The following is a 57671-nucleotide window of genomic DNA, read 5'->3' on the forward strand; positions in this document are numbered from 1 at the left end:
GTTAAGTTGCAAATCCCTCCCGAAATATTCTCACAAGGGGTAAGATTTTCATTTGCAAATTAACTAGGGTAAGATTATCACGAGGACACGATAGTCCTTTCCTGAATAATTGACAGTATATAATCCGCGTGTTAAAATAATTCACTATTCTATCATTATAAAAAAAGGATTCAAAATGAAACGAGGTTTTTATACTATTGGATCGCTCATCATTCTTTTGATTGCAGCTTTTATTTTTGTTCTTGTACCGATTTTCTCAGGCGGAAGAACCGGCACACGACTGCCGCCGTTCGGCTCGTATGACGGAACGGAAATCAGATATGAACAGGGCAGCGATTTTGCAAATTACGTTGCAAATTATGCAGACTATTTCAAAAATCAGAACATTGAAATCGACAATTCTAATTACTATTACATTTTTAACTATGCATTCAACGCAACTGTAACGCAGCTTGCTTACAAAAAAGCCGTAAACAAAAGCGGCTGGAAAGTTCCACAGACAGCAGTAAACCGCGCAATGATGCCGTATTTTACTGACGAAACAGGCAAGTATTCTTCAAAAATGTACAAACTTGCAGATCCGCAGGCTGTTGCAGACCTGAGAAAGAATTTTGAATCAAGCCTTACAACGGCACGCTTTGCAGAAGATTCATTCGGCGGAGCTGCATCTTTCGGAAAGGAAACTTTGTACGGTCTGAAAACCTCAGAAACTGAAACATCGTTTATGCAGAACTTAAACAGCAGCAAACGTTCATTCAACCTTGCAGTATTCAATATGAACGAATATCCGGATTCTGAAAAAGCAGCATATGGAAAAGAAAATTCTCAGAAATTCGTAAAATACGATTTCTCAGTCATCACCTGTGCTGACAAATCAAAAGCACAGAGCGTTGCAAACAGCATTACTTCAGAAAAAATCACGTTTGCAGATGCAGTCAATGAATATTCACAGAAATCATATTCAAATTCCAATGGCAAGATGACAAGCCAGTATCATTACCAGCTTGAAAGCATCGTAAAAAATCCTGATGATTTGAAAACTATCGCCGCACTTGCAAAAGACGAAATCAGTGCACCGGTACAGACAAGTATCGGCTACACAATTTTCAGGGCAGACTCTGCTGCTGCAGAACCGGATTTCAATGACGAATCAACATTGAGGACCGTATACAACTACATTACGACTAACGAATTCAGCAGGATTGAGGAATATTACACATCCCAGGCAGAAAAATTTGCCGCTGATGCAAAAACAGCAAATTTTGATGCTACTTGCAAAAAGTACAACGCAAAGAAGGCAGTTGTTCCTGCATTCCCGTTGAATTACGGCAGCGTTTCCGTTGCAGACAAACTTGATACAAGCATTGAAGGTCTTTCCGGAGCAAACACGAACGAAACGTTCTTTAAGACAGCGTTCTCTCTTGCAAAAGGCGAAATCTCAAAACCGGTTGTAAACGGAAGAAACATTCTTGTCCTTCAGCTTGCAAATGAAACAGCCGCAGACACAGAACCGACAGATTCTGATGTTATTGCAGACGAAATCAGAAATTATGATTCATCAGCAGCTCAGACAGCGCTTCTTTCAAGTCCTAAACTGAAGAACAACCTTAGCGAAGTTTTCTTCAAATATATTATGACCAATAACTAATCTCCGCATAGTACGAGGAATTATTTGTCAGAAAATGATAATGACAAGCCCTGTCTGGTAGAAACCGGCCGGGGCTTTTCTGTTAAATACAAAGACAGGCTTCTCTATTCAAAATATGATCCGCAGAAAAACATTCTGCAGACAGTTCAGTCCCTAAAAATTCTTCCGGGAACGCTCATTCTGGCGCTGTCACCGTGTCTTGGTTATGGACTTGGCGAACTTTCAGAAAAACTGCCAGAAGACTGCTTTATCTTTGCCGTTGAGCGTGACGAAAAACTTTTCTACCTTACAGAAATAAATTGCGCAGAAAAATACAATAAAGAAAAAAAATGCATTCTTTTTTCCCCTGAGCAGCTTGACGAACTTCCGGCATTATTGAACGGACTGACTTCGCCTTTTCGGGGAAAATTCAAGCGCGTACTGCGAATTGCCTTCAGTGCCGGTGCTTTTCTGAACGAAAAGTTCTACACGTTTTTTTACAGCGCAATGCAAAAATCAATAGCGCAGTTCTGGAAAAACCGCATTACGCTTGTAAAGTTTGGAAAACGCTATTCCCGTAATTTTTTCAGGAACATCAGCGCTTTAAAAGAGAACTATAAAATTGACGGATTATTTAAAAGCGTTTCAAAACCCATTCTTGTCTGCGGAGCAGGAGAAAGCCTTGAAATCATACTTTCGGCGGAAAAAAATGTTTCCGGCAAATTCTATATTATAGCGGTAGATGCAGCACTTCGTGCTTTCAAGGCAAAAAACATACACGTTGATGCAGTTGTCTGCGAAGAATCACAGATTGCAATTTCAAAAGCATTCATAGGATGCAGGCAATATGCAGACCGGGCGTTCGCAAGCCTTTCTTCCTGCCCTGAAGCCGCATCTACCGCCGGAAAATCAACAGCCTTCTACACTACTGTTTTTGACGAAAGAAATTTCTTAAAACAGATTTCCGCTTCTTCCATCCTTCCTGCTGCCGTTCCGCCGCTCGGCTCAGTCGGTCTTACAGCAGTTTACCTTTCGCTTTGCCTGCGCGCAAGCAACGAAGTACCGGTCTATATCACCGGACTGGATTTTTCTTTTTCTCCGGGAAAAACTCACGCAAAAGAAACTTTCCCTTCAGCACAGAACCTTCTTGAATTAAACAGGCTTAATTCTAAAAAATCATACGCCTCTGCATTTTCTGCCGGAACATCCACCGTTTCAGACATAAACGGAAGAAAAACTGTTACTACAGTCGCCCTGAACGGATATGCAGAACTTTTCAAGCAATTTTTCTGCAATGCCCGAAATCTGTTTGACTTGAGAAACTGCGGACTTCCGCTTAATCTTCCGAATGCAGATTTCACTACCGTTTCCGAACATCTAAGTAATGAAAACAGTTTTTCCTGCAAACAGCCTGTTTCGCCGGAAAAAAATGCTGAAAATGAAAAAATATCACGTTTTTTCCGTGATGAAATAAGTGCGCTTGAAGAACTGAAAGACATTCTTTCAAACGGTCAGAATGAAGACAGCAGGACGCGCAACGAGCGCATAAAAAAACTGCTTGAATGCAGGGAATATTTATACCTTCACTTCCCTGACGGAATTTCAAGCAGCCTTGACATAGGATTTCTAAAGCGAATCCGGGCAGAAACAGACTATTTTCTAAAACTGTTTAATCAGCTTCGTTGTCTTTAAGAACGGCAAGGAACGCAGACTGCGGCAGCTCAACGTCACCAAACATCTTCATACGCTTTTTTCCTTCCTTCTGCTTTTCCAGAAGCTTTCGTTTACGGGTGATGTCGCCGCCGTAACATTTTGCAAGAACGTCTTTACGAACTGCGCTGACTGTTTCGCGTGCAATTATCTGTCCGCCGATTGCGCCCTGAATGGCAACCTTAAACTGCTGGCGTGAAATTTCGTCTTTCAGACGCTCGCAGACTTTTCGCGCACGATCCGTCGCATTATCCTTAAATGAAAGGAAAGAAAGTGCGTCAACAGGCTTGGAATTAAGCAGAATATCAACTTTTACCAGCTGGGTCGGACGGTATCCAATGACCTCATAATCAAACGACGCATAACCGCGGCTGAAACTCTTTAATTTATCGTAAAAATCAAACAGAACTTCTGCAAGCGGCATTTCGTAAGTAAGTTCGACTCGTTTTTCATCAAGGTACGTCATATTCGTCTGCTCGCCACGTTTCATTTTGCACAGTTCCATCAACGACCCCAAATACGTTGCCGGAGTTATAATCGATGCCTTTATATAAGGTTCTTCCGCGCTTTGAATTCTTCCCTGCGGATATTCAGCCGGATTATCAACAAAAGTTTCAGAGCCGTCCGTTAAATGCACGCGGTAGCGGACTGACGGCGCAGTAAAAATAATCGCCTGATCGTAGTCGCGCTCAAGGCGCTCCTGAATAATCTCCAGATGAAGAAGTCCTAAAAATCCGCATCGGAAACCGTTTCCAAGCGCAATCGAATTGTCTTTCTCATAGACAAGGCTTGCATCATTGAGCTTAAGCTTTTCAAGACTGGACTTCAATTCCTCGTAATCGTTTGAATCCATCGGATAAATTGAAGAATAGACGACTGGCTTTACTTCTTTAAAACCTGCAAGCGGCTCGGCAGCAGGATTATCTGCATTTGTAATCGTATCACCAACGCGAACGTCGCTTACAGTCTTTATGCCGGCAATAATATAGCCTACATCACCAGCCTCAAGACAGCCGGTCGGCTCGTAATCAATCTTGAATATACCAATCTGTTCAACCTTATAATCAATTCCGCTGCTCATCATACGGATTATTCCGCCTGTTTTTATGCGTCCGTTCTTTACGCGTACATGAACTACAACGCCACGGTACGGATCATAATGACAGTCAAAAATCAATGCCTGGGCAGGAGCATCTACGTCACCTTGCGGAGCAGGAAAATAATTTACGACAGCCTCAAGAAGTCCGTCCACGCCTTCGCCTGTTTTTGCAGACACAAGCTGCGTCTGCGAATCGTCAAGTCCAAGTTCATTAGTAATCTGCTCGCGGACGGCTGGAATATCGGCAGACGGAAGGTCAATCTTGTTGATTACAGGAACAATCGTAAGATCCTGCTCAAGCGCCATATACATATTGCTAACGGTCTGGCTTTCAACACCCTGACTTGCATCAATAAGAAGCAGCGCACCTTCGCAGGAAGCAATAGCGCGCGAAACTTCGTAAGAAAAATCGACGTGTCCCGGCGTATCTACAAAATTAAGTTCGTAGTCATTTCCGTCCTTTGCGTGATACGGAATGGTAACAGCCTGACTTTTTATGGTAATGCCGCGTTCGCGCTCAATGTCCATATTGTCAAGAATTTGATTTTTCATTTTCCGCTCGTCAATAATATTCGATTTCTGAATCAAGCGGTCAGACAAAGTTGATTTTCCGTGGTCAATGTGCGCAACGATACAGAAATTGCGCTTGAATTTCATATCCATAATTCTTTCCTTTTTACCTAAAAATAATAGGGACTGTCAAGCGAAGTGCCGATTCCCATTGTAATATCAAGATAGCCTTTTTTCTTTTTGCGCGTACTCAGGTTGACGGATATTGCGCTGTTATCCTCATTAAAACGTACTTCCAAAATCATAACCGGGTCTGTAACTGAAAAACCTGATTCATCTGCGACAGAACCTTTTATTATCTCGTCAATCACAAACTTTCGTGACGACATTGTAGAACTTGATGAAAGTCCCATACCGAAAATCGGAATAAACGAACCGGTAAGCAAATCACTCCTGTATATTTCGTAGCCCGGCTGGTCAGGACGTTCATCAAGATAAACAAGTGCAGAATAATTTTCACTGTCACGAGAATATTCTAGTTTCAGAATGTTTTCCGGAACGTAATTCCTGAAAATATCCTGTAAGTTTTCAAGAGAAGAAATGCGCTTTCCGTTTACAAACGTTATCACGTCACCTTTTTTAAGCCCTGCCCTGTTTGCAACTCCGCCCGGCATTACATACTGAACCTCAAGACCCGTTTCCGTAAGTCCCTCGCGCATCGTGTGTCCGTAAGCGCCAATCCAGGTATGACTGCGCTTTCCGCCGTGATATAAAAACGGAAGATCCTGACGCAGATATTCCACAGGGATTGCAAAATTCAACCCCTGATACTGCAATATTCCTGCAAAGACAATCGCCTGAACACGCATCTGCTGGTCAATACAAGGACCGCCGGAATTACCGGAATTGACGGCGGCATCTATCTGAAGGACGCTTCCTGTAGTAAAAAGCTTTCTGTCAACAGCGGAAATAATGCCGCTTGTAATAGTTCCGTGAAGCCCCAGCGGCGTTCCGATTGCGCTTACTTTTTCGCCGATAGAAAGGTCTGAACTTGAACCAAGCGCAAGAATAAACGGAGGGTCAATTTCTGCTTTTAAAAGCGCAAGATCAAGCACGGAATCATAACCGATAACCTTTGCCGGAATGCGAGTTTCCGAATCACGGGCAAGTTTTATAAAAAGCCGCGTATATCCTTCGTGCTTAGGGTCAACCAAATCGCTTATAACGTGATGATTTGTTACTATATAACCGCGCCTGTCAATAAAAAAACCAGAACCGATAACGCGGTCTGCATAGCCTGCACCGTTTTGAATTTTTATTCCCTTATCAACCCAAATAGTAACGGTAGCATTTACGCAGTCAACCATCGTCTTAGGAAGGAGTTTCTTGTTTTCATCGTTCAGAACAAGCCCCGGAATATCGGCATAAAACTTTGAAAAAATCTGGCGTGCATTAAGACCGATTTCCCCAAGCCGTTTTGAACCGGCAGCAGAAAGAGAACCGTAATAATTTGAAGCAGTGTAATAATCTTCCTCTGCAACAGCCTTTTTTAAAAGCTCAATCAGGTTGTCTTCGTATCTGGAAACAGTTTCTTCATCCCCAAGAAGCACCGCACGCCACAATGCCTGAACAGGAGTATCTTTTGAAAGCTGCTCTATTCGTTTTTTCTCATTTTCCTTTACGTCATCCTCCGTATAATCAGGAAGGGCAAAAACTTCTTTCGGCTGCTTAATGCTCATACAGCCAGAAAACACGCAGGACAGACACACTGAAAGAAAAAACAACACTACTGATTTATTCATTTATATACATTCCTTACCGGACAGCCGACATCTCATTCCGCAAACTCATTTTCTGTCAGACCGTCAGACTCATATTCCTCCGTGCTAATTTCCGGCAGAATGTGAACATAAAGGTTTTCACCAATCCGCACGGCAATCATCCGGCAGGAATTGCTTTCCAGCACGACTGAAATTCCCTGACGGGCAGACATATCAAAATGTTCCATTACATAATATTCGTCATCAGCATTGCCGGCAGTCCCTACCCAATAAAACGAATTTCCTGCACCCTGCGTTACAGAATACTCTTCTTCCCCGTAAGACACCTTTACCGGCTCTCCGTTCCAGAGCGTTACCGTTACAAGAGAATGTTCCGGCTCAAGATAAAACTGTGAATCTTCAACAAGCGGCTCTTCCTGTGATTTACGCGGATATTTTTTATAGCGGACATCCCAATTTCCGTCGCCGTCAAAATCCCATGCCGTTATTTTTCCGCCGTCCGCAAGATATTCTTCCGAAAAATCAGGAATTGTATCGCCATCACGGTCAATCTGAATCATCTTAACGTAAAGTCCGCCGCCTGCAAACGGAAGTCCGAACGTATTTGCCATAACCTGATTTTGCTCCTCTTCCGGAGCATTCATCGTGTTTTCAGGGTCAAACCCAAGCGTTTCCGTCGTTTCAAAAATACCGTCGCCGTCATTATCAACAGTACGCACGCGCGGAAAACCGTTTTCAAATTCACACCGGGCATAAAGCGTATCTCCGTCATAATAATCTGCTGACTGAACTGCACCATCAAGGACAGAAAAACGGATGAGCGAACCGGGACGTTCAGTTCCCGGCATTTCGTAGGACGAGCAGGCAGAAACAAGAGCCGTTTCGTCAAACCGGGAATTCGGAACGACAGGAGAAACGACAAAAAAATCCAGTCCTGTAAGTGAATGTACCGACTCAAGACGTTTTATTTCACACGGCGACCAGCAGAACACTTCGTCTGGAATGGTAAACTGCAAATTCCTTCCTTCATTTTTCTGCAATTTTGAAACAACTTTTACTACAGCCGGATACGTTCCGTAAAAAACATCAAGATTTCCGTCCGTAAGCGAAATCACCTCCGGCACGCCAAAATCACAAGTTCCAGCCCATTCAACAATGCCGTCACTAGTTTCGTCCCAGCAAAACGTATGTGGACGACCGCGCATATATTTTATGGAAAGTTCAGTTTCTCCGTCACCGTTTGTATCAACAAGCAGTTCACCCTCGTATGCTTCCAGATGCTCGCGCACGGACTGAACCGTTATTTCATCAGTTATCAAAGGAAGAATTGACTCAAGCAAATCAAGACGGACTGAAGTATCGGCAAAAGAACAGAAATAATCCCAGGACTCTTGCTGCGTCATAAGCCCTGTCTTCAAGGCAGCCACTGCATAAAGCGGATGTTCCATTCCGTGCGCAGAAAACGCCTTGAGCATACGAAGCTGTTTTTCACCGGAGGCAAACAGCGCCGCGTATATTTCAAGTTCCGCATCAGGATTATCATATTCCGGCATTTTTGCAATAAAAGTATCTGCGATTTTCTGGACAAGCGCGGCAGACGTTTCATTTGTACCGGAAGCAATTTCCGCAAATTCCGCGCGTGAAGAAAGCATATATTCATAAGTGAAAAAAAGGCGCGGAAAACGCATATCGGCAGGGTAGATTTTTCGCGCGGCATTTACCTTGCTCCTGGCCTTTTCTATGCTTTCAGGCGTCAGCATCCGATAATACGCTTTTGTCCTTATAAATTCCGCATCGGAAGAATAAATAAAAGGATTTGCATCAAGAACGGCTACTGCCTGCGCGCCTTCTCCCGTATCGCAAAGTAAATCTGCATACAGAATACGCGCGCCGTCACGGTTGTAATCAACCCATTCACCCTCAGTCAGCGCCTTCACCGCAAGCGGAAGCACCTCTGCCCTCGGCGCGCCCAGTCCGCTTTTTGCAGCTGCTTTTATATACCATAAGTCGGAAACCGTATCGTCATAAGAAAGTCCCAGTTCCGCCTGTACCATAGCATTTTCAAAATCACGGGAAGAAAGATAATTTTCCGCAAGCTTAAGGCATCTGACTGCCGTTTTTCTGTTTGCAGCACCAGCAGAAGACGCTGCAAAAACAGCAAGAGGAAAACAAATCAGAAGCACAAGAAAAACTGAAACTTTTTTCATTCTATGTCCTCACAATCCAATCCGTATATCCAAAAACGGAAGCAACTACAGCACGGATTTCCTGATTTCCTGCCGCAAGTTCCTGAACTACGGGAACCTGAGCTTTAAGTTCCGCAGGAATATGACAGTCCGAAAGCACATCCGAAACGGATTTTGTTCCGCCGGATGCAGTTTTTACCCTGTCATCAGCCTGCCTGCTTCGAATACAGAACGGAACCGGAATGTCCTCAAGAACTGCGCCCGATTCAAAAGCTGCGGAAGCAGTTTTTCCGGAACATTGCACAAAAACAGTTCCGAACGGAAACTGAAAATCACCGCTTTTTTCTATTATAGCAAAAAAACAGGAATCAGTCGCTATAAATTCCTTGATTTTTACATAAACACGCGATTTATCAAAGCAGATTACAACTCCGTGCGATTCTACGCACCCGGACTCACTGCCGCCGCAAAGCAAATCAAGAATATTTTTAACAAGATAAAAAGGAATGCGAATGCCCGGTGATATTTTTGAAACGGAACGAAGAATAACCCGGGAAGACACAGCCGGATGAACTTTCTGAAAAGCGTTCCTGTCAAACGAAACTGATTTTTCCGTTTCCTCCAGCGGCACCACTTTAGAACATTCATTCTCAAAAAAATCTTCGTCAAGTTCCGCACGAACGCTTCCGCCAAGAACGCTTTTCTTCCATCCGGGAAATTTTCCGTCTAGAAACGGTACTACCGAACGACGTATTCTGTTCCGCATATAATGCTCGTCGAAATTCGTACTGTCAGTCCGCCAGAATTCGCCGCGCTCCGTAAGATACGCCTCGATTTCCCCTCTTGTAACGTCAAGAAGAGGACGGATAAAAACACCGCGCACAGGGCGTATTCCTGAAGTGCCTGCACTTCCCTGCAAAAAACGCATCACAAGCGTTTCAATCTGATCATTCTGATTATGCGCAAGGCAGACAAACGGAACGTTCTCTTTCAGTGAAAATTCAGAAAATGCCTTGTATCGCAAAAAACGCGCGGCTTCTTCAATTCCGTTTTTCCGCTTTTCCGAAAGAGCGCCCACTTCACCGGGTTTCAGTTCATACAAAAAAAATGAAACTGGAAAACCGTCATTCAAAAGGCGGCAGCATAAATCCCTTACAAACAGCGCATCTCCGGAACTTTCTGCCTCGCTCCGAATTCTGTGATTTACAGTAATTACTTTTAGCGAACAGCCTGATTTCCTGCATAATTCAGCAAGGCATAAAAGAAGGCACACGGAATCTGCACCGCCGGACACAGCCGCCCCAAGAGAAAATCCGCGGGCGCTCAGTTCCGCAATGTCACAGCCGCATTTTTTGAGGTTATCAAGAATGTGATTTTCAAACGTTTCAGAAAGACTGTTCATTCATTTTTATAAAAAAAGAAAGGGGCAACCTCAAAAATACACCGTTGCGCAAAAACGACAACGCATACTTTATCAAGGCAGCCCCATTTCTCTTTTAAGATGCAGTATCTTAAAAATTATGCAAAAGACTAGCGGGCAGGTGAAATGCTTACCAGCTGAGCTTCCGGGTCAGTAAGAACTATAATACCCTTATCAAGCTTCAAGTCCTTTACTCTGAAAGAATCGCCGATGTTCAGCGCAGTAACGTCAACAACAATTCTTTCCGGAAGAGTTTTAAGCGTACTCAAGATTGTAACTTCAGGAATATGCCTGAGCATAAAACCACCTTTCAGAACACCAGCCGGTGAGCCTGAGAACTGAACCTTCATCTTGAACTTCAATTTTTCGTCTTCTGCCGGAACAAAGAAATCTGCGTGAAGAACTTTGTCCGTGCGGATGTTGTACTCTGTGTCTTTAATCAGAGCCGGCATTTTTTTGCCGTCAACAACAAGGTCAATTGAAGTAGTAGCGGTAATTGAACGCCATACTTTGTTGAATTCAACTGCATTAACTTCAAGCATTGTAGCTTCGCCCTTGTCATTGTACATAACTGCCGGGATACTACCTGCTTCTCGAAGTTTTTTAGCAGCTGACTTTCCAGATACAGTACGAATTTTAGCATTGATCGTCTGCTTGCTCATTTTCTAAAAGCTCCTTATATCCTATAAAAATAAGATTTATCTGGGTCGACAGGATTCGAACCTGTGGAATACCGGCACCAAAAGCCGGGGGCTTACCGCTTGCCGACGACCCAATTTTATATCACAAAAACCTGCTATTCCTCAGAACCGGCAGATTCTATATGACCCGCATTATACTCATCTATAATCTTTGTCTGCAATTCACTCCGGAACTCTGGACTGATAGGATGAGCCACGTCTTTATATTCACCATTGGCAGTTTTTCTGCTCGGCATAGCGATAAAAAGACCATTTTGTCCTTCGATGATTTTAACATTATGAACAACAAAGCAATTGTCAAATGTTACAGTTACGTAAGCACGAAGCTTACCTTCATCCTCAACTTTACGAATACGCAACTCAGTAATCTGCATAGTCTTCCTCCGTAACTAGAGTTGATTATTTTCAAAGGCTTAACATACAACCGTATTTTTCAAACCTTCACAATCCATAAAACCCGCGGCATTTTCAGCCTCCGCTCTGGAAGCATAAACACCGAACACAGTAGATCCGGATCCAGACATTTCAGAATACAAAGCCCCGCTCCGCCGGACACATTCCAGTGCAGCACCAATTTTCTGATACTGCGCCGTTAAAGGAATCGTAAACGTATTTTTAAAGCGCCAGTCAGAAACCGGGGCATTATACATACATTCCAACTCACTCAAAACAGGATGCTCTATTACTTCGCCGCTTTCAAACCAGGCATCAACAAGAGAATATGCTTCTTTTGTTGAACTGTGAACTTCCGGAAATGCAAGTACAATATGCAAGTCCGGGCGGCAAGGTATTTTCCTTACAAATTCACCGCGACCGGAAACAACAGCAGCGCCAGTTCCGTCATCATCGCAATGAAAGAAAAAGAACACGTCGCTTCCGACCTGGGCAGCAATAAAATCAAGCTGTTCTTCCGTTAAAGTAACGCCGTGCAGTTTTTCAAGCGCCCGGACAAAAAAAGCAGCATCAGAAGAACCGCCGCCCAATCCGCCGCCGCTCGGAATTTTTTTTACCAGCTTAACCCTCACGGATAACGGCTGAATACCGGCTGCAGCACCGAACGTCTTATATGCCGCCGTAACAGTATTTTCTTCCGGCAGAACAAGTCCGTCGCAAGAAACGCTGCATTTCCCGAAACCGTCATCCAGAGCCACAAACAGCTCGTCTTTTAGGCTTACAGCCTGAAAAATACTTTCGATACTATGAAAACCATCTTTCCGACGCGGCAAAACATTCAGTCCGAGATTGATTTTTGCCGGCGCAGCTATATGGATTTCTGACAACATATTGAATTAATTATACTGATTTTATGCGTTAAGTCAAACAAATAGATTTTCAAAGCAATTAAATTCAATTTTGTAAAAAATCATTTATAAACAGTTGACGTAAACAGTAGAGTAATCTATATTTTTTTCCTGAGAGAAAAATATCTGAAACATTCCATTTTCTTTTATTTCAACAGGAGCCTTTTATGTCATTTGACGAAGAGAACTTCGGACCATTTTCATTTGAAGACGAGTATGAAGAAGATTTTAACGACGATATGTCTGACGACGACATTGACAGTTATGATGAAGATTCAGAAAGCTATGAAGAAGCGTTCGGAGACGAATACGACATTGACGAACCTTACGACGATGTAGAAGCAGAGGACGGATACACCTCTTACTACGACAACGACGACACTCTCATCGACGAGGAAGACTCCTTCTTCGACGATGAGGAATAGGCTCTCTTAATCCTGCTGAACGTTGTGGAAATCCACCTGAACTCCGGCGTGCCACAACCGTTCAAGTTCGTAAAAATTCCGCGCATTCTCAGACATCAAATGAACTACTACAGAGCCAAGATCAATTAAATTCCAGTCTTCTCCGTCCGGTGATTTTCTGTTCGTAAGATGAATCTGAAGGTCATTATCCTTGCTGTAGTCTTTTATCTGCCTGCAAAGACCCTGACACTGTGCAGAACTCGTTACAGTTGCAATTACAAAATAGTCAGTCCAGCTGTTCAGTTCCGAAACATTTATAACAACAACGTCTTTTCCCTTTCCGTCTTCAATAAGCAGCGCCATTTCAGACGCTTTCTGTTCTGTTGTTTTCATACAATGTACTCCCATAATCTCTTATAAAACAGTCATATATCATCACAATACGGCAGTTACTCCGTACGTGACGGACGGACATACCTTCCGTCAAAATCTTTTCCAAGAATGATGGTAAAATCTACATTCGCAGACGCATCATTATCCGCGGATGAGAAATCCACCTCTTCCTCTACAATATTCGTACAGCGGATAAATTCTCCGACCATCGCTGCCATCTCCCTGTTTCCGATGTGGTCAATAATTACGGTATTTTCATAATCATTTGAATCCGCATTAACCGCACTTAAAACATCATAGCTGGCATTCTGAAAGAGAATTGCTGTATTATGCGCAAGTCCCTGCACCGTCGTTCCGTTTTTTATTTCAAGAACGTAGATACGGCTTGCAAGAGCACCGCTGTTGGAAATAAGCATATTCGTACTCTGCTTAACGGCTTCTTTTATGAACTCGCCGTTATTAAGCGGAAACAGAAGCTGCTGACCGTCAACAATCCTGATTTTTCCGGCAACAGTCTGCCGTCCGATGGACTCAGAATCCATATCTGCAATAAGCGAAAGCAGCGTATAGACATCACTGGAATCACTGAGATTCATATTAAAAATCCCGTTAAATTCCCTGAACACCTGCTTCCTGAACACCATTGCTTTTTTATCGTGCAAAGTCGTAAAAAATGACGTTACGACATTCTGATAGCGTTCCTGCACGTCAGAATCTGTTTCGTCCTCAAAACAGTATTTCAGGTACATATAAATCTTGTCTCCGTCAAGGTTTACCGCACCAGACGGAAGAAGCCACCTCTCTCCTTCAGAAGACACAACATCAACAGGAGCAGGAATGAATACCCTGAGTCCGCCGAGCATATCAGTCAGCCTGATAAAATCTTCCATTTTTATGACAAGAGAGAATGGAATCGGTATTCCCAAAAGCTTTTCTATTTCTTTCTTATAAATATCAATTCCTTTCTCTGTATATACGTCGTCAATTCTGTCTACGCGACCAAGACTCTGGTAAATGGCGCCCGTATTACCGGGAATGTTTATAGTCATCGCCTTTTTTGAAACAGGATAGTAAACAAGAACGCTTGAAAGAAGCGCCTTATTCTCCTTACCTTCGCCTTCGTCTATGACAAGAAGAAGCCTTATGACCTGGTCACTGGCAATTTTTTCTGCAACGGCATCAGTACGGAGCGCAACAGCAAGTATCACGCTTACCGTTACGATAATCAGAAAAATAACTATCAGGAAAAACGCTCCTTTCTGTTCATCCCTAAAATGACGCCCTTTCATACACCCACCTGCAAAATTTTCTTACTGTAAAGATTCCAGAAGTTTCTCTGATTCCTGTGCAACGGCACTTCCTTTTTTTCTTAAATAATCAATGTTTTCTTAAAGAACAGCCTTCACAAGTCCGTCCAGAGAAAGCGCAAGAAGCCTCGCAAGGTAATCTTCCGTAACGTGTTCCCTACCCGGCTCGATTTTATCTGCGGCATACAGAACTTTTGCCAGACTGCACATCCCCGTCTTTCCGAACGTATGATTTGCAACTGCCTCAAGGACAGAAGAATCTGTTACGCCAAAATCATTCTTAAGCAAAACGGCAGCAGCCCTTCCGTGAAGCAAAGACGGCTTTTTCCGTTCCAGTTCCGAAACATCTGCTCCGTCTTCCTGCGCAAGGCTTAAAAGCTGTTCAGGCTTAAAATTCTTGCACATATCGTGGCTTATTCCTGCAAAATAGCCGGTTTTCTCATCAAGTCCGTACAATGCGCACAATTTCCGGCACATTTCTGCCGTTCTTACAGAATGACTGTACCTTTTTTCAGACACAGACTTCTTAACGTACCGGCGAACTTTTTCCGTCAGCAAATCAATATCAGACACACTACTGCTCATCTTTCATTCCATACAGCTTATGTTCTTTAATATACTGAAAAACGGCTTCTGGAACAAGGTAACGGAACGCCTTTCCCGTAGCAATGCGGCTTCGTATCTCCGTTGACGAAACATGAAGCAGCGGATTATCAAGCATAATATGAGGATAGGAAAACAGCTTTAAAGACCCTTCATAAAAATCTACGGTATACAAACCGACAGGACGGTTTTCAAAACGGCTTACGTCAACGCCGTTATTGTCAGGATGGCGGCGTGCAATTACAAGATCAGTTAAGCGCGCAATTTCATCTGCACGATGCCATTTATAAAACTGCTCCGCAGATTCCTGCCCCATAACAAGCGCAGGTTTTCCGGTAAGCATGCTGCCGTACTTTTCAATAACGGAAAGAACCGTATCGTAAGTGTAGGAAACGCCTTCACGCCGCAACTCGCTGTCATCGGCAGAAAAAACAGTATCTCCGCCGCCCGAAACACTTTTGCAGAACGCATCCACCATCTCAAAACGCTGGCAGGGAAGAACAGTTCCGTTCATCTGCTTGTGCGGAGGAATAAAAGAAGGAACGAAAAGCACTTTATCGTAATGCAGCTCCTTTACTACAGTTTCCGCAAGCATACAGTGTCCGATGTGGAGCGGATTAAAAGTTCCGCCAAGAACGGCAATCCTCATTTTTCGCTGCCCGGATACTGAATTTCCATATCCTCATCTACGGAACGCGTTTTCATAAAATCAGATTCTTCCTGCAGAACAGCTTTCTGTCCGACTGCCGCTCCGCCGTCCAGCTGATTTACAAGCTGAATTATCGCGTTCCTTGCGTTTCCCATACCGGTACTGTTCATAACGGACACAGGAATTACAATCGTATCCGGCTCTTCCGAATGAACAGCCTCTATAACAGAAGCAGCATTTTCCTCTGCTCCCTCCACGTCAATCTTGTTGCAGAGGACGATGCGCGGCTTTTTCATAAGAGCAGAAGAATAATTTTCAAGCTCTCCGCAGAGCGTTTTGTAGGCAGTGCGGCAGTTTTCGTCAGAACAGTCAATCATAAAAAGAAGGCACGCCGTGCGCGAAATATGCTTTAAAAAGTCAAAACCAAGTCCCAGACCTTCCGATGCACCTTCAATAATTCCAGGAATATCGGCAATGATAATATCCTGCTCATCATCAACACGAAGCACGCCGAGATTAGGGATTTTTGTAGTAAACGGATACGGCGCAATCTTCGGGCGGGCGTTTGTAAAAGCCGTAAGCAGGGAAGATTTGCCGGCATTCGGAAAACCGACAAGTCCTACGTCCGCCATAATGCTAAGTTCAAGCTTAAGCTTACGCACTTCGCCGGGTTTTCCAGCGTGAGCATAGCGCGGCGCCTGATTTGTTGACGACTTAAAATGAACGTTTCCCCAGCCGCCTTTTCCTCCTTCAAGGAATAGAAACTGCTGTTTTTCAGATTCAGTCGTAAAATCGTGGATAAGTTCGTTTGTTTCATAATCGCGGATAGTAGTTCCCGGCGGAACAGGAATAACGACATCTTCGCCGTCCTTGCCAAACCTGTTCCATCCCTGACCGTCACCGCCGTTCTTCGCCTTAAAAATACGGTGATGACGCAATTTTGAAAGCGTACGCATATTTTTCTTCAGGCAGAAAATAACGTCTCCGCCCTTTCCGCCGTCACCGCCGTTTGGTCCGCCGTGCGGAATATATTTTTCACGGCGAAAAGCGATACAGCCGTTTCCGCCCTTCCCAGAATGAACCTCAATAACGGCTTCATCAGCAAATTGAATCATACTTCACCTCACAAAAAAAATACCCGGCAGGAAAATCCGAACCGGGTAATCAAACATATTCAGAAAATAAAAACTGATTATGCCTTAACAGGTGTAACAGAAATGAATTTTCTGTTCATACGCTCATGATAGACAACAGTACCGTCAGCAGTTGCAAACAAGCTGTCATCACCAGCTCTCTTAACATTATCACCAGGGTGGAATTTCGTACCGCGCTGTTTTACAAGAATTGAACCCGCAGTTACTTTTTCTCCGCCATATTTTTTTACGCCCAAGTTTTTCGGATTTGAATCACGGCCGTTTTTCGCACCGCTTCCGCCTCTTGTTCTTCCCATGATATTTACTCCTATTCAAACAGTTTTTTTCAGAAGTTCTACATATCCCGGATATTCTTCTGCAACAGATTTCAAGCCTGTTTCTAAAAAATCTCCGGCATACACAAGCCTTTTCTCCGGTTCAGAGCCAGGCTCATTTATCTGTATCGTAAAATCCAGAAAGCCTCTTTTTCCGGCATCAGATTTTACTGATACGCCGTCCGTCAATTCTGCAACCTGCAGGACAGTCCGCAGCAAAACGGAAACTGCACTGCATACAATGTCAGAACCCCTGGCAGCATATCCGGCGTGTCCTTCCGCCTTACAGCCAAGCAGCACGCCTTCTTTATTGCGCTCAATACGCACAGAAATCATTATGCAATAACAATATCTTCAACACGTACGTTTGTATAATTCTGTCTGTGTCCGATCAAGCGGTGATAGTCTTTCTTTGATTTATACTTGAAAACAAGAACTTTTTTGTCACGGAAAGAATCTTCTACAACAATCTGAACTTTTGCGCCCTTTACGTATGGAGCACCAACAGAAATCTTATCGCCGTCACTTACAAGAAGAACCGTATCAACATCAATTTTTGCGCCTTTTTCGGCATCAAGCTTGTCTACAGAAAGAACTGCACCTTTCTCTGCCTTATACTGTTTGCCCTTATATTCAACAAGTGCGTACATAAAACACCTCAATAATTAAAATCTTATATGCAAATAACTGCGGTAATTAACGGGGGGATACAGCAGCATTTTCGCCATAATTGTAGTATGAATAATAACAGAAATTACTATTTCAAGTCAATAGAAACAGAAACAATCTGTCCGTCTGCCTGATAAAATTCTGGCATAAAAAAGGAAAAGGACAGCAAGAGCCGCCCTTTTCCTTAATTACACATCCTGCAAGCGCTAGAACTTATACGTTCCCGTCGTTATAGTTCCGCCGTTACTGTAGATGTCAAAGTTTACGGATTTATCAGCCTTTCCAAGTTCAGCATAGAATTCCTGAAGATTTTTTACACTCTTTCCGTTTACAGCCGTAACAACATCGCCGTTCTGAAGACGGAGGGAAGCCGCAGGCGTTTTCTGCATAACGTTCGTTACTACAACGCCATTAACTTTGTCGTCAAGTTCAAGCTCTTTTCTTACGTCATCCGTTACAGGAGAAGCAATAAAGCCAGGCCACAGTTTTCCGCTGTCAGAAGAAACTTTTTCAGAACGTTCTTCGATTTTTACGGAAAGTTCCATTTTTGCACCGTTACGGACAACCGTAAACGGAACGACTTTTCCAGCCTCAATGCGTCCTACTTCACGCTGAACCTGCTCAACGTCCTTTACGCTGTGTCCGTCAACACTCGTAATATAATCACCAGGCTTCATACCTGCCTTCTGCGCCGGAGAACCGATATAAACCTGCGTTGCAAGCGCACCGTTCATTCCCTTTACGCCGAGTGCCTCTTTATATTCATCGTTTGTCTGGAGCAGCGAAACGCCGAGCCAGCCGTAAACAACCTTTCCGTTTGAAATAAAGGAATCAATTGCGCCTTTTACGTTATTTATCGGAATTGAAAATCCAAGTCCCTGTGAACCGCCGGACTGGCTTGCAATCCAGGTGTTTATTCCGATGACTTCGCCGTAGATGTTTACAAGCGGACCGCCTGAATTTCCCTGATTGATTGCGGCATCCGTCTGGATGAAGTCATTGATATTACCGATTCCGCTGCCGGAACGTCCTTTTGCACTTACAATTCCCTGCGTTACAGACTGACTGAATCCCAGCGGAGCGCCCATTGCAAAGCAGATGTCTCCAGCCTGAACTTTGTCGGAATCACCGAGAATTGCAACAGGAATTGAAGAATCCTTTGACTCAAAAGACACAAGCGCAATGTCCATTCTGGAATCCGCGCCTACAAGCTTTGCATCAAATTCACGACCGTCATTAAGTTTTACGGTAATTTTGGTAGCTTCGCCAGCAACGTGATTATTCGTAAGTACGTAAAGCACATCTCCTGTGCGGCGGACAATTACACCGGAACCAAGTCCTTTTGATTCATACTTACGCTTTCGGGAAGATCCATCATCATCTCCGTTCTGCGCTCCTGGATTTCCAAAGAAAAATTTTCTGAAATCTTCAAAAGGATCTACGGTCGTAACAGTTTTTGTTTCCGTTACGTCAACCTCAACAACAGACGGAAGTACGCCGTTACTGATTGCCCGGAAAGAATCCTGCAAAGCTTCGATTATTTTCAGGCTGCTTTCAGGAACAATGGAACTCCCTGACTCTGCATAGACTGTACCGGCATTTCCTTTTACTGATGTTTTTGCACATGAAAAAGAAATGCACGCAAAAGAAAATACAGCCGCACCAGAAATGCACAACAAACGCTTTGTCCACGTTTTCATAAAAATGCCTCCATATGACATAAATAATTTAGAGCTGCCGGCAAATCTTTTCATACGATGCTTTTCACTAAAAAACTGACGCCGTCGTATTAAAGCAAACGCAATGCCGCCCAGCACAAAAAGAAGCGGTGTAAAAATCTGCTTTTTATAATAATAATAAAAATTATGCAGAATTGTTACAAAAAAGCACAAAAACATAAAGAAAATATGAATAGTATTGATGAATATCGCGCAAGTAATTAAAATGACTCATTATTATTCTATAATATCTATTATATCAGATGGAGAAAATGTATGGTTCCTACACTTATTAAAGACATCCTTGTTTCAGAGCCGGACGGAAAGAACATTACAGTATGCGGCTGGGTGCGCACAGTCCGGGATTCTAAAAACCTTGTTTTCATACAGGTTAATGACGGAAGCTGCTTTGCAAATATCCAGCTTACCTTTGACCGCAATAATCCATCTGATAATGCAAATACAGACTCTATCGAAGCCGAACTTAAAAAGCTGAACACAGGCGCTTCCATACGCGCGGAGGGACTTCTCGTACCGTCACCGGCTTCTGGACAGGCAGTTGAAGTAACTCTTGAAAAATTAACCTGTCTTGGAGTATGCCCGCCGGAAGAATATCCGCTGCAGAAAAATAAAATGTCAATGGAATACTTACGCGAAAACGCACATCTTCGCGCCCGCACAAATACGTTCGGCGCAGTATACCGTATGCGAAACCAGATGGCATTTGCAGTCCATTCGTTCTTTCAGGAGCGAGGATTTCAGTATATAAATGCGCCGGAAATCACCTGCTCTGACTGTGAGGGCGCGGGCGAAATGTTCCAGGTTACGACGCTTTCTATGGAAAAAATCGCTGAAATGGGCGTAAAAGCCGGTCTCGGCGGAATGAAAATTAAGGATGCTCACAAAATCGTAGACTATTCAAAAGATTTCTTCGGAAAAAAAGCAAACCTCACAGTATCAGGTCAGCTTGAGGCTGAAACGCTTGCAACTGCACTGAGCCGCGTCTATACGTTCGGGCCTACGTTCCGCGCAGAAAATTCAAACACACCGCGCCATCTTGCCGAATTCTGGATGATTGAGCCGGAGATGGCGTTCTTCACCCTTGAAGACGATATGGACATTCAGGAAGAATTCATCAAGTATCTTCTGAACTGGGCACTCACAAAATGTCGCGAAGACCTTGAATTCTTCAACAAGAGAATTCAGCCAGGACTGATTGAAATGCTGGAACACGTAGTAAACTCAAAGTTCAAGCGGATTTCTTACACGGATGCAATCGCTGAACTTGAAAAACACGCAGACAAATTTGAATTCAAGCCATACTGGGGATGTGACATTGCAACGGAACACGAACGCTACCTTACGGAGCAGATTTTCAAGTGTCCGGTAATGGTCTACAACTACCCTAAAGAAATCAAGTCGTTCTATATGAAACTGAACGAAGACGGAAAAACAGTAAGGGCTGTAGACGTTCTTGTTCCAGGAATAGGAGAAATCATCGGCGGTTCAGAGCGTGAAGAAAACTACGACAAGCTGCTTGCGGCATGCAAGGAACGGAATATGGATATGTCGAACTACGAATGGTATCTTGACCTGAGACGTTTCGGTACTGTTCCGCACGCAGGATTCGGTCTGGGATTTGAGCGCCTTATCCGCTACGTAACAGGAATGGAAAATATCCGCGACGTAATCCCGTACCCGCGTGCACCAAAACTCGCAGATTTCTAGAAGGGCAAATACGTCTGGTCATGGCACGCTATCGCTCAGAACCTTGACTCAGCCGTTTTTAAGGTTTGTTTAAAACCCTAAATCAAAAACCGGACAAACCGCCTGTAAAAAGGCGTTATGTCCGGCAGTATTTTAAAAAGGATTTTCATGGATAAAAAAACAAAAGCCGGATTTATAAAACTGTGCCAGTTTATTTACCTTACAGTCAGTTATTATTTTCAGAACAATCTTGATGCATCGGCATCCGCCTGTACATTCGGCTTTATTTTTTCTTTTATCCCGATTTTAATGATGATTCTTACGATTTTCATAGGAATTCTTCACGCATCACCGTCAATCATCGACCTGATTTCAAATACCGTTTCAAAATACACGGATGTTTTCAACATTGACAAAATCATTCACAATATCGGAAGCGGAATTTCATTTTCCTGGGTGAATTTCATTCTTGCAGTCTTTATTGTCTGGATGGCAAGAAAACTTTTTCTTTCCATTATTCAGGGACTTACAAGAATATTTAAAACTGCCGCACCGCCCCGACCTGTAATAAAGCAGCTACTCACTTTTGCAGGAGAACTCCTCATCATCATAATCTGCACAATAGTTTTTTTAAGCGCATTCATAACGCGGCAGATTTTTTCGCTGCCCGTATTCAACTCTGTTGCGGAACGCCTGCCTATTCTTTTCAGTTCACTTTCAAATACAGTAGTAAACCTTGCGCTCTATTTCATTCTTTTTATTTTTACTTCCGCGGCATATAAATTTGCAACAGGAACAAAACCTCAGACAAAAGTGTGCGTCATCTGTTCAGGACTATGTACGCTGAGTTTTTACATAAGCATCCTCATTCTTTCGATTTTTCTGAACAAAGCAAAATACAACACGATTTACGGAGTTTTAAGCAATTTCATAATTCTTCTTCTTGAAGTATACGTTTTCTTTTCACTTTTTATGTTCTTTGCGCAGGGAATATACACCGTTCAGTTTATGCACCCGATGCTTTTGAGCGAACTCTACCTGCTTCCGCACCACGATGAAAACCTGAGCATAAAAGATTCTGCGCGCAGGCTGCTTTTTATAACTCCGTCAGCAATTATGAGCAGGGAAAATACGTTTTTCTACAAATGCGGCGACAGCATCTACACGGAAAAAGACAGGGCAGAATGCGTATACTACGTTGCAGACGGTTCGATATGCGAAGAACGCAACAGCACAAAGACTGTTTATGCCAAGGGTGCATTTTTCGGTGAATTTGAATATCTGCTGGATATTCCGAGGCAGGGGCAGGCTACGGCAGTAACAAACTGCACCATTCTTAGAATAAGCGATGAAGAATTTTCCGAATTAATGGAAAAAACTCCTGAAGCAGCGGCAAAAGCAATGTCAAAACTTTCGCTGCATTTCAAAAGCCTTAACATATAGCTCAAGCGCAATCAGAAGCGGAGCTTTACGCCGGCGGCAAACATTGCGTTATTCATACCGTTGCCGTTAAAAAGAGAGCCGCACGGAAAATAACAGCGGAATTCAGGACCGGCTTTTATTTTCCCTGAAAACGTAAAAAGGTAAGAGGCGGACAGCATAAAAAACAAAAAGTTAGCGTCTTTCCAGAACCATTTGTTTATTTCGTCTACATCGCCGGAGGCAGAACCGGAATACCCCTCATCAGAGCCGGAAACACCGTTTGAAATTTTTGCGAAACGGCATAAAAATGAAACACCTGCGCCGCCCTCAAGAAGATGACGCGCGGACGGCTCGTACCTAAAAACAGCCGGAAAATCAAGCAAAAAGCAGAATGCCGTAGCAGTACGGTTCTCAATTTCTGCAGGATATGCATCACCGTCATACCATAAAAAATAATTCGTAAAAATCGAAAGCCGCGGCTGAAATGAAACAAATGTTTCTGCAGGAAAAACAACGCCCAGCGAAAATGGATAGACAACCGGAGACGGCGCAGTTTTTTTCACATCACCTGTATTCAGAAGAAATGCTGGCGCAAAAGACAAAATCCAGTCAAGGGAATGACTTGTCTTTTCTTCTATAACGTCTTCTGCATACACAACAGACGTTTCCGAGTCCACAGGTTCAGAAGTCCCCTCCTGAGCATAAAAAGCAGAAACACAGAACAGAACTGCAAAAGCAAGGCAAACCAGTTTTTTCATATTATTTTTCCACCTTGTACAAAACGGCATCTAAATCAACGCATATAAAACCGCTTCTGCCAGTCTTAAAGAATGACGTTTCTTCCCACGCCGCATACAAAGACGAGCCGGAAACGGTAAAGCCTGAATAAACATATCCGGCAAGGAGTTTTGGAAGTTTTAAGGCGACGGGTTTTCCGCCGTTCATAACAGGACGTGAAAAAAGCGCACCTTTCAGGAAAAAAGTTCCGTCCTCAAAAAGAACGCCGCACCAGTTTTCGGAAAGCAGCGCATTTGCAAGCAGCTGGGAAGCAGAAGATTTTTTATTATGCGCAGAAACAAAAACGCGCGGAGAATGACCGCCTGCCGTATAGCACGAAAGCGAAAAATCAGCAGTTTCCGGGAGCGAACCAAGAAGTTCTTTGATTCTGGCAGGCGCATTTGAAAAATCAAGCGTTTCCTGCGCGCCGCGAAACTTTACTGCGGAAGATTCCGCAACAAGAAGGGACGAACCGGCATTTTCCGGCGTAATGGCATACAGCGGCTCTTTAGGCTGAAAAGTACAGTATGAAAAAACAGTCTTTTCATTTTCGGAAGCCTTTGCGCTGCATGTCCATACAGTTCCGTCCCAGATAAAATCTGTAATTTCATAGCGCGAATCAAAACCAAGATTCTGCACCGTAACAACAGGATAGAAAATGCGCTGGTCAGGGGTAAACTGAATTAAAAAAGGCGTAAAGTCCTGCGTTTTCTTTCCGTCTGCATCATTAAAAAAAGTGCTTCTGTAAACGGAAAAAAACGGAATGTCCGAAAAAAACACGAGATTTCCTGCCGTTTTTCCCGAAAAAAGCGCAGAATCAGAACAGAGTTCAACAGAATCACCCTTAAAAACAAGAATTCCGCACCGGTTCACCACCGCATAGCCTTCCGGAATACCGTCTGCCTTGTCCGCAGATGCCGCACACGAAATTGAAGAAATGCGAACCGCCTCCGTCCATGGTTTTGCAGGAACGACAGGCGCGTCTGAAAGTTTTGCGATTTTTTCAAAAGAGTTCTGCGTAAACGCATACCAGCTGAACGTCTGCGCCTGCACCGGAATTTTCTGCGGAGGAAGCTCATTTTTTTTAGAGCAGGACGCGGCAAGAAAAATAAAAAAGGCAATAAAAAAAACAGAATGACGGCAAAATAGACTTCTCATTGTTTTTTAAGTTTATATCGGTATGGAATTTAAGGCAAGCGTAATTTTTCCGTCTTTTGAAACAGAAATAAAAGCACGGACAGTCTGAATGCCGGAGAACACGCACAGAAATTCCTCTTGAACGCCGTACTTTACGGTAAACGATTTTTCATTACCGGTAATATTGAACGGAAAGTATTTCGAAAAAAGCGCAAAATCCGCGCCAGACGGAACGTTAAAATTCTTTTCAAGAATAAGGCTTTTTTTCTCAATCGCAGTGCGGATTTCCGCCTCAGAAACGGCGCGGACGTTTTTCATTCCAAGATACGTTGCGCTGAACGAACCGGCGGCAATTCCTTCAAGAACGGTACTTTTTTCCAGAAGCCACGCATTATACAAAAGTTCCGGGGAGGGTAAATCATTTTTCTGTTCGATGACGGAAATAAACTTTTTCCAGTTGAAGCGCCGGGCATAAGAAACGGCTTTTTCTGAAGAAGTGCTGGACAAAACCGCATGCGAATAAAACTCATCAAGTACGGACGCAGAAAAACCATGCAGAAAGGAAAGACTGCGCTGTTCGGGGTAGATGCAGCCGGCTGGCTTAAAAAATTCTGTTTCTTTACCAGCGCATAGAATTAGCGGAAACGCAAGTACCGCGCAGGGAGCATTCCTTTCCAGAATAAACGAAACTGCTTTTTCCTGCGCCGGAACAGTTTTGTGGACGCGTTCATCTCCGCACACGGAAACTACATTCCAGCCGGTAAGGCAAGGAAAATCACCGCCTGCAAAATCCGCCGCCTCATACTGCGGAAAATAAAACGAAACTTCATCCGTATCTTCGCCAGTACTGCAGGAATCAAAAAATACTGAAGCACAAGCTACTGCCATAAACAAAAAATATATCTTTTTCATATAACATATATCGTGTTCTTTATGAAAAAAAGGCAAATTTTGCAAAAAAAAACAAAAAAAGATAAAAAAACACCGGTTACGGAACGGCTGAAGTCACTTTTAGCACACATTCATTCTCTTGAAAATCAAAATGTTTTTTGAAAAGTGCCTAGTAATCGCTTCAGGTGTTAATCAGCACTTCACTAATACTGCATCTTTGGTTTTGTAAACTGATAGTACGGAGGAGCTTTATAGTCAATATACCAGCCGCCGTTATAAAAGCCGTTTTCGTTTGCGGTGGGACTTACAAAAATCACTTTTGCAGGATTATTCGTATCGTAGAAAAATTCGTTTGATTCCCACTGCCGTGCGTTTTCTGTTCCGTCTGCAGCAGGAAAACCGTTCTGACTTTCAGGCGGCGTATAAAAACTTATTTTGTATTTTCCGCTCTGAATTAAAAGGTGCATTGCCATTCCGCCGGAAAGATAATATGTTTTCTGGTAAGGACTTCCCTCTTTGGGACGGCTTATCCAGGAGTAATTTGCCTTTATTTTAGTGTACGTTACGTCTTCGCCAGTTTCTGCGTCTATAAGCCTTAGCCAGCAGCGGATTTCGTTCATTCCGCTTGAATTTTCAGGACGGTAAATTATAAGCGACCACGGATTGTGACGTACTTCCGGCACTGTTTCTGAAAAAATGCGCCCGCCGGTCAAAAAGGCGATTAACGTAAAAAGAAAAATCAACCTACTCCGCACGAATAAAAATATCCTCCGGTTATGCAAGGGGGTTAAAACAAACCCATAAAACTTTCTTTTTCAAAAGCAGCTGATTTTCTAACGGCAGCAGCCTACAGGTTCTGCGCAAGCCTGAGTCCGCCTAATTTTACGTAAGGCGGAGCAATATATCTGTACGCACTTTCAAAATATGAAACATCCCACTGAAACGTATGACCACGCAAGGTGCGGTTTGTATAAACATCGTATTTCCAGTCGTAGGATGCACCGTAGTCAAACACCCATTCATACGCGTTTCCGGCAAGGTCATAAAATCCAAGTTCCGTCGGCTGTTTTCCGCCCTGCCTGTGCATCCTGTAGACATAGCCTGTCATTCCGTCAGGGGCAGAAGAATCATCCCAGCCTGCAGCAGTCTTTTCCGGGCCGGCGCTATTGGAAGCAGCGTAAGCGTCTGAATCAAACTTCGTTCCGCCTTTGCGTTTGTTAAATCCCCAGCCGAAAGCGTTTATTTCTTTGGAAGGCTGCTTCACCTCCGTAATGCCTTTTATCTGTTCAATAACGGTCGGCTTTGAACTTCGCGTTTTGGAAGGACCGTATTTGTCGCCGGGAGCGTTTTTGTTCCGGGAATAAAGCTCCCGTCGGAGCATTTGCGTGCGGCATATTCCCATTCGTAATCGTACGGAAGACGGTAACCGCGTGAATTTTTATTTACATACGGATTATCAATATTTCCTTTTGTAAGAGATGTCATATCAACTTCGCGAGCTTTTGTGCTGTAGGCAAGAGGACATCCGGAAACTTCGGCACCTGTTTCGTAAACCGCATTACGCAGCGGAACTTGATACTGTTCATCCGCGCAGTAAACCGGCTCAAGTCCAAGCATTTCGTTCAACGCATTGCACCATACAACAGCATCCCACCAGCTTACTCCGTTTACAGGCATTCCTTCTGTTTTAGGAAAACCGCCTTCATTAAAAAAGTACAGAGGATTTTTATCTCCACCGGAAGAATACGCTCCTTCTGAGCCGGGATTTTCAAAAGCATAGACTTTTTCCCCGCGTTCTTCGCTTGTTGCCCAGGAATACACTTTGTACCAGATATTGTAACTGAGTTCAAATTTCGCCATTCTGAACGGCGGAACTTCTGCAATTTTCATAACGCTTTCTACGTTCTCGCCAAGAATTATTGAATCTGGATTAAGAATTTCAATCATATCAATAGAAAAACTATTGCCGTCTGCATAATGTAATGAGTCAGTTTTTTCCTTAACCTTAGGAATCCGCTCAGGAATGGCATACACCTCCCCTTTTTCATCATTTACGGACCATAAAAAATTTTTGCATGACAGAATGCATAGCAGAAAAAGCGGAATAAAAAGGAATGAAATCTTTTTCATAAACAATGTCTTTTCTAAAAACGTATTCCCAAAGAAGCACCGCCTCGCCACAAGTACGGAAAGCCGGCTCCTGCATAAGGAATAAAAACAAAATCGGCATTGCTGACTTTTGCAATATCAAACATTAATTTTATATCGGCACCGGAAGAAACTGTCTGATGAACGTCGCCGTCGTTCCAGATTTGTTCATAGCCTATAGAAATTTCGGGTAAAAAGCGCACTTTTTCGCCAAGTTTTACCATATATCCGGCATACGAAAGCAGCTCCAGACAGTTGAATTCAGTAAAATCACAGCTGAACATTCCGCCGGCTCCGACTTTCAGTTCCGGCGTAATCGAATAGAACACGTCAAGTCCTGCACCAAAGGCGGCGCGCTCGTATGAATTCATATTAGCTTCAAAACGGGCAGACGTATAGAACGGAGTAAATTCTACGGCAAACAAACCGCAGGTACAAATCATAATGCAAAAAGAAAAAATTAAACGTTTCACACTTTTAGTATAAAGTCACATTTCTCTTTTTTCAACTGCCTGACGGCAGAACCGGTAAATTAAGGGGACTAAAACAGCCCCCTAAATACAATTTTCATCAAGTTGAAAGCTGCGCAAGTTTTTCGTGGTATTCTTTCCACCAGTTCAATTCTTTTTCGTTTTCGGCAGATTCCTTTTCCTTAAACTTTACGTCTTCGGATTCAAGCTGACCGCGGCATGAAAAGACGGCATCTACAATGCAAGGCTCAAAATGAGTTCCGCGTTCTTCTTCAAAAATCTTCATTGCCATATCAAACGACATAGGATTTTTATAAAGACGCTGGCTTACAAGAGCATCAAGAACGTCTGCTGCAGCCATAATGCGGGCGCTCAAAGGAATTTCATTACCTTTAAGTCCTACCGGATAACCGCTTCCGTCCCATTTTTCATGATGATAGAATGCCATGTCCTTTGCAATTGCATTCAGCTGCCCGTTTTTAATCGGCGGAAGAAAATCAAGAAGCTTGTTTCCTTCGGCAGGGTGTACTTTCATAAGTTCGCGTTCCTGCTCCGTAAAACGACCCGGCTTATTAAGAACACCTTCAGGAATATGGATTTTTCCTATGTCGTGAAGAAAAGCTGCCGTTTCATACAGCTGGATTACTTCATCAGTAAGAACATCTATATAACAGCCGTTCTGCCGCAGCTGACGTGCAATAATTCCAACGTATTTCTGCGTATGAATTACATGCCGCCCCGTAAAAAGATCGTGGCTTCCTAAAACTTCAGCAACGAATTTTATAATGTCCATCTGAGTCTGCATAAGGTTTGCATTCTTTTCTTTAAGTTCCTTATTCGCCTTGTCGCGTTCAAGCATCAAGTCCATCATTGTCTGAAGACTTTTCTTTGAACGGCGGGAAATGGAGAATGAAACCAGAAACACAAAAATAAATTCAAGCGAAATACTGATAGCATGAGAAACATACCACCGATGACGTGAGAAATTTTCGATGGTAAATAAATAATTGTCCATAATGGTAAACGAGCGCAGATAATTTGTAACAAGAATCAGAGCGAGATTTGTAATGGTTATAATCTGCGTAAGCCGCATATTGTAGTAAAGGCAGCTTATGAACGGCACGATTCCGAATACAATACTGATGTTTATAATTCCTGACTCACCTAAAACACAGACATACAGCGTACAGAAAAGAAGGCTTACAATCATTGATAAAACCTGCGTTTTCTGGCTGCGGTTCAAAAAATAAACTATGACAGATGCAACTGCAGAAAAGCAAAATATAAACAGACAGTAAGAAGTAGAAATGTGCCACAGACCAAGAGCCGTAAAAATATAAAAACAAACCGGAAGTATGCCTGTGCTGAAAATAATCTTCTCCACGATTTTATTTACATTGATAATATTCTCCGTAAAAAAAATCTCGTCATAAACAGACATCTTACAAAACCTCCTCAAGGTCTCTCCGTGCAAATTACACAAACATAACTATTATACACCCCCCCCCCCGTTTTTAGGCAAATTCTTTTTTTATTTTTTTACATTTTTTTTACATTTTTTTTACAAAAAAAACACTTTTTGTCCTGAATTCTTCCATGTGCCTCCAAAAAAATGTACGTTTTCATTATGAAAGAACTTATGGAAATACTGAAAAATCCTATTTAGGGTTTTTCAGTGTTAACCTTAAATGTGTTCACCGGCATTTCCTTAACATAACCGGTATTTTTTGATATAGTAAGACTATCGATTCTCTATTATACAAGGAAATTCAATTTTATGGTACGTTCAAAAATCGTCGTTCTTGATTTTGGCAGCCAGTATGCGCATTTAATTGCAAAGCGCTTCCGTATGCTTGGTTTTTATTCGGAAATTGCACTGCCATCCGCACCGCTAAGCGAGTTTGAAAATGCAAAAGGCATTGTTTTTTCCGGCGGACCGGCATCTGTCTATGACGAGAACACGCCAGAATTCAACAGTGAAATTCTAAATCTTGACATTCCTATTCTAGGACTGTGCTACGGGCACTACATCGTGCAGCTGGGATATAACGGAAAAGTCGGAAAGGCGGAAACAGGCGAATTCGGCTTTGCACAGCTTGAACTGAACAAAAACACGGACTGTCCTCTTTTTGAAGGAATAGAACCGGAACAGCAGGTATGGATGAGCCATCAGGACGGAGTTCTTGCGATGGGCGATGGTTTTGAAGCCGTAGGTTTTACAAAAGACTGTCCGTTTGCGGCAACTCAGAACCTTTCTAAAAAAAGATTCAGCCTTCAGTTCCATTGTGAAGTAAAGGACACACCTTGCGGAAACAAGATTTTTGAAAATTTTGCTTCGTTCTGCGGAATGGAAAAAAACTGGGATCAGGACACTGTACTGAACGTAATCCTTGAAAACATAAAGAAACAGGCGGAAGAAAAAAACGTCCTTCTCTTTTTGAGCGGCGGAGTTGATTCTACAATTACGTTTGCCCTTCTGAACAGGGCACTTGGTCAGGAACGCGTACTTGGACTTCACATAGACAACGGATTTATGCGCAAGAACGAAAGCGCAAAAGTTGCAGAAGCGTACAGAAAGTTCGGCTTTACAAACTTTATTGTGAAAGATGCGTCTGAAAGTTTCCTCAAGGCTGTTGCCGGTCTTACAGATCCGCAGAAAAAACGCATGGCCGTAGGTGAAAACTTCATCACCGTACGCAATGAAGTCGTTGCGCGCCAGAATCTTGACGAAGAAAAATGGCTTCTAGCACAGGGAACGCTTTATCCGGACATTATTGAATCCGGCGGAACGAAAAACTCACACACCATAAAAACGCACCATAACCGTGTGGCAGGAATTCAGGCTTTAATCGAAAAAGGTCTTATTATTGAACCAATCCGCGATTTATATAAGGACGAAGTGCGCGCCATTGGAAAAAAACTAGGGCTTGACGACCAGCTTGTAATGCGCCATCCATTCCCGGGACCGGGACTTTCAATCAACGTACTTTGTTCCGACGGAAGCCTGAGTAAGGAAGATGAAGAAGAATTCAAAAAAGCACAGGAAGAATTCGCCCGTATTCCGGTAACTGAATTCTGCGCCAACTGCACTTCGAAAATGGAAAAACTTGTCCTTCCGGTAAAATCAGTGGGTGTGCAGGGAGATTTCCGCACTTACCGCTTCCCGGCAGTCCTGAGTTTTGAAAGACTCGCCGGCGGCTTTTACCATATTCCTAAAAAATGGGAGAAAATCGAAAGGGCTTCAAGCAGCATAACAAACAGTGCAAAATTCCTTAACCGTACTGTAATACGATTGTGGCAGAACCCGGAAATTTCCGATGAAAAACTGCGTATTCAGAAAGGATATTGCGACCGCCGCCGCCTTGACCAGTTGCGCGAAGTTGATGACATCGTGCTTACGGAACTTCATAAAAGCGGCTGGTACACAAAAATTTTCCAGCACCTTACGATAGATTTGCCATATGCAAGCAGCCCGGACCGCGCAAGTTTTGTACTGCGCCCTGTATGCTCGGAAGACGTTATGACGGCACGATTTGCGCATCTTCCGCTTGAACTTCTTGAAACTATCATACGCCGCATTTCTGCGCTTCCATTCGTGGATGCGCTGTACTACGATGCAACAAACAAACCGCCGGCAACGTTCGGCTGGGAGTAATACAATCTGATGAAAAACAGTGAAAATAAAAGTGAAAGTGAAAGCGAAAAAAAATCAGCCTCGTTTTTTATTTGCAGGATTGTTTCCATAATAATTCTTGCAGTCCTGTTCGTTTTTCCGTTTTCTATGAGGGAAATGAACCTTCTGCAGCCGGAACTGTCCTCTGAAATCCTTTATCCGTTCAAAGCGTTTTTTCAGACAGTAAAATTTCTTCGCTCCTTCTAAGGATAAGCTGGTGTGCGCTTTACGTTATTCCGTTTTCTGCCATTCTGATTTTAATAACGATTTTTCTTAAAAAAAGACACAAAAAGACAGTCTATTTTTCCCTGCTGATTTCCGTTACGGTGTACCTTGTAAGCACGGTTGCAAGTATGATAACTTTTGCAAACACGGCACGGTGGTTCAGGGAACTTCCGCCACTTGTGTACGCAGCATTTGCCGTTGCGCTTGTTTTTCACATCGTGCTGATTACATACGGAATAATCGGCATAAAGACAAGAAATCAGGAACATTCAGAATACAAGCAGCTTTGCACGGAAGAAACGAAGAAAGAAATGGAACTGCACGCGCGGGCAATGGAGCGCATTCAGCGTGACAAGGAACGCGTAAAGGGCGACCGGGACAGGACGCGGAAAATAAAGCTTCTTGAAAAAAAAGAAGTTAAGGAATACCGGCAGAAAAAACACCGTACGCACGTAAAGACAAAAATCAAGATTGTAATTCTTCTTACGATAACGGTAATTCTTGCAACTTTCATTTTTACAGACTTACGAAACTACCGAATGCTTACAAAACAGACTGTAAACAACACTGGCGGAAACCAGGCGGAACAAGTTGCAGCAATCTACGACTTTTCTGACGGTCTGAGCGCAAAACTCAATGCATTTATCGAAGGTTTTAAGAAAACGAACAGTTCGTCACCTTTTCCGTGCGAACGGGCAGACATCATTACAACAGACAGTACTAAATCTGTTTTTCTTGAAACAATAGATGCATCTACCATTCTGCCAGAGTTCAACGTATTTTCATACACTACAGCAGCAGGTCATGTATATAAAATTCCAGATGCAGAAAAACGCATTACGCCGCAACAGGCTGCACTTTACGTAGACCGATGGCGCAATGAGGCAACGCGTAAAGAACCTCTTTTCGACAGGCAGAACGATACGCTTAAATACATTTATCCTGTAACGTACACGCGAAAAGAAGGACATAAACTGGTAGGATTTTCTGTCATCACCTACCGTCGGGAAATTCTTTCACGCCCGTACTTTCAGGCAAAAGTTTTTATCTTTACCCTTTCAGCAGTCTTTCTTTATGTTTCAATCGTCATCACCCTTTTTCTTGCCGATTTTATTGCAAATCCTATTATTTTCCTGTGCGGAAGCGTTAGAAAAACGGCAAACATTCTTTCTGAACTGCTCTCCGGAACGGCAAACATTGACCCGAAATCCCTTACGTTTGACGAAAAAGTTGAAACAAAAGACGAAATAAAAGATCTTTCTATAGAGATAAACAATATCGTTACGATTGTACGCGGAATTTTGCCGTACATTTCATTCCATACACTTCAGAATGCAGACAGAAACAACAGCAGTTCAAGCCGTACGCGCGAACTTTGTTTTCTCTTTACGGACATACGCGGATTTACAACTTTATGCGAAGGGCGTTCTCCAACAGACGTAATCGATATTTTGGATCATTACCTTGGCATAGAAACGAAGATTATACTGGACAACGGCGGCGATGTAGACAAATACGTAGGCGACGAAATGATGGCGTTTTTTTCCGGGCCGGACAAAGAAATCAACGCGTGCAAGGCGGCTATGGAAATACGCAAGGCTATGCGCAAAGAGCAGGAAAAGGATCAGAAGGAAGGAACTCAGCCTATTTCTATGGGAATAGGCATAAACTCTGGAAAAGTCGTATTCGGACCGGTAGGTTCTTTAACACGAAAGGACTTTACTTCTATAGGCGACACCGTAAACCTTGCGGCGCGGCTTGAAGGAGCAAATAAGGAATACGGTTCAAAGACGATTATTTCGGAAGCCGTTTTTGAGCATCTCCACAATACATTTATCTGCCGCGAACTTGATTACATTACGGTAAAAGGCAAGACAGAGCCTGTCCGCATTTACGAGATATTGCAGTCCGCAAAAGATTCTACGGAAAAACTGTACGACATAAAAAAACTGTTTGAGGCAGGACTTAACGCCTACCGTAAAAAGCAGTGGAAAACGGCAGAAAAATATTTTACCGAATGCAACCAGAAGTATGACGATGCTCCTTCGCAGGTATTTTTGCGCAGGATAATCCATTACAAAATCTCTCCGCCGGAAAAAGACTGGAAAGGCGTTTTTGTAATGGCAGTAAAATAAATTTTTTGCAGAAAATCATTCAGATGTACGGACGGCTTTATCAACGGCAGACTTCAGGCGTTCCGGTGTATACGCACCCATCTGGGTGTCTGTAATTATTCCGTCCGCCGAAATAAAAAGCGTATACGGAATTGCCGTAACGTTATACATAAAAGAAATGCTGCTGTCTTCATCACAGCCGCTCACAAAGGAAGAAAAGTCTCCGTCTTTGGAATTTATATATTCAACGACAGTTTCTTTTGTTTCACCAGCACTTATGGCAAGAACCGTAATTTCATCCTGGCGTTCTGCGGCAATCTTTGCAATGTACGGAAGTTCCCTTACGCACGGCGGACACCACGTTGCCCAGAAATGAAGAAGGACAGGCTTTCCCCTAAGGCTTGAAAGCATAAGTTCCGTTCCGTCCGTCATTTTTACAGAAAAATCAGGAGCCTGCTTTCCTTTGCGTATGCCTGTTTTCTGCGCAGAAACAGGGAACGCACAGCACAAAAGCAATGCAGCTCCGGCTAAAAAAACATAAAAACCTGACAAAAAATTCTTTTTCATACCAACTCCTCCTGTAATATCAGTACAAAACTTTCTATAATTTCTTCATTTCCTTCCCGAATGCAGCAAAGGAAATTGCCCCTACAGGACACACGGGAATACAGTCACCGCATCGGATGCACTCGCGGTCATTCACCGCCCTGACGTCCATTTTACAGAACGCAGTGCATTTTCCGCAGTCAATGCATTTTTTACCGTCAACCGTAACGCCGGCAAGCGCAATCTTATTGAAAAAAGAATAAACTGCACCAAGCGGACACACATAACGGCAGAACGGACGGTACACAAAAAACGCCCATACGACAAAACCTGTAAGAAGCAGAACTTTGCGGGTAAAAACGGCAGTTACAGACTCGCGGACGGCTTCATTCGCAAGAACAAGCGGAATTCCGGCTTCAAGCGTTCCTGCCGGACAAAGCCACGCGCAGAAAAAAGGCAGGCTGTATCCGTTTTTATAAAACAAAAACAAAGGCAGAATAGTTACAGGCACAAGAAGAACGGTGTATTTAAAAAGCGTCGCTTTCCTGCTGATTTCGGAAAGAACAGTTCCCTTCTTTTTATCATAAGGCTGTATTTTCAAAAGACGTTTCAGTCCGCATCCGCATTTTTCAAGAAGTTCCTGAACAAGACCGAACGGACATAAAAAACCGCAGACAGTCCTTCCAAGAAGAACGCCGGCAAGAAGCAGAAAACCGGTAACGAAAAATGGAAATTTTCCGGATGAAATGTAATTCTGAAGAGCGCCAAGCGGACAGGATGAAACAGCTCCCGGACAGGAATAGCAGTTCAATCCGGGAACACAGACGTTCTTTCCGTAAGATTTTGAAACAGTCCCTTTAAAAAATCCGCGGAAATCTGCGTTATAGACAATGGCAGAAATCAACTGGACTATTTTACGTTTATCCAAGCCCGATACACTCCATACAGATAAAAACTGCTTTCATATATAAAAGCCGGAGTTCTCCGCAAAAAATACCGGCAAGCACAAAAGCCGCGCCTGCACACAAAAGCAAAATCCGCAGAACGGCAGCATACTTCGGAAGCGGCATATACGGCTTTTTTCCGGAAAGTTTCTTTTCCATACGAATTACTATACACCATACTCCGCAGTAAATCCACCGCAAAGTTCAGCAACCGGCGCAGACAGTAAAAGGCGCGGCACTTTCAACTGAAGCGGATTTATGGTATTCTGTAGCCATTATGGCTGGAAATACGTACGGAACAATTTTTAGGGTAACAACATTCGGCGAAAGTCACGGCGAAGGGCTAGGCGTAATCATCGACGGCTGTCCTGCCGGAACTGACATTGACATTCAGAAAATTCAAGATGCACTGGACAGACGGCGTCCGGGTGCAGGCGTAAACGGAATAAAATCCGCCTCCGTAACTTCACGAAACGAGCCGGACAAGGCGGAAATTCTTTCCGGCATATTCAACGGAAAAGCAGAAGGAACGCCGATTGCCATCGTAATCAGGAACACTTCACAACATTCTTCAGATTATTCAAATCTTGCAGAAACTTTCCGCCCCGGACACGCGGACTTTACGTACAGCGAAAAATACGGCATACGGGACTACCGCGGCGGAGGTCGTGCTTCCGGCAGGGAAACTGCTGCCCGCGTTGCAGCCGGCGCCGTTGCAAGAATGATACTTGAACAGAAAAACATAAAGACGACGGCGTATACGCTTAAAGCCGCCGGAATAAAATGCAATAAAATCGACTTTTTGGAAATAGAACAGAACTCCCTGCGTGCGCCGGACAATCAGGCGGCGGCTCTTATGGAGCAGAAAATCGATGAATTCCGGCGGAACGGCGACAGCGCAGGCGGAATAATTGAATGCATAGTAAAAGGCGTTCCGGCAGGACTTGGAGAACCAGTATTCGACAAGCTTGACGCGGAACTTGCAAAAGCAATGCTTTCTGTAGGAGCAGTAAAGGGCATAGAATTCGGCGCGGGATTTTCTGCGGCGGACTTGAGCGGAAGCGTAAACAATGACAGAATGCACGCGGAAAACGGAAAAGCCGTATTCGACACAAACAACGCAGGCGGAATACTCGGCGGAATTTCAAATGGGAACGACATTGTATTCCGCGTTGCTGTAAAGCCTGTGCCGAGCATTTTTCAGGCGCAGAATACTGTAAGCAGGAAAGACGGCGTATATGAGTCAACGGAACTTCAGATAAAAGGACGGCACGACGTCTGCCTTTGTCCTAGAATCGTTCCTGTAATTGAAGCAATGACCGACATTGTACTTACCGATATGCTTTTAAGAAATTAACAAAAAAATGAAAAAAACACCATCCGTTATTTCATCATATAAAAAACCGCTTTTTGTAATATCGGCGGTACTCCTCCTTTCGTTTACGGTAACGGTATTCGTCCGCGCATACACCCTGCGCCGCCCTTTGCCACAAGAACCGCTTTCACAAAGCCAAAAACAGTCGCTTGAAGCCGTACTTAATCAGGCGTACCCGGAACGGACGGCTGTCCTGCGCCCTCTTCCATATCCGGTAAATCCGGCAGTTCTTGACGTCAGGGCGCGTTCGGCAATTGCCGTAAACATGCAGAACGGCTGCGTTCTTTACGAAAAAAATGCAGACGAGATTATTCCGCCTGCTTCAATGACAAAACTTTTTGTAATGTACGTTGTCTTTGAAGAAATAAAAAAAGGCACAGTTTCATTAAAAGACACAGTTCCTCTTCCGCCGGAAAGCTGGGCGTGCAATATGCCGCCGCATTCTTCGCTTATGTTCCTTGGGAAAAACCAGATTGTTACGCTTGAGGAACTTCTTACAGGTCTTGCAGTCTGTTCTGGAAACGATGCAGCCTATGCCGTTGCAGATTATATCTGCGGAGAAATGGAAGCGTTTATCGGACGGATGAATGCGGCGGCAGAAAAGCTCGGGCTTACAAAAACGCATTTTGTAGAATCTTCCGGCTACAGTGAAAAAAACACTACTACCTCCCGGGAAATGGCTGCTTTTGCGCGCCATTACGTTGACACCTTCCCGGAAACTCTTTCGCTTTTTCATTCGCGCCTTTCATACACGTATCCGCAGGAACACAACCTTGCGCCAGAAGACAGGGGAAAGCCGCGCGCACAGGATTTTTCGCAGGGAATTCCAGAACACATTACAATGGGAATTTACCAGAAAAATACTAATCCGCTTTTAGGAACGCTCGACGGCTGCAACGGACTTAAGACCGGCTATATTGACGAAAGCGGCTACAATCTTGCGCTTACCATTACGCGCGGTTCAACGTGCATTCTTTCCGTTACAATGGGCGGACCGGGAAATTCCGTGCAGGAAGGAAATGCCGGGCGCATTCACGACGGAACAGAAATTATGGAGTGGGCGTTTGCCGCATTCCGCGAATATGAAAATCCGGCTTTGTTCCGCGAATATTCAGTTCCGCTTGTTTTTGCAAAGGCACAGCGGATAAACCTTGTTCCTGCGTATGCCCCCAAAACGCTGAGCGTTCCCGTAACGGCGGCGCAGAACCCTTCACAGGCGGAAAAAGAAGTTGAAGTTTCCGTTGAACTTCCAGAAAGCATAAAAGGAAGAGTTACCGCCGGTCTGGAATACGGACGCATAACGTACAGCATAAACGGACGCATTCTTCAGACAATTCCGCTTGTAGCAGAACGCACTGAAAAAAAAGCAAACGCCTGGCTGTGCGCCGCAGACTTTTTTGCACAGCTTGCCCTTTTGTTTTAAGACAATTCTGTTTTTTTCTTGCTAAAAGCAGCAAATCTATATAAAATTACTTGTTATGAAAAACGTCTTAGTCGTAGATGCTTCTCCCATATTCAGTGAATTTCTCAAGGACAAATTTTCCGAAGAGAAAATTGAAGTTACTTTCATTCAGGACAAGCTTGATTCTATTCCTAAAATGATTTCAATGCTTCCTGACCTTGTAATTCTTGATATAAACGAAACTGATAATGCGGCGTTCCTGCTGGATTATCTTCAGAAAATAAAAGCAGACCCCAACGCAAGCCGCATTCCGCTCATCGCAACAGGTCCTGTAATGGAACGCAAGGAAATTGCCCTGTTTGCAAAATTCGGAATTCATAAATATTTCATAAAGCCGATTAAATTCGACTTTTTCTTTGACTCAATAGGCACAATTCTAAGAACAGCATTTTCTATGGACACAACGCCGTGCGTCCTTGACATACACTGTAACGGAAACATAATTTTCATTGAAATTGCGCAGGGATTAAACCGCGAAAAACTTTCCCTCCTCCGCTACAAACTGTCAGAAATGATAGAAAAGACCGGTCTTGATGCTCCGAAAGTCGTCATAATGATGACGAACCTTGACCTTACTTTTGTAGACGGGTTGAACATCGAACTTCTTTTGAACAACATTCTTGCAAACCATAAAATACAGAACAAGAACGTAAAAATACTTTCGTTCAGCACGTTCACAAAGGAACTGATTGACGGACACCCGGAATACGCCGGAATAGAAGTAGTAACCGACATTTCCCACGTCCTGAACTCGCTTGTAGACAGTTCTTCAACCGCACACGTTTCTGACCTCATTACGGACAGAATCCTTACGAATAATGATACAGAAGCAGGCGGCGCAATCGAAATGCGATTTTCTACCGATACAAACGCTCCAAGCCGCTCCGAACAGCTTGCAGAAGGCGTAGATCCGTATCTCAAGCACATTGCAATCGTTGACGATGATTCTGTAGTCCTTGACCTTCTGGCAAGTACATTCCGGGCAAAACGATTTCACGTAGACACTTTCAATAACGGTGTAGTATTCCTGGAAGCCGTAACCGAAAAAAAATACGATTTGATTGTCCTTGACATTATGATGCCGGGACTTTCTGGAATTGATACGCTTATGAAACTGAAGGAACTTCCTGAATTCCCGGTAATATTCATTTATTCCCAGGCAATGAAGAAAGAACTGATTATAAAATCACTTTCAATGGGCGCAAAACAGTATTTTGTAAAGCCGCAGAAACCGGAAGTCATACTTAACAAAGCGGTGGAAATGTTCATCGCTCCGGCAAAAAAATAGCATTTACTCAAGAGGTCCCTGATGATTGCGCCGCAAGAAGAAACTGCCGTTTCCATTCCGACAGAACTTATTATGGCGAATGCAGTACACGAAATCCGCACGCCAGTACAGACCATTATAGGAACGCTTGACCTGCTTTCCGAAACGCACCTTGATTCCGAGCAGACCGAATACGTACGGCAGATACGTTTCGGTTCGGACGTGCTTCTTACACTTGTAAACAACATTCTTGACTACTCAAAGCTCAAGTCAAACAAGGTTTCAATAGAATCGGTATCGTTTAACGTAAAAACGCTTGTTGAAAAAACGGTGCGCCTTATAAGTCTTGAGGCTTTCAGGAAAAACCTTGAAGTTGAAACGGACATTGACTATTCGCTTCCAGACCTTGTAAAAGGCGACCCGACACGCATTCAGCAGGTTCTCATAAACCTTCTTAAAAATTCGCTTAAATTCACGGAACGCGGCTACATTCATACAGAACTTTCTGCTTCCGAAGACGGAAAATTTCTTCTGTTTAAGGTAACCGACAGCGGAATAGGCATTGAAAAAGAAAAACGGCGGCACTTGTTCCAGACGTATTTTCAGGGCGATGCGTCAATTTCGCGAAAATACGGCGGTTCCGGACTTGGACTTGCAATCTGCCGGACGCTTGTTACTGCAATGAACGGAACTATATCGTTTGAGCCGAACAAATACGGCGGTTCGTGCTTTTCGTTTACAGTGCCGCTTGTTCCAGAGGCGGAAACTTCTGTTCCGTCCTGTACGCTTCCTGTTCCTTCTTCCGCAAAAATACTCATTGCGGACGCAAGCGTTATGGCATCAAAAAGCCTGGGGAACAAATTAAAATCGCTTGGACTTGAACACATCAGTTTTTCTTCAGACCCGGAAGAAACGCTTATGAAAATGAAATATGCCGCCCGGATGAAAACCCCCTACAACATTGCGTTTATAGACATGCATCTTCCTGTCATAGACGGCTGGCATCTTGCCTCTGAAATAAAAAATGATCCGCAGATTTCCGGAACAAAACTATATCTTCTTGTACCAGAAGGGCAGATGGGAAGTCAGGCAAAAATGAAAACCCTGAACTGGTTTTCCGGCTATCTGTACAAGCCTGTCTACCGAGACAAGCTTGACGAAATGCTGCTTCAAACAAATGAAATACAGCCGGAATATAAAAACGAAGAAACAAAAAACAGGGAAGACGCTCGCATCAGAAAAGAAGAACAGCAGAAAGAGCGCACATTTGCCGCCGGAATGAAAATACTTGCTGCAGACGACCATTCAGTAAACAGAAAAATTCTTGTTGACTTTCTAAAGCGATTTGGTGCAACTGTTTATGAAGCAGAAAACGGCGAACACGTCCTTAAAATCATCAGGAACAATCCAGATATTCAGATAGTCTTTATGGACATCCAGATGCCTGTTCTAAGCGGAATAGAAGCTGCTTCATATCTTCGTAAAAACATCTATAACGGAATAATCATCGCCTGTACGGCAAACAACAGCAAGGACGACTTCATAAAATACCAGAAAGCAGGAATGAACGACATCCTGCACAAACCTTTCAAAAAAGAATCAGTAAAAACAATTCTTGACAAATGGAAGACAGTCCTTATGTTCCCTACGGATACTCAGGCAGCATTCCTTGACTCTAACCATCTTGTAAATGACAAGCTGTGGGATGCAGAAGACTTTGAAGACACTATCGGCAGGGACTGGGATTTAGGAAGACAAATTCTACTTGATTTTATAGATCAGACAACTGCGCTTATCAAGGATGCAAAAAAATACATAGAAACAGAAAACTTTGAACAACTTGACCTGATTGCACACACGTTAAAAGGAAGTTCTGCAGCAATTTCTGCAAACAAACTGTTTAAAATCGGGGAGAACCTTAATAAATCAGTTAAGGCGCAAAATCTTGATGAAATAAAAATTGACCTTGATTATTTTGAAAAACTGTTTGAAATTTTCATTCTGTCCACAGGAAAGTGGCGGCATTTAAAATAAAACAGCCGGAACAAAGAGGACACAATATGATTAAAACAAATTACCACACGCACACAACTTACTGCGACGGCGTAAACACCGCAGAAGAAATGATACAGACTGCAATTGAAAAACATTTTTCAATTCTTGGCTTTTCAAGCCACAGCATTTACCCCTTCGCATCTGACTGGCACATTGCCCCTCGCGAAACGGAAGCGTATACAGAAGAAATCCGTTCACTTGCAGAAAAATACCGCAGTAAAATTACCGTTCTCTGCGGATTTGAAGCAGACTACATTCCAGGACTTTCAGTTCCGTCTAAAAAACAGTACGAAAAGTTCAGACCGGACTATTTAATCGGTTCTGTGCATTATCTTGTAACTAAAAAAGGCAATTTTACGGTAGACGAAAGCGCAGAAGGCGTAAAAAACGGGGTGGATGTTTTTTTCAAGGGAAATGCACGCAAAGCCGTCTGCGAATATTTTTATGCACAGCGGGAAATGCTGCTGCACGGAGATTTTGAAATCTGGGGACACCCTGACCTTTTCAGAAAACGCAACGGCATTCTGAAACTTTTTAATGAATCGGAAAGCTGGTATCGTTCTGAACTTAAGGCGACTGCGCGTGCCGCAAAAAAAGCAGGCGTAATTGCGGAAATAAACACCGGCGCAATTTCACGCGGTGCAATGGACGATGTATATCCGTCTCAGGAATTCCTGCGCCTGCTTGCAGATCAGAATGTTCCTGTTACCGTAAGCAGCGATGCGCATAATGCAGAAAGCCTTGACTGCGCCTTTGAGCGCGCATATTCATCGGCAAAAAAAGCAGGCTACACCGAAACAGCATATCTCGATGAAGCCTGTACAATTCGTTTTCAAAAACTGTAGTTTTCCCTGAAATATAATTTTTTAAACTAACGGCGTTTTCTTTCTTCGGCACTTGCACAGTTTATGCACATGAGCGCATACGGCAGTGCTTCAAGACGAGCCTGCGGTATTTCTTTTCCGCAGCCGATGCAGATTCCGTATTTATTCAGACGTATTCGTTCAAGCGCGCCGTCTATCTGACGAAGCAGCTGTGCATCCTGAGCGCCAAGTGAATCCAGAATAGTACGGTCAACGGCATCTGATGCAACATCTGCTTCATCGCCGGATTCTACAGGTTTTACCAAATTTTTCATATCTGCCGACTGACCGGCAAGGGATGCCAGAATCGTTGATCTTTGAGCCGTCAACTGTTCTTTTACATCAGCTATGAATTTATCATCCATGGTCGTTCTCCCTATTGTCAACAAACCTCTCCTTGTTGACAACTTTTTTTATTTTGTACATACTAATATAAGAACAAATCGTTAAAAAAACAACTTTTTTCGACAAAAAAGTAAAATCTTCACTCTTGTTTGAGGTCTTGCACCTTGGAGGAATCGTGGCTAAAGAAGAAGCTATAGAAGTTGAAGGCATTGTAAAAGAAGCACTGCCAAACACAATGTTCCGCATTGAATTACAGAACGGTCATATCATTATGGCTCATCTTTCAGGAAAAATGCGGAAGCACTACATCAGAATCGTACCAGGTGACAGCGTAAAAGTTGCCCTTTCACCGTACGATTTAGACCGCGGACGAATTATTTTCCGCCAGCGTTAAAATGCAGCAGATCCCGGAGCGACTTTACCGCCCCGGAGATTCCTGTTCCTATAATACCAAGACATACAAGCGGTCCGAACGGCAGAAGCCACCAGAACGCCTTGAACAGAATAAATCCCACAAATGTCTGAAGTATCCTTATAAGAAACGATCCAAACAAATCCATTCTTGTAACAGGCTCTTTTTCATATCTGTTTGTATATGAAGAGTCATAGAACGAATTTTCATACTCATTCTGATTTTGTGAAGTGCCGTTCCTGAACCACTGCCAGAAGTCTTCTTCTGAACCAAACGGACTCTGCTGATATCCGCCTGAGCGCGTTCCGCTATATTCGTTCTGCGCACCGCTGTAAGAACCGTATCTGTCATATTCGGCACGTTTTCTGTCGTCACTCAGGACGGCATACGCCTCGCTTATTTCCTTAAACCTTTCTTCTGCAACTTTGTCGTCCGGGTTTCTGTCCGGATGATATTTAAATGCAAGATTGCGGTATGCTTTTTTTATTTCATCTGCCGTAGCAGTCTTTTGAATGCCCAAGGATTCGTAATAATCTTTCAAACTATTCCACCTGATAGTATGTTCTGCGTTACATATAAAAAATAATAAAAAATTGAATTAGTTACAACTAAAACGGCACTAAAAATCCGCTAGCGGAACAGGTTATTTTTTAGTATAACCCAGGTAGCGCCTTTTCCGCCGCCGGATGCATCAGGGTGACCGGATGTTCCAAGACGCTTGTCTGACTCAATGAATTTGCGCACCATTTCGCCAAGCACAGGATCAGAGCCGTTGGAATGAATGCCTTTGCCGTGCACAATCAGTATTTTTTTAAGGCGGCGCATTTCACATTCCGTTACAAAAGCTTCAAGACGTTCCCACGCCTCATCGCGCTTAAGTCCGTGAAGGTCAATGCGTGCTTCCGGGCGCATCCGCACAAGCTCGGAACGGTCTGCGTATTTAGTGCGCTCTTCTTCCTGCTCCATCAGCGCATCCTTATCAACAGTTCCGTAGCGGCGAAGCCACAGTTCCTGCGGATTTATTTTCTTTTCGCGTTCTGCAACAAAATCAAAGCCTTTTTTCTGCTGCGCCCTCGCTTTTTCTTCCGCATCGGGTGCATTCGCCTTTTTATGCGAAACCTGATTTTTTCCGCTTTCCTTCTGCTTTTTTACAGCATTTTTCTGCTGTTCGTCCCACTTTGCAAGAATATCACCAAAATCCATTTTATCTCACCTTATACTGATGACAGTATCCTCCAAAATCCATCCGCCGGAAGTTCCGACGCGAACATACACCCAGCCGCCGGCACGCTGTTCGATTTTTACAAGACGGCCGCTTTCAATTGACTTGACAGCATCAACAGTTTCTTCCGGCACGGCACGTATACCGCCGCCGGTAAATATTCCAGAATCGGAAGAGAGCCGCACTGCGGAAATAATCATCATTACAAAACAGGATATTCCAAGCGTTGAAATAATGATGATTGCAGGAATTTTCTTTATCATTACTGCCATTCCTAAAAAAACGGCAAATATTATCGTAAGGCAAATCAGCGTATTGCGGACAAAATACGTCGGCTCGTTTTCTGCGTTGCGAATGCCGCACTGCCGCTCAAAGGCAATTCTCTCCTTGCGCGCTTCGCCGAACGGCAATTCATTGCGCTCTTTTTCGCGAAGGGTAGCAATCGTGCGGCAGTCATCCGGCGAAACAGCCTGTTTTACGGAAACGGCGGACTTTTCCGGTAATTTGGTAAACGCATAGGCAAAAAAAGTTTCTTCGACGGAAGAATCATTTTCATCTGCTACAGGAGGAACAATCTGCACGTAAGAATCCGGCATAGAAAGTTCCACCCTGCTTCCGTTGTATGAAGTTGCCGTAAGTGAAATCTCCGGAAGGGCAGCATTTCCAGTAACAAGCGGCTGCCACTCAAAACGCGCAACAGGTATTTTTTCCTCAGAAAATTCGGAATTCCTTAACATTCCCTTTGTAATCTCGTAGCGTTCAAGTTCCGTAAAAAGCGCGTTTTTCGGAATGTTCCAGTAGAAAGACACAAGCTGAACGGCGTACTGAAGGTATACCGTAAAATAGAGCGGAGTTCCTGCCTGGGAAGAAAACACAGCCTTTACATTCTGCCGGGAATTTTTCTGGCGGATAAGCTCCGTCCCATTATCAAATTCCACAACAAGCTGCGGAAGCATATTGCGCGGATTTTCATAAATCGTAATCGGCTTGAAAGGGATATTATAGAATTTTCCGTTAATCGTAACACGAAGAAAACGAAGCCTGTACGTTCCTGCATCAGGGAAAGTAAGCCACAGTTCGATTTTTGTGCCGGAAGTTTCGTCTGCATAATCAGAGCGGCGAAGCGACACAAAACTTACTCCTGAAGGAAGATCAGGAATTGCTGCCATTACGCTGTCTGCCTTGACATACGGAATTTTAAGCTGAAATCCGCATTCTTCGCCACAGTAATTTTTTTCGGAAACAGGCTCAACATCAAGTTCTTTAATTATACTGTACGTAAGTTTCTGTGCTCCCTGCGCATAAAGCACGGTGCAAAGCAGGAACAGGATAAACGGTATTTTTTTTACTGCACAAATCATATAAAACATCCTTGATTTTCCGGCAAAACTAGTAGTCCGCAGCAGACGAAACTGTTTCTGTCTGAGCAGAATTTTTCCACTGATTTCTGTCATTTTCTTTTATGCGTTGAAAAATGCTTGTTTCCATTGTATCCGTTTCCTGAGATTCAGAAACTTCCGTCAACATATTTTCACGAATCCTTGCATCCTTTTCTGCCTTTGTCATTGAAAGTTCAAGATTGATTTTAGCATTCATTTTCTTTCCGTCGATTTTAAGCGCATTTATAAAACATTCCGTCGCCCTGTCGTAGTCACCTTCTTTATAGGCGATTATTCCGCGGTTATACCAGGACGCATAGCGGATGTCAGAGGGCGCAGAATCAGGTATACTGGAAAAACGCGTTTCGGCGGCATCATTTTCGTTCTGCATAAGATACGTGGCCGCAAGATCATACACCGCATACGGTTCCGTAATTTCATCGCCGGAAGAGGCGGCATCGAATGCCACCTGAAGAAATCCTGCAACGGCGGAATTGTATTTATGCTGATACCAGCACCAGGAACTTGAAAGAATGGTACCGGCATTTTGAACTGTATTCTCTGCGCAGGAAGTAAGGATAAAAGACGCTGCAACAAGCGAAACTGCCGCCGTTTTTCTGAACGCAGAAGCAATTTTTTCCGGGTCAATTTCCGTAACGATAAAGCCGAGTGCAAAGAACATAACGGCAAGCCCAAGGAACAACTGATAGCGCTGAACAGGCTTTACTTCATACGAAACAAAATTATTTTCAAAATCGTCGCCGTCGTTTCCTGCGGAAGTTCCGCCTGTTTTTTCTATGTAATCAAGCAGGGTAAGGGCAGAACCGGCTTCAGTCGCATCAACATAGCGAACCAGAACTGTATCTCCCTTTGTCCTTTTGTTTTTTGTCATTACGTTTTCGCAAATCCGCTTCATTTTTTCCGAGCGGAGTGCCGTATAGACAGACGTTTTTCCGTCGCCTGCAAGAATGCGGCTTTCGCTTTCCGAACCGAAACCGATTATGTACGCAGGAACGCCTTTTCTAAGGCATTCACCAAGAGCACCTTCAAGCTGACCGTCCGTTTCATCACCGTCCGTGAACACCCAGATTGCATTGGCATTCCCCGACGTTTCCGGGAATGATTTAAGGGCTGTTCTTACGCCTTTTCCCAGACTTGTGCCGGATGCGCTCATAAGTTCAGGGGAAATTGCCGTTAGAAGCGAATCTATAACCGCCCTGTCTTCCGTAAGCGGAACGACAGTTACGCCCTCGCCTTTTGCAAGAACAACGGAAACTGAAGAGGACGGAATATGCGAAAGAAGCATTGAAGCGTAGCTTGAAGCTGCCTGAAGCCGCGTAAGTCCGCCTGCCGCGTCTGCGGCATTCATACTGTAGGAAATGTCAAACACAAAACAGACGGAAGAACCGTTTTTCTGCACAGGCTCAAGGTACGTTCCCCAGGAAATGCCAGAACAGGCAAGAACAAGCATAATCCAGGCAAGGCTCCGGAACACAAGGCGGCTTGTCATCATAACAGAAAAATGGCGCATTCTTCCCATTTCCGCAGAAGAATCTTTCATCAGCCTGAAAAAACCCGCCTTTTTTACAATTTTCCGGCACTGCATTACAGAAACAATAACTGCCGGAATAAGAAACAGAAGCAGATACAGCGCATTAGGACGCTGGCAAGTAATGTCAATGTTCATCATACAGGCTCCTGAAGGTAAAGCCGCCTTATCACCCAGCTGGCGATAAAGCATATACAGGCAGCAAGAAGCAGATTTTCATACAGTTCTACTCCCGTTGTCTTTGAATGATAGCTCTGCACCGTGCTTTCGTTCCTTGATATTACAGAAAGCGCAAGCGACAAATCTGTCAGCGAACGGACTTCAAAACAGCGTCCGCCGCCTGCAAGCGAAATCTGCCGGAGCGAAGCAGTATCAAAAGTGGAATTCAGATAACCGGAATAATTTTTTCCGGTCTTAGGGTCAATATAATCAATCGGAACAGAGCCTTCCGTACCAATTCCAAGCGTATAGATGGTAATATTGTTCCGCGCGGCAAGTTCGGCGGCTGTTTCCGGGTGGATTGCGCCTGCGTTGTTTTCGCCGTCAGTAACAAGCACGATGCATTTTTTTGGCGCGGACGAAGAAGAAAGATGATATACGGCGGTACAAAGACCTGTGCCAAGAGCCGTTCCGTCACCCAGAGAACCGATTTGAATTTCATTAAGGCGATTTACAAAAAGCGGATGGTCAACGGTAGGCGGAACGATTACGGCGGCTTCTCCTGCCATAGTTACAAGTCCGAACGATGCGCCGGAATTTTCCGAAACAAGTTTCTGAACTGCCTGTTTTGCAGCGTCAATGCGCCTGTTTCCGGCAATATCACGCGCCGCCATAGAAGGACTTACGTCAAGCACAAACATAATGTCAGTTCCGCGCGATGTATATACCCTTTCCTGCTTATAGCGCACCGGTTCGGCAAGAGCAAGCACTACAAGAACAAATCCGATGCAGACAAAAACAGTTGAAATCATAGAAAAAATGCGGCGGCGCTTTACGTCCCACTCAAACGTTTTTCCGCCCCAGTCAGAAATGGTGGAAAAAAGCGTAAGGCGCGTTAAAACACCGGCCTTTCTGAGAATATATAAAAGCGGAATAATAAAAAGCAGCAGGAATGCCGCAGGATTATGAAAATCAGGCATCTTCATCTCCCGTAACAGTTACTTTCGGTTCAGGACTTTCAAAAGTCTGAATGACAGTGCGCGCCTTCTCCGTAAATTCGCTGCGTTCGTTCTGCCTGAACGCGGCAGAATACTGCTCTGCCGGAAGACGGCGAGAATCTGCCGAGCCGGCGGCAAAACGTATGTAATCGGCACGGCGGAACAGTCCTTCAAGAAGTTCAGCCTGCGCCATCTTTACATCACTCATAAAGCCGCCTGTTGCTTCTTCAAGAGAAGCAGAAATAAGGGAGGAAGTACACGCATTGAAAGAACTGCCGAAGCGCACGGAAAGATAGCCGCGCATAATCGTCTGGAACACGGCGCAGAATTCTTCATCAGAAAACTGCGCGCCTTTTTTTTCAAGACGCCTGAGGCTCTTGAGGGCACGCCGCGCATTCTTCGCATAATTTTTGAGCGTCATATAGGCGCGCACTGCCGCAGCAACATCGGAATATGAGACGGCGGCTTTTGCAAGAAGGATGAGCAGCACGATGCAGAGAAAAATAACTGCATACACAACGTACATCGTTCCCGGAATAAGAAGCGGCGGAACGGACGGACGAAGCTGCGTATCATCACCGTCAGGAAGAACCGAAGCAACTTCAAACGGCTGTGGATTTATTTCAACTGGAACAGCCGCACTTCCGTAAAGAACGGAAAGCAGATCGAACGGCGGAATGTCTACAATTCCCGTACGCCAGGGAATAAACGTCAGAATTACCGTATAAAAATCGCCGTTTCGCTGAAGCGACGCTTTTTCAATAGAAAATTCCCTGTTGTCAATCTGAAACGGAAATGCCGCAACAGGAAGCACAAGCTCGTCAGAAGCCGTATCGCCGTTAAAAAAATCAATTGAACTGCGGAACGTATACCGAAGTTCCGCAGTATCACCGACATACAGCCTCTTTGGAAAAACAAGCTGTGAAATGTCGGACTGCGAAAAAAGACAGGCACACGCACCGAATATAACAAGCGGAACAAAAAAAGCCTTTTTCAGTTTCATCAGCATATTCACCGTCCTGTCCGCCCTTTCGTTGCAAAAAAGCGCGAAAGCATCCTTATGCAGTCTTCTTCCGTAGAAATCGAAACAAATCCTGCACCGTTACGAATGCAAAAATCATTCAGCCGCTCCGTGCGGTACCTGAAATTTTCGCGCCACGCAGACTTAAACGATGCGTTGTTCGTTGCCATAACAACGCGTTTTCCGGTTTCAACGTCGGTAAACGGAACGGCGCCTATCTCAGGAAGTTCAATTTCTGAAGGATCTGTAATGCGGATGGCGGCAACGTCATTTTTCTGTGCAAGAAGCTTGAACGGCTCTTCCCAGCCGCTGCTCCTGAAATCAGAAATAATGAACACAAGTGAATGTTTGCGGAGCATTTTTACAGCGCCGGCAATCGCATTTCCAAGAACAGAGCCGTTGGCACGGCATTCAGCCTCGTCAAGCCGGGAAAGAAGCAGCATTGTCTGAGTTCGCCCCGATTCCGGCACACAGGAAAAATGAATTTCGCCGTCAAAAAATACTGCGCCGACAGGACTGTCATTTATTTCTGCGGCAACAGCAAGAGCCGCCGCCGTTTCTGCGGCAGCCTCGTATTTTACGCGACCTTTTGAACCGGTGAACATAGAGGCGGAACGGTCTACAATGAGAAACATCTGAAGTTCGCGCTCTTCTTCAAACAGCTTTACGAACGGCCTTCCCATACGCGCAGTAACGTTCCAGTCAATCGATCTTACGTCGTCGCCGCGAAGATACTCGCGCACGCCGCTGAATTCAATTCCCTGACCGCGATACAGCGACTTAAATCCGCCGGACTTCAGGCTGTCTGCAAGAACGCCCGAAGAAATCCTTAGGACTGAGGCTTTTTTTGATAATGACTCATACGAACCTGAAAGTAACTTCTGCATAGCCGACGCGATTACGGAACAGGAACATAGTCTAGGATTTTGGAAATAATATCGTCCGCGCAGATGCCGTTTGCAGCCGCTTCGTACGAAAGAACAAGCCTGTGCCGTAGAACCTGATGTGCAACCGTCTTAACGTCCTCAGGAAGCACGAACGAACGTCCTGCCATAAGGGAAGCGGCACGCGCGCACTGGAGCATAGCAATTCCTGCGCGCGGAGAAGCGCCTACGGTAATGTAACGCGTAATGTCGTGTTCGCTCTGCTTTTTTTCAGACGGACGCGTAACGGAAATAATCTGTACTATATATTCAACAATTTTATCGCTGCAAACAACAGATTCTGCAAGGCGGCGGAAATTCCGTATGTCACCGGCACTTAAAACCTGATTTACAGCAGTTTTTACAGCATTTCCGGCAGTCTTTACGATTTTTACTTCATCTTCGCCGGACGGATAGGAAACAACAAGCTTCATTAAGAAACGGTCAAGTTCCGCCTCAGGCAGATTGTACGTTCCTTCCTGCTCGATAGGATTTTGCGTTGCAAGGACAAAGAACGGCTCAGGAAGGCGGAACGTTTCGTCGCCGATAGTAACCTGTTTTTCTTCCATAGCCTCAAGCATTGCAGACTGAACTTTTGCCGGCGCACGGTTTACTTCATCTGCAAGAACGACATTCGTAAACACAGGCCCTTTCCGCACGGAAAAAGAACCTTTGTTCTGCTCGTAGATGAGCGTTCCGCTTATGTCAGCAGGAAGCAAATCAGGCGTAAACTGAATTCGCTTGAATTCAAGCCCGGAGATTTCACAGAAAGTCCTTACGGCAAGCGTTTTTGCAAGACCCGGCACGCCTTCAAGAAGAACGTGTCCGCCTGCAATAAAAGCCGTCATAATTCCGTCTATAAGCACTTCCTGACCAACAAGCCGCTTTTTTGCTTCGTCGCGGCACTTCTGAACCAAAACACGGCAGGAGTCAAGCTCCGCTGCATTTATGTCATTTTTTTCCATTTTTCAAGTTCCTTTTTGCATAAATATACAATTTTTTACTATTTTCAATTGACAATAAACATTCAAATCAGAATAATTTACTTTATCATGTTACACCCTTTAGCACAAGAATTAAACGAATCTCTTAAAGGAACAGTTGCAGAAGCACTGTTCTCTGATGTAGGACGGCGTATTTATTTTCCGAAAGGAATTATAGCACAGGGCGGAGAAGCAAAGAAATTTGCAACCGTCGCAAACGGTACAATCGGAACGACCGTTATAAACGGAACGCCTGCAATTCTTCCGTCAGTACAAAAATGCGCCCCGGATATGACTTCACGGGAACTTGTTGCCTATGCACCGACGGCAGGACTTCCAGAAATACGCGAAGCCTGGAAAGAAAAACAGATTAAGAAAAATCCGTCTTTAAAAAATAAAACGACTTCCCTTCCGGCAGTAGTTCCGGGACTTACGGCAGGTCTTTCATACATAATGGACTTGTTCGTAGATGCAGAAAAGCCTATGCTCGCACCTGACCCGTCGTGGGATAACTACGTTCTTATTGCAGAGGCACGGCGCGGTGCTGAATTCCACCAGTTCCCGATGTTCAGGAACGGTTCGTTCAACATTGCAGGGCTTGAAGAAGCCGTAAAAAAAGAAGCCGCTGCCTGCGGTTCTGTCCGCCTTATACTGAATTTTCCGCAAAATCCGTCCGGATACAGCCCTACTTCCGCAGAAGTAAAGGAACTGTGCAGGATATTGAAGGAAACTGCTGAAACAGGCGCAAAAATCCTTGTCATAAGCGATGATGCGTATTTCGGACTGAACTACGAAGATGACATTGAAAAAGAATCTCTGTTTGCGCATATCTGCGACCTGCACGAGAACGTTCTTGCTGTAAAGGCAGACGGTCCTACAAAAGAAGATTTTGCCTGGGGATTCCGCTGCGGATTCCTCACGTTCGGCTGTAAGGGCTGGACGGAAGAACAGTACGATGCGCTCGTAAAAAAACTGATGGGCATTATCCGCTCTTCCGTTTCCTGCGCCGCAACGCCGTCCCAGAGTATGCTCCTTAAATCGTTTAAAGACCCTGCAAATGATGAAGAAAAGCTGCAGCTCAGAAAAGTGCTTGAAGGACGCTACAAGGCAGTACGCACGTTCGTTAATACTCACAAAAGCACAGCGCTTGAGGCACTTCCGTTCAATTCCGGCTACTTTATGAGTTTCCGCACAATCGGAATTGACGCAGAGGAACTTCGCGTAAAACTTCTGAATGAAAAAGGAGTAGGTACAATTTCAATCAACTCTGAAACGCTCCGCGTAGCCTTCTCAAGCATTGATGAAGACAAGATTGAAACGGTATACTCACTTATATATCAGACCGCAGAGGAATTAAAACGTGGCTAAAAAGGCTTTTTCACTGACATTTGCCGCAGCATTATTGTTCGCCGCACTGTGTACCGGCTGTTCCGCAAAACAGGAGCGGCGGATTGTAATATGGACGAGCAGCAGTGAATTTGCCCCGTATATCGAACTTTTTAACGAAACGCACCGTCAGAAAGCAGTCCTTGTCTACAAGGAAAATCCGGCCGTATCAATGCCGCCCGAAAACGGCGAACAGGAACCGGACATAGTTATAGGTCCGTGGCTAAGAAACGCCAGGACAAAGCATTTTTTTAAACCAATAGATTTTCTTTTTGACAGAAAATACATATCATCAAAAGATTTTTACCCGATGCTTCTTGAGGCAGGCGTTTTTTCCAGACAGCAGTATCTTCTTCCTGTAAGCTTTAACATTCCTGCAATGATTTTCTCGCAGGAAAACAAGGAATTCGTTGAGGACAACTACACAATCAGCCTTGACCAGATAAAAAAAGCAGGAACAGCCTACAACAAGAAAGACAAGAACGGCTCGTTTACGAGAATAGGATTTGCGCCCCAAAGCAGTGATAAATTCCTGTATCTTACAGCCAAAATACGCGGCGCAGATTTCCGGGAAGCAAAAAACGCTACGTTCACATGGAACGAATCTTCCCTTGCCGGAACAATCGACTATCTTTCAAAATGGATTTCCGAAACAAACGGTTCTGTAAGGACGGAAAACGATTTTGTATACAAATACCTTTCAGAAACGGACGACAAGCGCGTTACTTCAGGACGCACGCTGTTTGCCTATATGACAAGCGACCAGCTTTTCAAATTATCAGAAAGCCAGCGCTCAAAAATAGACTTCAGATGGATTCAGAATGATAAAAAAATTCCCGTAGAGGACTCAATGATTATGATGGGAATTTCACGGAATGCCGCAAACAAGGCAGGAGCAGCTGACTTCATCTCCTGGTTCTTCAAGACGGAAACTCAGCAGGCACTTCTTGAACGAAGCGCGTCTATGCACCTTGGAACGACAAAATTCGGCATTGCAGACGGTTTTTCCGCAATAAAAGAAGTAAACGAATCAATACTTCCTGGCTATTATACGGCACTTCTTTCCAACATTCCGCAGCCCGGTTCATTCAAAGTTTACGAGAAAAAACCGGCGCGCTGGGAAAAAATAAAGCAGAACATAATCATTCCGTATATAAAAGAATCGCTTGCCTCTGACCAGACAAAACGAATACCGTCAATAAACGAACGCTACACCGAATGGAAAAAACAGCGGTTCAACTAAAGAAAAAAGGCGGATATGTTCCGCCTTTTTTATGCCTTATCTTCGTGCGCTTATTCTGCGCGACACAAAAGTTCCTGCAAACTGAATAAGCTCTACCATAAGAAGAATTACGACAACCGCAATCGCCATAACTTCAGGGCGGAAACGCTGGTAACCGTAGCGGATAGCTAAATCACCAAGTCCGCCACCGCCAAGCGCTCCTGCCATAGCGGAATAGCCGATTAAATTGATTACCGTAAGCGTAACGCCGTCTACAAGAGAAGGCATTGCCTCCGGGAGAAGCACCTTAAGAATAATCTGCATTGTTGTAGAACCCATTGCGCGCGCCGCCTGAATTACGCCCAAATCAACTTCCTTGAGGGCAGTTTCAATAACGCGCGCAACGAACGGTGCTGCCGCAATTGAAAGAGGAACAATAGTCGCCGCAGTTCCGATTGACGTACCTACAATAAGGCGCGAAAGCGGAAAAAGCAGCACCATAAGGATGATGAACGGAAAGGAGCGGAGCGCATTTACGATACGCGTAAGAACCTGATACAAAACGCGGCGCGGTTTTATTCCGCTCTGAGGATCGCTTATGCACAGAAGAATTCCAAGCGGAAGCCCCAGCATAACGCTGAACAGCGTAGAAAGAGAAACCATCTGAAGAGTCTGCAAAGTAGACTCAAGCACTAAATTTATGATTTTATTGAAGTCCGTCATATTTACCGTTCCCCTGTTTTTTTCTCGACGATAACGCCGCGTTCATTAAGATATGAAAGCGCCTTCTGCACTTCTTCCTCAGAACCGGAAATGTCTGCAATAAGAGTTCCTATGCTGGTGTCAGTCAGTTTCTGCACTCCGCCTGCACGGATATTAAAATCAACGCTGTATTTTTTTGCCATTTCGCTTAAAACCGGCTCGCCTGTAAGAGAACCCTTAAAGCGAAGGATAAACTCGCCGCCGTCATTCGACCAGCGGAGCAAATCCGCCTGTTCCTGCTGCTGAGAATGGGAAATAGTCGAAAGAAAATCTTTTGTAACGGCAGACTTCGGATAAAGGAAAATGTCGTTTACAGTTCCCTGCTCCACCACCATACCGTCATTCAGAACGGCAACAAGAGAACAGGCATCGCGCACAACTTCCATCTGATGCGTAATCATAACGACAGTCAGATTCATCTGCGCCTGTATCCTGCGTATCAGGTCAAGAATTGACTTTGTAGTCTGCGGATCAAGGGCACTCGTCGCCTCGTCACAGAACAGAACGTCCGGTTTTGTAGAAAGTGCACGGGCAATTGCGATGCGCTGCTTCTGTCCGCCAGAAAGCGTACTCACCGGTGCGTTTTTTCTGTCAGAAAGACCGACAACTTCAAGCATTTCTTCCACACGTATGTCAATTTCTTTTTTTGATATTCCGCATATCTCCATTGGATAGGCAATGTTCTGTCCGGCAGTTCGGGATGAAAACAAATTGAAATTCTGAAAAATCATTCCAAGCCGGCGCCGGCGAATACGCAGTTCTTTTTCAGAAAGATTGTCAACGCGTTCGCCGTCGTACAGGATTGTTCCAGAATCAGGACGTTCAAGAAGACTTACAAGACGGACAAGTGATGATTTTCCTGCACCGCTTTTTCCGATAATTCCGAATATTCCGTTTGACGGAATTTCAAGAGTCACGCCTTTTACGGCTGTAATTTCAGGCGAACCTTTGCCGCCCGAATATTTTTTTACAAGGGAATTTAACGTTATTTTCATAAAACTACTTCAATACGGAATTTACCAGATTTTGAAAATCATTGTCTATCGGAACGCCGTCTGTATCAAGATTTTCCGCGATTTGATATACTCCGTCATCTCCTTCAACGATGGCTTCATAAGATAAATCCGTTACGTGATTGTTGTTCGCGCCAAAAGCAGTCATCATAAACGGACGGGTTTCGCCCTCCGATAAAAATTCAAGGTCGGAAACATCGTCTTCCTGCAAGGTGACTTTGTTTTCTTCAGGCGCAGGAACGGATGTATTTTCAGAATTGCCCAATGAAGATGCGGAAAAAAGTTCGTCACCCGGATAAAAGATTTCAAAACCATCTGCAAGGCTCATATCAGGATTGCTTTCCTGCTCTACGGCAGGATCGCTGAATTCAAGCGGTTCTGAATCAATGATTCCGTACTTTTGCGCGGTATTCATTGCATTGACATTTTCAAGAGTTTTCTGACCTTCCTCGAAATTGTCATTTGTAAGCACGCTTTTTATAGCATTGAGCTTTTCGTCTGCGTCAAAGAACGGACTAGATGCAAATTCAAACAAATCATCAGTTTTTCCGAAAATCGCAGTACCAAATGATTCAGAAGTCTCGTCTATTTCATCTTCCGAAACCTCAACCGATTTTACACCGCCAGTTGCTTCCAAATCGTCAGCCGGTTCTACGCCGTCAGCTTCTTCCAAGTCTTCAACTGATTCTTCGCCATCAGCCTCTTCCAAGTCTTCAACTGGTTCTGCGCCGTCAGCTTCTTCCAAATCGTCAACCGGTTCTACGCCGTCAGTATCTTCCAAGTCCTCAACCGGTTCTGCGCCATCAGCTTCTTCCAAATCTTCTACCGGTTCTACGCCGTCAGCTTCTTCCAAGTCTTCAACTGGTTCTGCGCCGTCAGCTTCTTCCAAATCGTCAACCGGTTCTACGCCGTCAGTATCTTCCAAGTCCTCAACCGGTTCTGCGCCATCAGCTTCTTCCAAATCTTCTACCGGTTCTACGCCGTCAGCTTCTTCCAAGTCTTCAACTGGTTCTGCGCCGTCAGCTTCTTCCAAACCGTCAGCTGGTTCTACACCGTCAGCTTCTTCCAAACCGTCAACTGATTCTTCGCCATCAGCCTCTTCCAAGTCTTCAACTGGTTCTGCGCCGTCAGCTTCTTCCAAGTCTTCAGCCGGTTCTACACTGTCAGCTTCTTCCAAACCGTCAACTGATTCTATGCCATCAGCTTCTTCCAAATCTTCTACCGGTTCTACGGCGTCGACTTCTTCCAAGTCATCTACCGGTTCTACACCGTCAGCTTCTTCCAAATCGTCAGCCGGTTCTACGACGTCAGCTTCTTCCAAGTCTTCAACTGATTCTTCGCCATCAGCCTCTTCCAAATCTTCTACCGGTTCTACGGCGTCGACTTCTTCCAAACCGTCAACTGGTTCTACGCCATCAGCTTCTTCCAAATCGTCAACTGGTTCTACGCCGTCAGCTTCTTCCAAGTCTTCAACTGGTTCTGCGCCGTCAGCTTCTTCCAAACCGTCAGCTGGTTCTACACCATCAGCTTCTTCCAAATCGTCAACCGGTTCTACGCCGTCAGCTTCTTCCAAACCGTCAGCTGGTTCTACACCGTCAGCTTCTTCCAAATCTTCTACCGGTTCTACACTGTCAGCTTCTTCCAAATCGTCAACTGGTTCTGCGCCGTCAACTTC

General features: G+C 44.2%; 55 protein-coding genes and 1 tRNA gene (1 of these 56 cut by a window edge). 16 read left to right on the forward strand and 40 right to left on the reverse strand.

Annotated elements, in window-relative coordinates:
• Window positions 1-175 precede the first annotated feature (175 nt).
• Both B5D55_RS02645 and B5D55_RS02650 read left to right on the forward strand, forming a co-directional pair.
• Window positions 176-1648: a peptidylprolyl isomerase gene (locus B5D55_RS02645; RefSeq protein WP_143593155.1), complete on the forward strand. Its 1473-nt coding sequence runs from the start codon at window positions 176-178 to the stop codon at window positions 1646-1648.
• 24 nt (window positions 1649-1672) lie between these two features.
• Window positions 1673-3319, forward strand: a complete 1647-nt coding sequence (locus tag B5D55_RS02650; protein WP_078932447.1) for a 6-hydroxymethylpterin diphosphokinase MptE-like protein — start codon at window positions 1673-1675, stop codon at window positions 3317-3319.
• Here the strand turns inward: B5D55_RS02650 and lepA are convergent.
• The 8 genes from lepA to ispE all read right to left on the reverse strand — a co-directional run bounded on the left by lepA (window position 3297) and on the right by ispE (window position 12317).
• Complete coding sequence (gene lepA / locus B5D55_RS02655) at window positions 3297-5099, reverse strand: translation elongation factor 4 (RefSeq protein WP_078932448.1); 1803 nt, start codon at window positions 5097-5099, stop codon at window positions 3297-3299. The two genes, B5D55_RS02650 and lepA, sit on opposite strands and share 23 nt — an antisense overlap.
• Window positions 5100-5116: 17 nt before the next feature.
• Entirely contained in the window at window positions 5117-6685 is a 1569-nt protein-coding gene (locus tag B5D55_RS02660; RefSeq protein WP_234975360.1) for a S1C family serine protease, read from the reverse strand.
• 95 nt (window positions 6686-6780) lie between these two features.
• Window positions 6781-8934, reverse strand: coding sequence for a tetratricopeptide repeat protein (locus B5D55_RS02665; protein ID WP_078932450.1), 2154 nt, complete (start codon window positions 8932-8934; stop codon window positions 6781-6783).
• Window position 8935: 1 nt separating this feature from the next.
• Entirely contained in the window at window positions 8936-10315 is a 1380-nt protein-coding gene (tilS, locus tag B5D55_RS02670) for a tRNA lysidine(34) synthetase TilS (RefSeq protein ID WP_078932451.1), read from the reverse strand.
• 128 nt (window positions 10316-10443) lie between these two features.
• Window positions 10444-10995: a 50S ribosomal protein L25 gene (locus B5D55_RS02675; RefSeq protein WP_078932452.1), complete on the reverse strand. Its 552-nt coding sequence runs from the start codon at window positions 10993-10995 to the stop codon at window positions 10444-10446.
• 40 nt (window positions 10996-11035) lie between these two features.
• A tRNA-Gln gene (locus tag B5D55_RS02680) sits at window positions 11036-11108 on the reverse strand.
• Window positions 11109-11129: 21 nt separating this feature from the next.
• Window positions 11130-11408 carry a septation regulator SpoVG gene (gene spoVG, locus B5D55_RS02685; protein WP_078932453.1) on the reverse strand — a complete coding sequence of 93 codons (279 nt, stop codon included), beginning with the start codon at window positions 11406-11408 and terminating at the stop codon, window positions 11130-11132.
• Window positions 11409-11447: 39 nt separating this feature from the next.
• Window positions 11448-12317 (reverse strand): 4-(cytidine 5'-diphospho)-2-C-methyl-D-erythritol kinase, encoded by an 870-nt coding sequence (gene ispE / locus B5D55_RS02690; protein WP_078932454.1) that lies wholly within the window; start codon window positions 12315-12317, stop codon window positions 11448-11450.
• A 185-nt stretch (window positions 12318-12502) separates the two neighbouring features.
• On the opposite strand from ispE, the gene B5D55_RS02695 reads away from it, so the two are divergent.
• Window positions 12503-12760: a hypothetical protein gene (locus tag B5D55_RS02695; RefSeq protein ID WP_078932455.1), complete on the forward strand. Its 258-nt coding sequence runs from the start codon at window positions 12503-12505 to the stop codon at window positions 12758-12760.
• Window positions 12761-12766: 6 nt separating this feature from the next.
• Here B5D55_RS02695 and rsfS read toward each other — a convergent pair whose 3' ends face one another.
• From rsfS to B5D55_RS02740, 9 genes are all read right to left on the reverse strand, one after another.
• Complete coding sequence (rsfS, locus tag B5D55_RS02700) at window positions 12767-13132, reverse strand: ribosome silencing factor (protein ID WP_078932456.1); 366 nt, start codon at window positions 13130-13132, stop codon at window positions 12767-12769.
• A gap of 56 nt (window positions 13133-13188) precedes the next feature.
• Window positions 13189-14421, reverse strand: a complete 1233-nt coding sequence (locus tag B5D55_RS02705) for an LCP family protein (RefSeq protein WP_078932457.1) — start codon at window positions 14419-14421, stop codon at window positions 13189-13191.
• A 99-nt stretch (window positions 14422-14520) separates the two neighbouring features.
• A complete protein-coding gene (gene yqeK, locus B5D55_RS02710) occupies window positions 14521-15024 on the reverse strand; it encodes a bis(5'-nucleosyl)-tetraphosphatase (symmetrical) YqeK (RefSeq protein ID WP_234975361.1) in 504 nt (167 codons plus the stop codon).
• The gene (gene nadD / locus B5D55_RS02715; RefSeq protein ID WP_078932458.1) at window positions 15014-15691 is read right to left on the reverse strand and encodes a nicotinate (nicotinamide) nucleotide adenylyltransferase; all 678 of its coding nucleotides are present in this window, start codon (window positions 15689-15691) and stop codon (window positions 15014-15016) included. The genes yqeK and nadD overlap by 11 nt, the downstream gene beginning before the upstream one ends.
• The gene (gene obgE / locus B5D55_RS02720; protein ID WP_078932459.1) at window positions 15688-16806 is read right to left on the reverse strand and encodes a GTPase ObgE; all 1119 of its coding nucleotides are present in this window, start codon (window positions 16804-16806) and stop codon (window positions 15688-15690) included. The genes nadD and obgE overlap by 4 nt, the downstream gene beginning before the upstream one ends.
• A 77-nt stretch (window positions 16807-16883) precedes the next feature.
• Window positions 16884-17141 (reverse strand): 50S ribosomal protein L27, encoded by a 258-nt coding sequence (gene rpmA, locus B5D55_RS02725; protein ID WP_078932460.1) that lies wholly within the window; start codon window positions 17139-17141, stop codon window positions 16884-16886.
• 15 nt (window positions 17142-17156) lie between these two features.
• Window positions 17157-17495, reverse strand: coding sequence for a ribosomal-processing cysteine protease Prp (locus B5D55_RS02730; RefSeq protein WP_078932461.1), 339 nt, complete (start codon window positions 17493-17495; stop codon window positions 17157-17159).
• Window positions 17495-17809 carry a 50S ribosomal protein L21 gene (gene rplU, locus B5D55_RS02735; RefSeq protein WP_078932462.1) on the reverse strand — a complete coding sequence of 105 codons (315 nt, stop codon included), beginning with the start codon at window positions 17807-17809 and terminating at the stop codon, window positions 17495-17497. The genes B5D55_RS02730 and rplU overlap by 1 nt, the downstream gene beginning before the upstream one ends.
• 225 nt (window positions 17810-18034) lie before the next feature.
• Window positions 18035-19528 carry a Do family serine endopeptidase gene (locus tag B5D55_RS02740; protein ID WP_078932504.1) on the reverse strand — a complete coding sequence of 498 codons (1494 nt, stop codon included), beginning with the start codon at window positions 19526-19528 and terminating at the stop codon, window positions 18035-18037.
• Between the two features lie 294 nt (window positions 19529-19822).
• Here B5D55_RS02740 and asnS point away from each other — a divergent pair, with 294 nt between their 5' ends.
• On the forward strand, window positions 19823-21274 hold the full coding sequence (gene asnS, locus B5D55_RS02745) for an asparagine--tRNA ligase (RefSeq protein WP_078932463.1): 1452 nt from the start codon (window positions 19823-19825) through the stop codon (window positions 21272-21274).
• A gap of 147 nt (window positions 21275-21421) precedes the next feature.
• Window positions 21422-22696, forward strand: a complete 1275-nt coding sequence (locus B5D55_RS02750; RefSeq protein WP_159446137.1) for a YhjD/YihY/BrkB family envelope integrity protein — start codon at window positions 21422-21424, stop codon at window positions 22694-22696.
• A gap of 11 nt (window positions 22697-22707) precedes the next feature.
• Here the strand turns inward: B5D55_RS02750 and B5D55_RS02755 are convergent, their stop codons facing one another.
• From B5D55_RS02755 to B5D55_RS02790, 8 genes are all read right to left on the reverse strand, one after another.
• Window positions 22708-23433 carry a hypothetical protein gene (locus B5D55_RS02755; RefSeq protein WP_078932465.1) on the reverse strand — a complete coding sequence of 242 codons (726 nt, stop codon included), beginning with the start codon at window positions 23431-23433 and terminating at the stop codon, window positions 22708-22710.
• Between the two features lies 1 nt (window position 23434).
• A complete protein-coding gene (locus B5D55_RS02760; protein ID WP_078932466.1) occupies window positions 23435-24610 on the reverse strand; it encodes a DUF8086 family protein in 1176 nt (391 codons plus the stop codon).
• A gap of 12 nt (window positions 24611-24622) precedes the next feature.
• Entirely contained in the window at window positions 24623-25501 is an 879-nt protein-coding gene (locus B5D55_RS02765) for a hypothetical protein (protein ID WP_078932467.1), read from the reverse strand.
• A gap of 182 nt (window positions 25502-25683) precedes the next feature.
• On the reverse strand, window positions 25684-26163 hold the full coding sequence (locus tag B5D55_RS02770) for a hypothetical protein (protein WP_143593158.1): 480 nt from the start codon (window positions 26161-26163) through the stop codon (window positions 25684-25686).
• Between the two features lie 164 nt (window positions 26164-26327).
• Entirely contained in the window at window positions 26328-26876 is a 549-nt protein-coding gene (locus B5D55_RS02775; protein ID WP_234975364.1) for an SUMF1/EgtB/PvdO family nonheme iron enzyme, read from the reverse strand.
• Window positions 26759-27610, reverse strand: coding sequence for an SUMF1/EgtB/PvdO family nonheme iron enzyme (locus tag B5D55_RS02780; RefSeq protein WP_143593160.1), 852 nt, complete (start codon window positions 27608-27610; stop codon window positions 26759-26761). Before B5D55_RS02780 ends, B5D55_RS02775 begins: the two co-directional genes overlap by 118 nt.
• Window positions 27611-27624: 14 nt before the next feature.
• Window positions 27625-28101: a hypothetical protein gene (locus B5D55_RS02785; RefSeq protein ID WP_078932471.1), complete on the reverse strand. Its 477-nt coding sequence runs from the start codon at window positions 28099-28101 to the stop codon at window positions 27625-27627.
• 97 nt (window positions 28102-28198) lie between these two features.
• Window positions 28199-29539, reverse strand: a complete 1341-nt coding sequence (locus B5D55_RS02790; protein WP_078932472.1) for an HD-GYP domain-containing protein — start codon at window positions 29537-29539, stop codon at window positions 28199-28201.
• Window positions 29540-29875: 336 nt separating this feature from the next.
• Between B5D55_RS02790 and guaA the strand changes: the two genes are divergently transcribed.
• From guaA to B5D55_RS02800, 3 genes are all read left to right on the forward strand, one after another.
• Window positions 29876-31753, forward strand: coding sequence for a glutamine-hydrolyzing GMP synthase (gene guaA, locus B5D55_RS02795; protein ID WP_078932473.1), 1878 nt, complete (start codon window positions 29876-29878; stop codon window positions 31751-31753).
• A 9-nt stretch (window positions 31754-31762) separates the two neighbouring features.
• Window positions 31763-31978 (forward strand): hypothetical protein, encoded by a 216-nt coding sequence (locus tag B5D55_RS11400; protein ID WP_143593162.1) that lies wholly within the window; start codon window positions 31763-31765, stop codon window positions 31976-31978.
• 146 nt (window positions 31979-32124) lie between these two features.
• Entirely contained in the window at window positions 32125-34131 is a 2007-nt protein-coding gene (locus tag B5D55_RS02800) for an adenylate/guanylate cyclase domain-containing protein (protein ID WP_234975362.1), read from the forward strand.
• Window positions 34132-34146: 15 nt separating this feature from the next.
• On the opposite strand, the gene B5D55_RS02805 is transcribed toward B5D55_RS02800, so the two are convergent.
• From B5D55_RS02805 to B5D55_RS02815, 3 genes are read right to left on the reverse strand one after another with little or no spacing between them, the layout of a single operon-like run.
• Window positions 34147-34677 carry a TlpA family protein disulfide reductase gene (locus B5D55_RS02805; RefSeq protein WP_078932474.1) on the reverse strand — a complete coding sequence of 177 codons (531 nt, stop codon included), beginning with the start codon at window positions 34675-34677 and terminating at the stop codon, window positions 34147-34149.
• Window positions 34678-34711: 34 nt separating this feature from the next.
• Complete coding sequence (locus tag B5D55_RS02810) at window positions 34712-35584, reverse strand: 4Fe-4S binding protein (protein WP_078932475.1); 873 nt, start codon at window positions 35582-35584, stop codon at window positions 34712-34714.
• Window positions 35577-35759, reverse strand: a complete 183-nt coding sequence (locus B5D55_RS02815) for a CD1871A family CXXC motif-containing protein (RefSeq protein WP_078932476.1) — start codon at window positions 35757-35759, stop codon at window positions 35577-35579. The genes B5D55_RS02810 and B5D55_RS02815 overlap by 8 nt, the downstream gene beginning before the upstream one ends.
• Before the next feature lie 118 nt (window positions 35760-35877).
• Here B5D55_RS02815 and aroC point away from each other — a divergent pair, with 118 nt between their 5' ends.
• The 5 genes from aroC to B5D55_RS02840 are packed head-to-tail and all read left to right on the forward strand — an operon-like array spanning window position 35878 to window position 42604.
• On the forward strand, window positions 35878-36957 hold the full coding sequence (gene aroC / locus B5D55_RS02820; protein WP_078932477.1) for a chorismate synthase: 1080 nt from the start codon (window positions 35878-35880) through the stop codon (window positions 36955-36957).
• A 7-nt stretch (window positions 36958-36964) separates the two neighbouring features.
• Window positions 36965-38398, forward strand: a complete 1434-nt coding sequence (locus tag B5D55_RS02825; RefSeq protein ID WP_078932478.1) for a D-alanyl-D-alanine carboxypeptidase family protein — start codon at window positions 36965-36967, stop codon at window positions 38396-38398.
• Between the two features lie 55 nt (window positions 38399-38453).
• Complete coding sequence (locus B5D55_RS02830) at window positions 38454-39725, forward strand: response regulator (RefSeq protein ID WP_078932479.1); 1272 nt, start codon at window positions 38454-38456, stop codon at window positions 39723-39725.
• Window positions 39726-39746: 21 nt separating this feature from the next.
• Window positions 39747-41738, forward strand: coding sequence for a response regulator (locus B5D55_RS02835; RefSeq protein WP_078932480.1), 1992 nt, complete (start codon window positions 39747-39749; stop codon window positions 41736-41738).
• Window positions 41739-41764: 26 nt separating this feature from the next.
• Window positions 41765-42604, forward strand: coding sequence for a histidinol-phosphatase (locus B5D55_RS02840; protein WP_234975363.1), 840 nt, complete (start codon window positions 41765-41767; stop codon window positions 42602-42604).
• 26 nt (window positions 42605-42630) lie between these two features.
• On the opposite strand, the gene B5D55_RS02845 is transcribed toward B5D55_RS02840, so the two are convergent.
• Window positions 42631-42987: a TraR/DksA family transcriptional regulator gene (locus B5D55_RS02845; RefSeq protein ID WP_078932481.1), complete on the reverse strand. Its 357-nt coding sequence runs from the start codon at window positions 42985-42987 to the stop codon at window positions 42631-42633.
• 155 nt (window positions 42988-43142) lie between these two features.
• On the opposite strand from B5D55_RS02845, the gene infA reads away from it, so the two are divergent.
• Entirely contained in the window at window positions 43143-43361 is a 219-nt protein-coding gene (gene infA, locus B5D55_RS02850) for a translation initiation factor IF-1 (protein WP_078932482.1), read from the forward strand.
• Here the strand turns inward: infA and B5D55_RS12030 are convergent.
• The 8 genes from B5D55_RS12030 to B5D55_RS02890 form a co-directional block, all read right to left on the reverse strand.
• Complete coding sequence (locus tag B5D55_RS12030; protein WP_078932483.1) at window positions 43342-43920, reverse strand: DnaJ domain-containing protein; 579 nt, start codon at window positions 43918-43920, stop codon at window positions 43342-43344. The two genes, infA and B5D55_RS12030, sit on opposite strands and share 20 nt — an antisense overlap.
• A gap of 89 nt (window positions 43921-44009) precedes the next feature.
• Window positions 44010-44582 (reverse strand): Smr/MutS family protein, encoded by a 573-nt coding sequence (locus B5D55_RS02860; protein ID WP_078932484.1) that lies wholly within the window; start codon window positions 44580-44582, stop codon window positions 44010-44012.
• Between the two features lie 6 nt (window positions 44583-44588).
• Complete coding sequence (locus B5D55_RS02865) at window positions 44589-45962, reverse strand: hypothetical protein (protein WP_143593165.1); 1374 nt, start codon at window positions 45960-45962, stop codon at window positions 44589-44591.
• A 28-nt stretch (window positions 45963-45990) separates the two neighbouring features.
• A complete protein-coding gene (locus B5D55_RS02870; RefSeq protein ID WP_159446139.1) occupies window positions 45991-47670 on the reverse strand; it encodes a vWA domain-containing protein in 1680 nt (559 codons plus the stop codon).
• Window positions 47667-48668, reverse strand: coding sequence for a VWA domain-containing protein (locus B5D55_RS02875; RefSeq protein WP_078932487.1), 1002 nt, complete (start codon window positions 48666-48668; stop codon window positions 47667-47669). The genes B5D55_RS02870 and B5D55_RS02875 overlap by 4 nt, the downstream gene beginning before the upstream one ends.
• Window positions 48661-49695, reverse strand: coding sequence for a hypothetical protein (locus tag B5D55_RS02880; protein ID WP_078932488.1), 1035 nt, complete (start codon window positions 49693-49695; stop codon window positions 48661-48663). Before B5D55_RS02880 ends, B5D55_RS02875 begins: the two co-directional genes overlap by 8 nt.
• A 2-nt stretch (window positions 49696-49697) precedes the next feature.
• Complete coding sequence (locus tag B5D55_RS02885; protein ID WP_078932489.1) at window positions 49698-50594, reverse strand: DUF58 domain-containing protein; 897 nt, start codon at window positions 50592-50594, stop codon at window positions 49698-49700.
• An 11-nt stretch (window positions 50595-50605) separates the two neighbouring features.
• Window positions 50606-51595 (reverse strand): AAA family ATPase, encoded by a 990-nt coding sequence (locus tag B5D55_RS02890; protein ID WP_078932490.1) that lies wholly within the window; start codon window positions 51593-51595, stop codon window positions 50606-50608.
• Between the two features lie 87 nt (window positions 51596-51682).
• Between B5D55_RS02890 and B5D55_RS02895 the strand changes: the two genes are divergently transcribed.
• Both B5D55_RS02895 and B5D55_RS02900 read left to right on the forward strand, forming a co-directional pair.
• Entirely contained in the window at window positions 51683-52981 is a 1299-nt protein-coding gene (locus B5D55_RS02895) for an aminotransferase class I/II-fold pyridoxal phosphate-dependent enzyme (RefSeq protein WP_078932491.1), read from the forward strand.
• Complete coding sequence (locus B5D55_RS02900) at window positions 52974-54242, forward strand: type 2 periplasmic-binding domain-containing protein (RefSeq protein WP_078932492.1); 1269 nt, start codon at window positions 52974-52976, stop codon at window positions 54240-54242. Before B5D55_RS02895 ends, B5D55_RS02900 begins: the two co-directional genes overlap by 8 nt.
• A gap of 36 nt (window positions 54243-54278) precedes the next feature.
• Here B5D55_RS02900 and B5D55_RS02905 read toward each other — a convergent pair whose 3' ends face one another.
• The 3 genes in view from B5D55_RS02905 to B5D55_RS02915 are tightly spaced (at most 4 nt apart) and all read right to left on the reverse strand, a layout consistent with a single transcriptional unit that may run on beyond the window.
• On the reverse strand, window positions 54279-54944 hold the full coding sequence (locus B5D55_RS02905; RefSeq protein WP_078932493.1) for a methionine ABC transporter permease: 666 nt from the start codon (window positions 54942-54944) through the stop codon (window positions 54279-54281).
• A 2-nt stretch (window positions 54945-54946) separates the two neighbouring features.
• Window positions 54947-55978: a methionine ABC transporter ATP-binding protein gene (locus tag B5D55_RS02910; protein WP_078932494.1), complete on the reverse strand. Its 1032-nt coding sequence runs from the start codon at window positions 55976-55978 to the stop codon at window positions 54947-54949.
• A 4-nt stretch (window positions 55979-55982) separates the two neighbouring features.
• Window positions 55983-57671, reverse strand: the 3' portion of a protein-coding gene (locus tag B5D55_RS02915; RefSeq protein ID WP_078932495.1) for a midas domain-containing protein. Its footprint extends 1665 nt past the window's final position; the window shows 1689 of its 3354 coding nt (coding positions 1666-3354); its start codon lies beyond the right edge, outside the window; its stop codon occupies window positions 55983-55985.

The sequence above is a fragment of the Treponema porcinum genome (genome assembly GCF_900167145.1).
GTDB lineage: Bacteria > Spirochaetota > Spirochaetia > Treponematales > Treponemataceae > Treponema_D > Treponema_D porcinum.

What these genes read in the sequence shown, in the direction of transcription:
- B5D55_RS02740 (WP_078932504.1), bottom strand. Translation starts at nt 19,528, where the DNA reads ATGAAAACGTGGACAAAGCGTTTGTTGTGCATTTCTGGTGCGGCTGTA.
- yqeK (WP_234975361.1), bottom strand. Translation starts at nt 15,024, where the DNA reads ATGAGCAGTAGTGTGTCTGATATTGATTTGCTGACGGAAAAAGTTCGC.
- B5D55_RS02860 (WP_078932484.1), bottom strand. Translation starts at nt 44,582, where the DNA reads ATGGATTTTGGTGATATTCTTGCAAAGTGGGACGAACAGCAGAAAAAT.
- B5D55_RS02750 (WP_159446137.1), top strand. Translation starts at nt 21,422, where the DNA reads ATGGATAAAAAAACAAAAGCCGGATTTATAAAACTGTGCCAGTTTATT.
- B5D55_RS02695 (WP_078932455.1), top strand. Translation starts at nt 12,503, where the DNA reads ATGTCATTTGACGAAGAGAACTTCGGACCATTTTCATTTGAAGACGAG.
- B5D55_RS02790 (WP_078932472.1), bottom strand. Translation starts at nt 29,539, where the DNA reads ATGTCTGTTTATGACGAGATTTTTTTTACGGAGAATATTATCAATGTA.
- B5D55_RS02865 (WP_143593165.1), bottom strand. Translation starts at nt 45,962, where the DNA reads ATGATTTGTGCAGTAAAAAAAATACCGTTTATCCTGTTCCTGCTTTGC.
- rpmA (WP_078932460.1), bottom strand. Translation starts at nt 17,141, where the DNA reads ATGGGAAGAACAAGAGGCGGAAGCGGTGCGAAAAACGGCCGTGATTCA.
- B5D55_RS02870 (WP_159446139.1), bottom strand. Translation starts at nt 47,670, where the DNA reads ATGATGAACATTGACATTACTTGCCAGCGTCCTAATGCGCTGTATCTG.
- B5D55_RS02835 (WP_078932480.1), top strand. Translation starts at nt 39,747, where the DNA reads ATGATTGCGCCGCAAGAAGAAACTGCCGTTTCCATTCCGACAGAACTT.
- B5D55_RS02730 (WP_078932461.1), bottom strand. Translation starts at nt 17,495, where the DNA reads ATGATTTCTGTGCGTATTGAGCGCAATAAAGAAGGCGTGCTGCTTGGC.
- ispE (WP_078932454.1), bottom strand. Translation starts at nt 12,317, where the DNA reads ATGTTGTCAGAAATCCATATAGCTGCGCCGGCAAAAATCAATCTCGGA.
- obgE (WP_078932459.1), bottom strand. Translation starts at nt 16,806, where the DNA reads ATGATTCAATTTGCTGATGAAGCCGTTATTGAGGTTCATTCTGGGAAG.
- B5D55_RS02780 (WP_143593160.1), bottom strand. Translation starts at nt 27,610, where the DNA reads ATGAAAAAGATTTCATTCCTTTTTATTCCGCTTTTTCTGCTATGCATT.
- B5D55_RS02660 (WP_234975360.1), bottom strand. Translation starts at nt 6,685, where the DNA reads ATGAGCATTAAGCAGCCGAAAGAAGTTTTTGCCCTTCCTGATTATACG.
- spoVG (WP_078932453.1), bottom strand. Translation starts at nt 11,408, where the DNA reads ATGCAGATTACTGAGTTGCGTATTCGTAAAGTTGAGGATGAAGGTAAG.
- B5D55_RS02905 (WP_078932493.1), bottom strand. Translation starts at nt 54,944, where the DNA reads ATGACGGACTTCAATAAAATCATAAATTTAGTGCTTGAGTCTACTTTG.
- B5D55_RS02645 (WP_143593155.1), top strand. Translation starts at nt 176, where the DNA reads ATGAAACGAGGTTTTTATACTATTGGATCGCTCATCATTCTTTTGATT.
- B5D55_RS11400 (WP_143593162.1), top strand. Translation starts at nt 31,763, where the DNA reads ATGAAAAACAGTGAAAATAAAAGTGAAAGTGAAAGCGAAAAAAAATCA.
- B5D55_RS02665 (WP_078932450.1), bottom strand. Translation starts at nt 8,934, where the DNA reads ATGAAAAAAGTTTCAGTTTTTCTTGTGCTTCTGATTTGTTTTCCTCTT.
- B5D55_RS02910 (WP_078932494.1), bottom strand. Translation starts at nt 55,978, where the DNA reads ATGAAAATAACGTTAAATTCCCTTGTAAAAAAATATTCGGGCGGCAAA.
- B5D55_RS02800 (WP_234975362.1), top strand. Translation starts at nt 32,125, where the DNA reads ATGATAACTTTTGCAAACACGGCACGGTGGTTCAGGGAACTTCCGCCA.
- guaA (WP_078932473.1), top strand. Translation starts at nt 29,876, where the DNA reads ATGGTACGTTCAAAAATCGTCGTTCTTGATTTTGGCAGCCAGTATGCG.
- B5D55_RS02890 (WP_078932490.1), bottom strand. Translation starts at nt 51,595, where the DNA reads ATGGAAAAAAATGACATAAATGCAGCGGAGCTTGACTCCTGCCGTGTT.
- B5D55_RS02760 (WP_078932466.1), bottom strand. Translation starts at nt 24,610, where the DNA reads ATGAGAAGTCTATTTTGCCGTCATTCTGTTTTTTTTATTGCCTTTTTT.
- B5D55_RS02895 (WP_078932491.1), top strand. Translation starts at nt 51,683, where the DNA reads ATGTTACACCCTTTAGCACAAGAATTAAACGAATCTCTTAAAGGAACA.
- B5D55_RS02825 (WP_078932478.1), top strand. Translation starts at nt 36,965, where the DNA reads ATGAAAAAAACACCATCCGTTATTTCATCATATAAAAAACCGCTTTTT.
- tilS (WP_078932451.1), bottom strand. Translation starts at nt 10,315, where the DNA reads ATGAACAGTCTTTCTGAAACGTTTGAAAATCACATTCTTGATAACCTC.
- B5D55_RS02845 (WP_078932481.1), bottom strand. Translation starts at nt 42,987, where the DNA reads ATGGATGATAAATTCATAGCTGATGTAAAAGAACAGTTGACGGCTCAA.
- B5D55_RS02765 (WP_078932467.1), bottom strand. Translation starts at nt 25,501, where the DNA reads ATGAAAAAGATATATTTTTTGTTTATGGCAGTAGCTTGTGCTTCAGTA.
- B5D55_RS02880 (WP_078932488.1), bottom strand. Translation starts at nt 49,695, where the DNA reads ATGCTGATGAAACTGAAAAAGGCTTTTTTTGTTCCGCTTGTTATATTC.
- asnS (WP_078932463.1), top strand. Translation starts at nt 19,823, where the DNA reads ATGGTTCCTACACTTATTAAAGACATCCTTGTTTCAGAGCCGGACGGA.
- nadD (WP_078932458.1), bottom strand. Translation starts at nt 15,691, where the DNA reads ATGAGGATTGCCGTTCTTGGCGGAACTTTTAATCCGCTCCACATCGGA.
- aroC (WP_078932477.1), top strand. Translation starts at nt 35,878, where the DNA reads ATGGCTGGAAATACGTACGGAACAATTTTTAGGGTAACAACATTCGGC.
- B5D55_RS02875 (WP_078932487.1), bottom strand. Translation starts at nt 48,668, where the DNA reads ATGCCTGATTTTCATAATCCTGCGGCATTCCTGCTGCTTTTTATTATT.
- B5D55_RS02805 (WP_078932474.1), bottom strand. Translation starts at nt 34,677, where the DNA reads ATGAAAAAGAATTTTTTGTCAGGTTTTTATGTTTTTTTAGCCGGAGCT.
- rsfS (WP_078932456.1), bottom strand. Translation starts at nt 13,132, where the DNA reads ATGAAAACAACAGAACAGAAAGCGTCTGAAATGGCGCTGCTTATTGAA.
- B5D55_RS02705 (WP_078932457.1), bottom strand. Translation starts at nt 14,421, where the DNA reads ATGAAAGGGCGTCATTTTAGGGATGAACAGAAAGGAGCGTTTTTCCTG.
- B5D55_RS02840 (WP_234975363.1), top strand. Translation starts at nt 41,765, where the DNA reads ATGATTAAAACAAATTACCACACGCACACAACTTACTGCGACGGCGTA.
- B5D55_RS02830 (WP_078932479.1), top strand. Translation starts at nt 38,454, where the DNA reads ATGAAAAACGTCTTAGTCGTAGATGCTTCTCCCATATTCAGTGAATTT.
- B5D55_RS02675 (WP_078932452.1), bottom strand. Translation starts at nt 10,995, where the DNA reads ATGAGCAAGCAGACGATCAATGCTAAAATTCGTACTGTATCTGGAAAG.
- B5D55_RS02815 (WP_078932476.1), bottom strand. Translation starts at nt 35,759, where the DNA reads ATGGAAAAGAAACTTTCCGGAAAAAAGCCGTATATGCCGCTTCCGAAG.
- B5D55_RS02885 (WP_078932489.1), bottom strand. Translation starts at nt 50,594, where the DNA reads ATGCAGAAGTTACTTTCAGGTTCGTATGAGTCATTATCAAAAAAAGCC.
- B5D55_RS02755 (WP_078932465.1), bottom strand. Translation starts at nt 23,433, where the DNA reads ATGAAAAAACTGGTTTGCCTTGCTTTTGCAGTTCTGTTCTGTGTTTCT.
- lepA (WP_078932448.1), bottom strand. Translation starts at nt 5,099, where the DNA reads ATGGATATGAAATTCAAGCGCAATTTCTGTATCGTTGCGCACATTGAC.
- rplU (WP_078932462.1), bottom strand. Translation starts at nt 17,809, where the DNA reads ATGTACGCACTTGTTGAATATAAGGGCAAACAGTATAAGGCAGAGAAA.